This is a genomic window from Marinobacter sp., from assembly GCF_041686475.1.
GTDB lineage: Bacteria > Pseudomonadota > Gammaproteobacteria > Pseudomonadales > Oleiphilaceae > Marinobacter.
On the sequence record NZ_JAWLDU010000005.1, the window covers coordinates 2043 to 59713 of the forward strand.

The following is a 57671-nucleotide window of genomic DNA, read 5'->3' on the forward strand; positions in this document are numbered from 1 at the left end:
GCTGGAAGAGAGCAAGGCACTACGCAAGGAAATGATGAACACTCGGGCCGAGCTGATTGAAAAAGTGGTCGACAAGGAGCTGTCAGTGGCCGACAAGACAATGTCCTACGCTACCGACACCGTGACCTATTTTTTCTACCTGATTGCCGGTGCCACTTCCATCCTTGTCGTCATCGGCTGGAATTCCATTCGTGACATGCGCAACCAGCTGACAAGCCTGGCCGAAAAGCGGGTCAATGAACTGGTGGTGGAGTACGAGAAGCGCCTGGAATTCATTGAGGATCAACTCCGGCAGAAGTCCGACATCATCCACCAGAACCAGGCGGAGATCGAGCGCACCAACGAAGTGCATTCCCTTTGGCTGAAGGCCAGCCAGGAAACCTCCCAGCAAAACAAGATTTCTGCCTACGATACCATTCTGGACCTTCGCCCGGACGACGTGGAAGCGCTGAGTTATAAAGCAGACGCGGTTCTGGAAATGCAGGAACCGCTCTGGGCAATCAGCCTCTGCCAGCGCGCCCTGAAACTGGCGTCTGATAACGGCCACGCACACTACCAACTGGCCTGCGCCTATGCCGAGATTGGTCGGTGGGACGATGCAGTGGCAACACTGCGGAAGGCGATTAACATTTCCGAGGCGTATAAAGATGACGCCTCAGTGGATCCCAGCTTTGAACAGCTTCGGGATCACGACAGTTTCCGCAAATTGTTTTACCCGGAAGACGAGGAGCAGTCCGACGCCTGATACGACAGACCGGCACGGTCCTTGCTGCATTCCCTGCACGGATGTTCCTGCACGCCGGCCAGGCTTAACTGCTTGACAAGGCAGCATGTGTGGTGTTTGTTTACATCGCTGAGAACATAAGAATAACCCTGAAACAGGACAGACCCAATGAGTACACCAGTCAAGAAACTCGTAACTGCTATTACTGCTTCTATCGCGGTGATGGGCGCAGGCCACGCTGCTGCCGAAATCAAGATCGGCATCGCCGGCCCGATGACCGGTCCCGTCGCCCAGTATGGCGACATGCAGTTCTCCGGTGCCCGCATGGCCATTGAGCGCATCAATGCCGACGGCGGCGTAGACGGTGAGATGCTGGAAGGCGTTGAAGTGGATGATGTCTGCGACCCGAAGCAGGCCGTTACCGTTGCCAACCGAATGGTCAACGATGGCGTTCGCTTTGTAGTCGGCCATCTCTGCTCCAGCTCTACCCAGCCGGCCTCAGATATCTATGAGGATGAAGGCATCCTGATGGTTACACCGGCTTCCACCAGCCCGGACATCACCGAGCGCGGTTACGAGTTGGTGTTCCGCACCATCGGCCTCGACAGCATGCAGGGCCCGGTTGCCGGTAACTACCTCGCCAGCCTCGAGCCCGAGCGCGTTGCTGTTGTTCACGACAAGCAGCAGTATGGCGAAGGCATTGCCACCGCCGTGCGTGACACGCTTGAGGAAGCCGGCGTTGAAATTGCCATGTTCGAAGGCATTACCGCCGGCGACAAGGACTTTTCCTCACTGGTTACCAAGCTCAAGCAGGCTGATGTCGATTATGTCTATTACGGCGGCTACCACCCGGAGCTGGGTCTGATCCTGCGCCAGGCGCGCTCAGCTGACCTGGACGCCACCTTCATGGGCCCGGAAGGCGTTGGTAACAAGGATATCAACACCATTGCCGGCGAAGCCGCGGAAGGCCTGCTGGTTACCCTGCCCCCCAGCTTCGACGAGAAAGAAGAGAACCAGGAACTGGTCCAGGCCTTTGAGGAAAAAGGCGAAGACCCATCCGGGCCCTTCGTACTCACCTCTTATACTGCTGTGCAGCTGATCGCCGAAGGCATTGAAGCTGCAGGCTCCACGGATCCGTTTGATGTTGCCGCAGCACTGCGCGAAGGCAAATTCGAGACGCCAATCGGCACTGTCGAGTACGACAGCAAAGGCGATATGGAGTCGTTCGAGTTTGTTGTCTATGAATGGCATTCAGATGGCAGCAAAACTCCGGTAAACTGAGCCAAAATCGTTAACAAACGGTAATCATGAGGACACCTTCTCACCGCGATCCGGGAGAAGGTGTTTTTCTAGGCTCCTGTTGATCCTGTATTCAGAGCGCCCGGCACCCCGGAGCCATACCTGAATGCAGGGAAGGGGGCAGGCTATCGGAGTCCCACACAGATGCAAGATCTCCTTTATTTTATTCAGCAGCTCATTAACGGGCTGACGATCGGAAGCACCTATGCCCTGATCGCCATTGGTTACACGATGGTTTACGGCATCATTGGCATGATCAACTTCGCCCATGGTGAGATTTACATGATGGGGGCCTACACCGCCCTTATCGCCATTACCGGCCTGGCCGCACTGGGCATCGCCTGGCTGCCACTGGTACTGATCGTGGCCCTGATCTGCGCGATGATTGTCTCCAGCTCCATGGGCTGGGCAGTGGAACGCGTGGCCTATCGGCCGGTCCGAGGCAAACACCGGCTGATTCCGCTGATCTCCGCCATCGGCATGTCCATCTTCCTGCAGAACTATGTCCACCTTGCACAAGGGTCCCGCAACATCGGTTTCCCTGACCTGATCGACGGCGGTTTCCGGTTTGGTGCAGCGGATTCGTTCCAGACTTCCATTTCCTACATGCAGATCACCATTTTCATTACCACTCTGATCTGCATGACGATTCTCTCGCTGTTCATCTCCCGCTCACGCATTGGCCGCGCCTGTCGCGCCGTATCCCAGGATCTGGGCATGGCCAACCTGCTGGGCATCGACACCAACCGCATCATCTCTGCAACGTTCGTGATTGGCGCCGCACTGGCAGCGGTCGCCGGCCTGCTGCTGGGCATGTACTACGGTTCCATCGACCCACTGTTCGGGTTCATCGCGGGGCTGAAGGCATTCACCGCCGCCGTGCTGGGAGGCATAGGCAGCATTCCCGGCGCCATGCTCGGTGGACTGATCCTGGGCGTTGCCGAGAGCATGACCTCTGGTTATCTCAGTGGCGAATATAAGGATGTGGTTTCTTTCGGACTGCTTATTCTGATCCTGCTGTTCAAACCCACCGGCCTGCTTGGCAAACCGGAGGTTGAAAAGATCTGATGGCTGCTCATAACCTGAAACACGCGCTGTTTTGCGCTTTCATCACCCTGATCATTTCCTATCCGATTCTCGGCCTGGACCTGAAAGGCAGAGGCACTTCCGTGGTGCTGGAAGGCGTTAATGTCACCACCAGCATCGGCATCCTGCTGGCGGTCATTATTGTCTTTTTATTCCAGTATTTCCGCGAGACCATCATGAGCTCAATGCGCCAGCTACCGGCAGTGAACCCACTGGCAAACCGCGAGCCCATGGAACAGAGCAAGCGTCTGAAGCTGGAATCCATACTGCTCACCCTGATGGTGATCGGGGCACTGATCTGGCCTTTCATCGCATCCCGTGGTGCCGTCGACCTGGCCACCCTGGTGCTGATCTACATCATGCTGGCGCTGGGACTGAATGTGGTGGTAGGTCTGGCGGGCCTGCTGGACCTGGGTTACGTGGCTTTCTATGCCGTTGGTGCCTATACCTTCGCCCTGCTGTCCCAGTATTACGGCGTCTCATTCTGGTTCGCCCTGCCCATCGGGGCCGGACTTGCGGCCCTGTTCGGGCTGGTGCTCGGCTTCCCGGTGCTGCGATTGCGGGGGGATTACCTGGCTATCGTCACGCTGGGATTCGGCGAGATTATCCGAATCCTGCTCAATAACATGACCAGCCTCACCGGTGGCCCCAACGGTATCGGCGGCATTCCGGACCCCACCCTGTTCGGCATGGAATTCGGCCGCCGGGTGAAGGAGGAAGGCAACACGTCCTTCCACGAAACCTTTGGCATTGCCTACAGCGGCGAGCACAAGGTGATCTTCCTGTACCTGATTGCGCTGGTACTGGCGGTAATCACCGCGATTGCCATTCGCCGGCTGATGCGCATGCCGGTAGGCCGAGCCTGGGAAGCTTTGCGGGAAGATGAAATTGCCGCCAAATCCCTGGGCCTGAGCCGCACCGCTGTTAAGCTTTCCGCGTTCACCATTGGCGCTTTCTTTGCTGGATTTGCGGGCACCGTGTTTGCCTCCAAGCAGGGTTTTATCAGCCCTGAGTCGTTCGTGTTCCTGGAATCAGCCATCATCCTCGCCATTGTGGTGCTCGGTGGCATGGGCTCCCAGATGGGCGTGATTCTGGCAGCTATTGCCGTCACCATCCTGCCGGAGCTGGCACGGGAATTCTCCGATTACCGGATGCTGATTTTCGGTGCTGCCATGGTGCTGATGATGGTCTGGCGCCCACAGGGCCTGATGCCCATGCGACGCATCCATATCGAACTGAAACGGCAGGAGTGACGGGTAATGCTTGAAGTACAGAATCTGTCGATGCGCTTCGGCGGCCTCCTGGCGGTGGATCAGGTGTCGCTGGACGTACAGGAACATGAAATTGTTGCAATTATCGGCCCCAACGGCGCCGGCAAAACCACCGTTTTTAACTGCATGAGCGGCTTTTACAAGCCTACCGGTGGCAAGATCCTGTTTGAGGGACGCGAGATCCAGGGCAAGCCGGATTACAAGATCTCCCGGCTTGGCCTGGTGCGCACCTTCCAGCATGTTCGTCTGTTCAATCGTATGACCGTGGTGGAGAACCTGCTGGTCGCCCAGCACCGTCACCTGAACACCAACCTGCTCTCCGGTATTCTCAAGACACCGAACTATCGCGAAAGAGAACAGAAATCTCTCGACCGTGCCGCTTACTGGCTCGACCGGGTCGGCCTGACCGAGATGGCCAACCGCGACGCCGGCAACCTGGCTTACGGCCAGCAGCGACGCCTGGAAATTGCCCGTTGCATGGTCACCGAGCCCAAGCTGCTGATGCTGGACGAGCCGGCGGCGGGCCTTAACCCGGCCGAGACCAAGGACCTCAACCAGTTGATTATCAGCCTGAAGGAAGACTACAACGTTTCGGTGGTGCTGATTGAGCACGATATGAGCCTGGTGATGGACATCTCCGACCGCATCAATGTGATCAACCAGGGTTGTCCCCTGGCCAGCGGTACGCCGGATGAAATTCGCCGCAACGACGACGTTATCAAAGCCTATCTGGGTGAGGCCTGAGGAATTACCATGCTAGTACTTGAAGATGTCCATACCCATTACGGCAAGATCGAAGCGCTGCACGGCGTGTCTGTTGAAGTCAAAAAGGGGGAGATCGTTTCGCTGATCGGTGCCAACGGTGCCGGCAAAACCACACTGCTGATGACCGTCTGCGGTAATCCCCAGGCCACGTCCGGCCGGGTTATTTTCCAGGGGCGGGATATCACCCGCGACATGACGTCCAATATCATGCGCTCGGGCATTGCCATTGTGCCGGAAGGCAGGCGTGTGTTTTCCGGCCTTACTGTCGAGGAGAACCTCCACATGGGCGGTTTCTTCAACACCAAATCAGAGATCCGCAAAAGCCAGGACCACGTCTATGAACTGTTTCCGCGCCTGAAAGAGCGGGAACACCAGCGTGCCGGCACCATGTCCGGCGGTGAACAGCAGATGCTGGCCATCGGGCGGGCGCTGATGAGCAAACCCAACATGATCATCCTGGACGAGCCCTCTCTGGGCCTGGCGCCACTGGTGATCAAGCAGATTTTCGAGATCATCGGCAAGCTGCGGGAGGAAGGCATAACCGTGTTTCTGGTGGAACAGAACGCCCACCAGGCCCTGAATCTGGCAGACCGCGGCTACGTGCTGGAAACAGGACGCATCCGTTTGCACGATACCGGGAAGAATCTGCTGTCCAATCCGGACGTTCAGAATGCGTATCTGGGGGGTTAACCAGGTGACCTTTGCAACTTGCCTTTCTGATATATGAACTATACTCAGAGTCAACGGTCGACCTGTCTCCACGGGAAATCATTCAGGGCCGTTAGCGCGCCGGCTCCGGAGACCCTCTCAGGCGGATGTGGCGCGTTTGCGACGACAGCTAAATCAAACAAGGAGTGGATAATGAAAAAACTGATCGCAGGTGCATTGCTCATGGGTGCCTCTACCCTCGCATTCGCCCAGCCCGGCTGTGGCGTTGGTGCCATGATCTGGAAAGGACAGTCCGGCATTGCGCCTCACGTTCTGGCAGCAACCACCAACGCCACCTTTGGTAACCAGACTTTCGGCATGACCACCGGCACCCTCGGTTGTCAGACCAACCAGTCTGTTCAGTCCATGGCCATGTACATGGAAAGCAACATCGACAAGGTAGCCCGTGACATGTCCCGCGGCTCTGGTGAGAATCTGGATACCCTGGCTGTACTGCTGGGTGTTGACGAGGCAGACAGGGATTCATTCCGCAAGGTCTTGCAGGATAACTTCGCAACCATCTTCCCCGATTCGGACACCACATCCGGTGAAGCGGTGGATGCTATCGTAGCCCTGCTGGAACAGAATGAATCACTGAGCAAATACGTAACTGCCTGATTATCCAGTCTGGAATGGAATCGTCGCGCCAGGGACGGCGCAACCGCTAACAAGATTTCCACCCGTCTTCTAACCCGGAACTGACTGATCATCCATGCGCACTTCGCTTCGGTTCGCGCTGGCCCTGCTCTGGCTGGCAACAGGTTTTCACGCAAACGCCAATTCACTCCCGGACACTGGCGACCTTCACCAACACCCTGCATGGCTGGCTCTTGTACATTACCAGTCCGACCGCTTCGGTGATGGCTATACCAGCCAGGCGGACGATGACAGCTTTTTTCTCAGCGACCAGGGTAAAACGTCACCGGAAGCAGAGCTCGAAGCCACACTGGAAGCGATCACCCAGCCCGGAAACGGCGACGACCATGCCCGCTGTCGTTTCCCCGCCAGGGACCGCTGGCTGAGACAGCAACTGGACCTGCCACAAGAACCGGCAGACTGTCCTGCCTACGACGAATGGGCCGAAGAGCTGAATACCGAAACCGTAACACTGGTCTTTGCCGCCTCGTACCTGAACAGCCCGTCGTCAATGTTCGGCCACACCTTCCTTCGCCTCGATCCGCCACAGGAAGACGAAGAAACCAACCTGATCCTGGCCAATACCATCTCCTATGCCGCCGACGCCGCCGCTCACGACAGCGAGATTCTGTTTGCCTACAAAGGCATATTCGGTGGCTATCCGGGCATCACCTCCATCCAGCCCTACTACGAAAAAATCCGACTCTATTCCGATATCGAGCATCGGGACCTGTGGGAGTATCAGCTCAACCTGACCCAGCCGGAAGTGGACATGATGCTGGCTCACACCTGGGAGATCCAGGATCGCAACTTCGACTATTATTTCTTCGACGAGAATTGCGCCTACCGGCTGCTGGCCCTGATTGACGTAGCCCGGCCCGGCACCGACCTGCTGGATGAAGTCAGCACCCATGCCATTCCCTCAGATACCGTGCGCTGGGTAGTGGACAGGGGCCTGGTGGAAGAGGTCTATTACCGCCCCTCGGCGGCAACCAGCGTCAGCCACAGCATCGATTCCCTGCCCGGCGATCACCGGACACTCGCCGCCGCCATCGCGAACGGCTACGTGGATGCGGATGACCCGGAAGTAAAGGCATTAAGTGGTGAGCAACGGGCCAGGGTGCTGGATACCACCTATGACTATGTCCGCTACCAGAGCGAGGCAGACGGTTGGCCCCGGGAACATGCTGCCCCTCTGTCCCACGATCTGTTGCGCGAGCGCAGCCAGATCCGCGGCGTAGCCGCAAAGGACGGCGCCCCCGAACCTGCCATCCGTGACGACCAGGGGCACGACACCTTCCGCGCCAGCCTCAGCGGAGGCCGAATCGGCGACCGCAACTTCACGGAACTGACACTGCGCCCGGCCTACCACGACGTACTGGATCCACCCGCCGGTTACCGCACCGGCGCCCAGCTCCAGTTCCTGCGTCTGGATGCACGTTTATACACCGACAATAACGAATTGCAGATTGAGCAACTGACCGGCGTTGAGATCCGCTCGCTCTCGCCCAGGAACCAGTTCTTCTCGCCACTGTCCTGGCAGGTCGGCTTTGGCGGTCGCCGAACAGATACCGAAACCAATCGCGTCTTCACCCCCTACCTGGAAGGTGGCGCAGGCGGCAGCTGGCAACTGGCCAGTGGCACCCAGGCCTTCGCCATCGCCACCGCCGACCTGGAAATCGACGACGACCTGCGCCGGGGATACGACGCGGCCCCGGGTGCCGATCTGGGCATCCTCCATCAGAACAACCGGTTCAGCCTGCTCGGTGGCGTGAAAACCAAAGCCTGGATTGTCAGCAGCCAGCACCGTCAGGACCAGGCGTATCTCGAAGGCAACTGGCACTTCGGACGGGAGCTCAGCCTGTTCGGAAAGTTCAGCCGTGAAGACCACTACGACAGGTACCGCAGCGAATGGCAACTCGGGCTCCACGCGTATTTCTGAGAACACTGGCGGGCATAATGGCCGCACTCGCACTATTGCTGCAGACCGGCTGCAGCAGCGTGTTCTTCTATCCCGACCAGGTCACCTACGTGACCCCGGATCGCCTCAACCTCGAGTATGAAGACGTATTCCTCAACACACCCGATGGCGAAACCCTCCACGGCTGGTGGCTGCCCGCCAAAAACGACCCCAAGGGCACGGTCTACTTCCTCCACGGCAACGCCCAGAACATCAGCAGCCACATCATGAACGTCGCCTGGCTGCCTGAGGAGCGCTACAACGTCTTCATCATTGACTACCGGGGATACGGGCGCTCAACCGGCGCACCGGACATAGAAGGCACCCTGCACGACGCAGAGACCGGTCTCAGGTGGCTGATTGAGCAGACAGATGTCCAGCAACAGCCGTTATTCCTCCTGGGCCAGAGCCTCGGAGGCGCTCTTGGCACCGCTCTGGCCAGCGAGTGGGTCAAACGGGACGAACAACCGCCACTGGACGGCGTGATCCTTGATGGCACCTTCTCCGGATTCCGCGCCATTGCGCGGGAGAAACTGGGCGATTTCTGGCTGACCTGGCCGCTGCAGGTTCCCCTGAGCCTGACCATTACCGATGAATACGAAGCCCATGAACGAATCGGCGACATCAGCCCGGTTCCAGTGATGGTGATCCACAGTGTGCGGGACGGGATTATCCCGTTTCATCATGGGGAGCGGTTGTTTGAGGCGGCGGAGGAGCCGAAGCGGTTTTTACGGACGGATACCGGGCATGGGTCGACATTTGTGATTCCAGGGTATAAGGAAGCGGTTCTGGATTTTATGGCGGGGCAATAAAAAGCCCGCCAGACTCCTGGGAGCGGCGGGCTTTTTGTGGATTACCCCTGCGGCTAATCCGACCTGCGGAAGCAAAAACTTACAGCGCGGAGAGATCCGTGGGCTGTTCGCCTTCCTTTACTTCTTTCATGGACAGTTTTACGCGTCCGCGGTTATCTACATCCAGAACCTTCACCAGCACCTCCTGGCCTTCGCTGAGCTCATCGGTAACGTTCTCGATGCGGCGCTCGGAGATCTGGGAGATGTGTACCAGACCATCCTTGCCGGGCAGGATGTTGACGAAGGCACCGAAGTCCACGATGCGCTCAACGCGGCCGCTGTAGATGGCACCGACTTCGATTTCAGCAGTGATTTCCATCACCCGCTTCATCGCCGCATTGGCTGCATCCTGGTTGTCGGCGTAGATCTTCACGTTGCCATCGTCATCCAGATCGATGGAAGCACCGGTCTCGTCACAGATGGAACGGATGGTGGAACCGCCCTTACCGATCACATCACGGATCTTGTCCGGGTTGATCTTGATGGTGGTGATGCTCGGCGCGCGGCTTGAAAGCTCTTTACGCGGCGCGGAAATCACTTTCGCCATCTCGCCCAGGATGTGCAGACGTGCTGCGTTGGCCTGCTCCAGGGCAATTTCCATGATCTCGTCGGTGATGCCCTGGATCTTGATGTCCATCTGCAGCGCCGTGATACCTTCAGACGTGCCGGCTACCTTGAAGTCCATGTCGCCGAGGTGATCCTCGTCACCCAGGATGTCAGTCAGAACCGCGAACTGGTCGCCTTCCTTGACCAGACCCATGGCGATACCGGCAACCGGCGCCTTGATGGGCACACCCGCGTCCATCAGTGCCAGGCTGGAACCACAGACTGAAGCCATGGAACTGGAACCGTTGGACTCAGTGATCTCGGAAACCGCACGAATGGTGTACGGGAATTCTTCCATGGTGGGCATAACCGCTGCCACACCACGCTTGGCGAGACGGCCGTGGCCGACTTCTCGACGACCCGGTGTACCAACCCGACCGGCTTCACCAACGGAGTACGGAGGGAAGTTGTAGTGGAACAGGAACGGGTCCTTGCGCTCACCTTCGAGGGCATCGATGATCTGCATATCGCGGGCCGTACCCAGCGTGGTAGTCACGATGGCCTGGGTCTCACCACGGGTGAACAGTGCTGAACCGTGCGTGCTGGGCAGAACGCCGACCTCCACTTCGATGGGACGGACAGTCTTGTTGTCGCGACCATCGATGCGTGGCTTGCCGTCGATAACCTGCTTGCGAACGATGGTCTTCTCGACCTTGCCGAAGTACTTCTTGACGTCATCCACGGAAGGCTGGCCTTCCTCTTCGCCCGCCAGTTTCTCAACCAGCGCGGTCTTGATCTCGCCCAGACGCGCGTAACGCTCCATCTTGTCGCGGATGCTGTAGGCCTCCTCGATGGCGCTGGCGGATTCGGCGTTAACAGCATTCAGCAGTTCGGTGTTTTCCGGCTCAGCCTGCCATTCCCAGCGAGGCTTGCCTACTTCAGCGGCAAGTTCCCTGATGGCGGCAATCGCTGTCTGCATTTCCTGGTGACCATAAAGAACCGCACCCAGCATCTGGTCTTCAACCAGGCCCTTGGCTTCCGACTCAACCATCAGAACCGCATCCTCGGTACCGGCAACAACCATGTCCAGCAGGGAAGTTTCCAGCTCTTCAAAGGTCGGGTTCAGGAAATAGCCACGCTCATTGGTGTAGCCTACCCGTGAAGCGCCAATAGGACCGTCAAACGGGATGCCGGAGATAGCCAATGCGGCGGAAGCCGCCAGCATGGCAGCGATGTCCGGATCCTGATTCTTGCTGGATGACATCACCGTAGTGATCACCTGGGTTTCGTTCATGAAGCCCTTGGGGAACAGCGGACGAATCGGACGGTCGATCAGGCGCGAGGTCAGCGTCTCTTTCTCGGAAGGACGGCCTTCACGCTTGAAGAAACCACCGGGAATTTTGCCGACAGCGTAGGTCTTCTCGAAGTAGTTAACGGTCAGTGGGAAGAACGGTTGGCCCGGCTTGGCTTCTTTGGCAGCCACCACGGTACCCAGTACCGAGATGTCCTCAACGGTAACCAGCACGGAACCGGTGGCCTGACGGGCAATACGGCCGGTTTCGATAGTGACGGATTTGCCGCCGAGTTCGAACGATTTTTTTACGGGATTAAGATCCACGGTAACTCCTGAATTCATCATTTCAAATTGACTCAGACAATCCGCCCCTGCGAATTGTCCGTTTAACTGCACGAGGCCTGAACCGATGAACCGAAGAGCAACCCGTCTGAAAGCTAACAGGCTGTTGTAAAACCCCGGGCCGGAAATCACTGCTTCTGAGGCCGGGCTTTTCAACAACCTGCTATCAATTTCGGCTTTCCAATACGACAGGGAGTACCTTCAGAGTTCACTGACAGACTCAATGCAGAAAAAAAGCACAACCGACGGGGCAGATGCCCCGCCGGCCGTTAAGAACAACCGGACTAGCGACGCAGATTCAGACGCTGGATCAGTTCCAGGTAGCGGTCTGCGTTTTTACGCTTCAGATAATCCAGCAGCTTGCGGCGCTGGTTTACCATCCGGATCAGACCACGGCGGGAATGGTGATCCTGCTTGTTGGTCTTGAAGTGACCCTGCAGCTTGTTGATGTTGTGGCTCAACAGTGCAACCTGAACTTCAGGAGAACCGGTATCACCTTCACCCTGCTGAAAATCCTTAACGATCTGTGCTTTCTCATTGGCAGAAAGTGCCATAACTCACCTCATTGTCGCGATGCTATTGAATTCGGCCGAACCACGCATCTCTACAGCCCGGCTAATCAGCCACAACCATTACAGAACGGTTGTCAGCTACTCTTCACCAGTCGACGAGGCACCAGTTTGGTAGCCTCATCGTCCGGGAATCCTTCTGCCAGCCCGACGAAGCGTCCGTTGCCATAGAGGCGAACATACCCTTCGACGGGCTGGCCAGATATTCTAACTGGTTGTCCGTTCAATATCGACACCAGCGCACTGCCTGCCAGCTCCTGCTCCGGGAACATGGATAGCGCGGCATCCGGGGCCACCAACAGGCCATCAAGACTCTCGCCCTGCTCCCGCATGGACTCCAGAGTGCTTACCTGGACGGCATCCGCCAGTGTGAAGCCCGAAGCCATGGTGCGACGCAGAGCCGTTACGTGGGCACCACAACCAAGCGCTTCGCCGATGTCCTCCACCAGCGAACGGATGTAAGTGCCTTTGGTGCAACTCACCGCAATGTCGATCTCGGCTTCCCGAACTTCCAGCAGTTTCAGTTCGTATAGGGTAACCGGACGGGACGGGCGCTCCACTTCTATGCCTTCCCGTGCATACTCGTACAGGGGACGGCCCTTGTGCTTGAGCGCAGAATACATGGAGGGAACCTGCTGGATAGCACCGCGGAACTGATCCAGAACCGGTTCCAGGGCTGCAGCATCCAGCTCCGCAGGCACCGGCTTTTCAGCAACCACTGCCCCTTCACTGTCACCGGTTTCCGTACGGACTCCCAGGCGCGCGGTAGCGATGTAGGCCTTGTCGCTGTCCAGCATCATCTGGGAAAACTTGGTGGCTTCACCAAAACACAGCGGCAGAACCCCGGTGGCAAGTGGGTCAAGAGCTCCGGTATGGCCGGCCTTGGCCGCACCATAAAGCCGCTTGACCTGCTGCAGAATGCCATTGGACGTAATATCCATGGGCTTGTCGATGACCAGGATGCCGTTTACATCACGGCCTTTGCGGCGTCGACTCAAACGTCTCGCTCCGGGTCATTGGTGGAACCGTCAGCGCCAGGGTCTTCATCACTGTTAACCGCCGGTTTGTCACCAACGGCCTCGCGAATCAGGTTGTCCATATGGCGGCTATGCCCGAGCAGCGTATCGAAGTGAAAACGCAGCTGGGGCGTAACCCGGAGCTTCATGGCACGGCCAATCTGGCCACGCAGAAAGCCGGAAGCCTTGTTCAGTACCGCCAGGGAATCCCGCACCTGCGGCGATTCCTCGGTCAACTCCTCGGTGGTAAGCAGGGACACGTAAATGTCCGCATAGCCCAGGTCACGGCTTACCTTGACGGCATTGACCGTGACCATGCCCACCCGCGGGTCTTTGATCTCCCGCTGGATGAGCTGGGCCAGCTCGCGCTGCATCTGATCGCCGATGCGATCAATCCGGCTGAACTCTCTTGGCATCAGGCCCCCGTAGACTCAAGCTTGCGCTCAACCCGGACGCGATCAAATACTTCGATCTGGTCGCCGACTTTCACGTCGTAACCCTTGACGCCGATACCACACTCCATGCCGTTGCGGACTTCCGGTACGTCATCCTTGAAGCGACGCAGGGATTCCAGCTCGCCCTCGAAGATCACCACGTTGTCCCGCAGAACACGGATCGGCTTGTTGCGGTACACCGTACCCTCGATCACCATACAGCCGGCAACCTGGCCGAACTTCGGTGAACGGAACACGTCACGCACTTCGGCAATGCCCACGATATCCTCGCGGAATTCCGGAGCCAGCATGCCGGTCAGTGCTGCCTTCACATCATCGATCAGGTTGTAGATGATGCTGTAGTAACGCAGATCCAGACCTTCCTGCTCCACCAGTCGCTTCGCGGCTGTGTCGGCACGGACATTGAAGCCGAAGATGACCGCGTTGGTCGCCATGGCCAGACTCACATCTGTTTCAGCAATACCACCGACACCGGAAGACACGATCTTGACCTGGACTTCGTCGTTGCCCAGATCCTTCAACGACTTGGTAATCGCTTCCAGGGAACCACGAACATCGGTCTTGAGGACAACGTTGAGGGTTTTGACCTCGTCCTTGCCCATATTCTCGAACAGGTTTTCAAGCTTGGCAGCCTGCTGCCTGTGCAAACGCTGCTCGCGCTCGCGGGACTGGCGGAATTCCGCCAGTTCCTTGGCCTTCTTCTCGTCAGCCACGGCAAAGAACTCGTCACCGGCGTTCGGCGTGCCGTTCAAGCCGAGGATTTCCACAGGAATGGAGGGCCCGGCTTGCTTGACCTGCTTGCCGGCTTCGTCGGTCATGGCGCGAACCTTGCCAAAGAAACCACCGGCGACAACCATCTCGCCCTGGCGCAGCGTGCCGTTCTGGACCAGCACAGTGGCTACCGAGCCACGGCCCCGTTCCAGGCTGGATTCGACAACCACACCCTTGGCCGGTGCGTCCACCGATGCCTCAAGCTCGAGAATTTCTGCCTGCAGCAACAACGCCTCAATCAGATTGTCTATGCCCTCGCCGGTGTGAGCCGATACCGGAATGAACTGAACGTCGCCGCCGTATTCTTCCGGAATCACTTCCATACCAGCCAACTCGCCCTTGATCTTCTCGGGGTCAGCACCTTCCTTATCCATCTTGTTGACAGCGACAACAATCGGGACGCCAGCGGAACGTGCGTGCTCCACCGCCTCCTTGGTCTGGGGCATCACGCCGTCATCGGCTGCCACTACCAGGATAACGATGTCGGTACACTGGGCGCCGCGTGCACGCATCGCGGTAAAGGCTGCGTGGCCCGGGGTATCCAGGAACGACACCATGCCGTGATCGGTTTCCACGTGATAGGCACCGATGTGCTGGGTGATACCACCAGACTCGCCGGAAGCTACCTTGGTGCGACGGATGTAATCCAGCAGCGAAGTCTTACCATGGTCTACGTGACCCATCACGCTGACCACAGGTGCACGCTTGGTTTTTTCCTTGCCCTCGAAGGCAAACTCGCTCAGTACGTCTTCCTCGAAAGCATCCTCGCTGACGGTATTGGCCTTGTGGCCAAGCTCTTCGGTCACCAGCACGGCAGTTTCCTGATCAAGAGCCTGGTTGATGGTCGCCATTACCCCCATGCCCATCAGTTTCTTGATAACATCGGCTGACTTAACGGCCATCCGCTGGGCAAGTTCACCCACCGTGATGGTCTCGGGAATATCGACTTCTCTTACCATTGGCTTGGTCGGCCTCTCGAAAGCGTGACGCTTCTCTTTGGGTTTCTTCTTCGCGCGAAGTGGCTTGCGCAGCGTGGTGTCTTCTTCCTCTTCATTGATAATCAGAGGTTCTTCCACCGGACGGTTACGAGGCCCGCGATGACCTGCGGACTTCTTCTTGGGCTTGCCGTCATCCGGCTCATCACCGCGCTCGCGAGCTTTCTCTTTCTTTTTCTTCGGCTTACGATCCTTGCCCTCGCCCTCTTCGGGCGGCGGGATCGGCATGTCTTCCGGCGCGGGAACCGGTGACGGTTCCGGCTCGGCGGCTACCTCCGGCTTTTCTTCCTCGGCCGGCTTTTCTTCGCCTGCCGGTTTTTCTTCAGCGGCAGGCGCTTCCTGCTGCGCCTCGGAAACCGGCGTTTCCGGCTTCGGCGCTTCGGCAGGCTGAGCCTGCTCAGCGGCTACCGCAGGTGTTTCTTCCGGTGCCTCGGCGGCCTGCTCTGGGGCCTCTTCCTGCCTGGCGGCTTCCGGCTCCAGCTCGGCGCGCTTGATATACGTGCGGCGCTTGCGAACCTCAACATTGACCGTTTTCGCACGGCCCGCTTTCAGCGTGGTTGTTGTCTTGCGCTTGAGAGTGATCTTCTTCGGTTCCGCTTCACTCTCACCGTGATTCTTTCTCAGATAGGTCAGCAACTGTTGCTTCTCATCGCTGGTGACAGAATCCTCTTCGGAGCGGGCTTTCAGGCCAGCCTCCACGATCTGTCGCAGCAAACGATCCACGGGAGCGCCTACATCTGCGGCCAGTTGTTTTACCGTTACATCAGCCATACTGGTCCTCCTCCCGATTAAGCCTGGTCTTCAAACCAGGGGGCGCGTGCAGCCATAATCAACTGGCCGGCACGCTCTTCTTCCATACCTTCAATGTCGAGCAGATCATCAACTGACTGCTCGGCAAGATCTTCCATGGTACGGATACCCATGCCGGCCAGCTTGAATGCCAGGCCGCGGTCCATACCGTCCATTGCGAGAAGATCTTCTGCGGGCTCCGCGCCCTCAAGCGCCTCTTCACTGGCCAGGGCCTGGTTCAACAGGGCATCCTTGGCACGGCGACGCAATTCCGTGACGGTCTCTTCGTCGAAGCCTTCGATAGCGAGCATCTCCTCCATAGGGATGTACGCCACCTCCTCGATGGAGGTAAATCCTTCCTCGATGAGTACTCCGGCAAATTCCTCGTCCACGTCCAGGTTGCCGGTAAAGTGCTCCAGCAAACTGTTGTATTCCTGTTCCTGACGCTGACCGGCTTCTTCCTCGGTCATCACGTTCAGTGTCCAGCCGGTCAGTTCGGTTGCCAGGCGCACGTTCTGCCCGTTGCGGCCGATAGCCTGCGCCAGATTATCCTCGGCGACTGCCACTTCCATGGTGTGACGATCTTCATCCATCACGATGGAAGCCACTTCCGCAGGCGCCATGGCATTAATGACCAGCTGCGCGGGGTTGTCGTCCCAGAGCACGATATCAACGCGCTCGCCACCCAGCTCATTGGATACCGCCTGCACGCGTGAACCGCGCATGCCGACACAGGCACCCACCGGATCAATGCGGCGGTCATTGGTCTTGACAGCGATCTTGGCGCGGGAACCAGGGTCCCTGGCGGCTCCGCGGATCTCAATCAGCTCCTCGGCAATTTCCGGAACCTCGATACGGAACAGCTCAATCAGCATCTGCGGATCGGTACGGCTCAGAATCAGTTGCGGACCGCGGTGATCGGTGCGGATTTCCTGCAGCAGCGAACGAACCCGGTCACCCATGCGGAATGTCTCGCGGGGGATCAGATGTTCACGGGGCAGCAGGGCTTCGGCATTGGCGCCAAGATCCACGATGACGTTGTCCCGGGTCACTTTCTTTACGGTGCCGGATACCAGCTCACCTACCCGGTCACGATAGCTGTCGACAATCTTGGTGCGCTCGGCTTCACGAACCTTCTGGAAAATAATCTGCTTGGCCGCCTGGGCGCCGATGCGCCCGAAGGAAACAGACTCTACTTTCTCCTCATGGATGTCGCCCGGCCGCAGATTCTCGTCAATTTCCTCGGCTTCCTGCATGGTCAGCTCGGTACCAAGCGCAGGGACGGCATCATTATCAACCACCAGCCAGCGGCGGAAAGTTTCATATTCGCCGGTGCGGCGATCGATGGAAACACGGATATCCGCTTCCTCGTCGTCGTAACGTTTCTTGGCAGCGGTGGCGAGTGCCAGCTCGATTGCTTCAAAGATCACGTCCTTCTCGACACCTTTTTCGTTCGAGACGGATTCAACCACCAGCAAGATCTCTTTACTCATTGGATTGCCCTGCCCTTAAAATAAACTTTGCGTCCACTGACTTATTCAAATACTGGAACGATGTTGGCTTTCTCGATGCTATCGAATGGCAGCAGATACTCATGGTCATCAACAACCACGACAACGTCCTCGCCTTCAACACCCTTGATCAGGCCCTGAAACTTGCGACGCCCCTCGAATGCCATGCGCAATTTGATCTGGACCTGATGGCCGGCGAATGCCTCATACTGCTCCAGTCGGAACAACGGCCGATCCATGCCCGGAGACGAAACCTCCAGGGTATATTCTGTCTGGATGGGGTCTTCCACATCCATCACGCCGCTCGCCTGGCGACTGACTTTTTCACAGTCTTCAATGCCGATACCGTTCTCGGCATCGTCAATAAAAATTCTCAACAGGGAATGGTGTCCCTGAGACCGAAATTCAATGCCCCAGAATTCGTAGCCCAAGCCTTCCACGATCGGCCTGAGTATTTCTTCCAGCTGCTTCAACTTGGCTGACAAGGTTATTCTGTCTCCATTACGCGTTTTTTCCGACCCCAAAAACAAAAAAAGGGCTGTTGATCAGCCCTTTTTATGCACCAGGGCCTGATGCGCCAGGCCCCTTAATCAAAAAGCCCCTAAAAAGTGGGGCTCTTTGTTGCAAGAACTCGCAGAGGATAACCACAAACTGAAAACTCCCCTGCAGACAGACACCTGGCCTGTCTGGAACCGGCGAGGCAATCAGTGCCCGGAGCCCGCTCCAACATTCGCCGGAGTATAGAGACGCCGGCCTTACTGGTCAAGGACTGACCAAAAAAAACGGCCTGGTAATTCCAAGCCGCTTTTCTTCTATATGGTGCCCGGGGCCGGACTCGAACCGGCACGGCTTTCGCCACTACCCCCTCAAGATAGCGTGTCTACCAGTTTCACCACCCGGGCAACACTCTTACTCGAGCTCGGGGAGCTCATTGTCATCCCCGCGCCCGGCTTCGCCTTCTGCTGCCTCACCTTCAGCCTGCCCGGCGTCCGAGCGGGATTCCTGCACCACAGGAATGCCTGCCTCGCCTGCCACTTCGGCACGGTTCTTGGCAAATACAGCCAGCGAAAAACTTGTTACAAAGAATACGACGGCAAGCAGCGTCGTTGCGCGAACCAGGAAACTGGAACTGCCTTCGCTGCCGAATACTGTCTGGGATGCACCGCCACCAAAAGCAGCGCCAGCATTTGCACCCTTACCATGCTGGATAAGCACCAGACCCACCAGTGCCACCGCGATGACCACGTGGAGAACGACAACCAGTGTTTCGACCCAATCCATAATGTCTCTCTAATGACTCGTGCTAATGGCTTTAGCGAATCTTTACCTTTCAGGATTTGCCCGGCATGGCCTGGCAAATACTCACAAAATCTTTTGCACTTAGCGATGCGCCGCCAATCAGCCCACCGTCGACATCCGGCTGAGCAAAAAGTGCGGCAGCATTATCCGCTTTTACACTGCCGCCGTAAAGTAGGGATATTTCCTCTGACGGAGCCCCGAAGGCCGCCAATACGGCACGAATAGCGGCATGCATTGCCTGGGCATCTTCTGCGGTGGCGGTTTTACCGGTTCCTATGGCCCAGACTGGCTCATAGGCAATTACAACCTGTTGCCACTGCCCGGCACTCACTTCCGAAACAGCCTTGCGAACCTGAGACGAAACGACATCCTCGGCCTTGCCCGCCTCACGCTCCTCCAGAGTCTCACCGACACAAATAATCGCGTCCAGCCCTGAAGCCAATACCTTGCCAACCTTGACCGCCACCTGCTCGTCGGTTTCACCGAACAACTGCCTGCGTTCAGAATGACCTACCAGCGCACATGCGCTTCCGCTGTCCCTGGCCATTACCGCGGAAATTTCACCGGTGTAGGCGCCTGAATCCCAGCAGGCAACATTCTGGACACCAACGGCGATTTCCCCATCGGCCCGCCGAACAACATCGCCGACAAACAGGGCAGGAGGAATAATAACAATCTCCACACCATTGCCAGGCGATGCCAGCTCTGACCGGACTTGGCCAACCAGCCTGTCCACAAGGTCTTTCGACCCGTTCATTTTCCAGTTTCCGGCGACGATCTTACGGCGCATAAAAAACCCCTGATTCAAGGGAGGGCGAACTATACAGCAGTCTTTTACAGCAGACAACTGCCGCCAGACACAAAATCATGACCGGGAATTCTCCACAACAACAGCAAGTTCCTCGGCAATCCTGACAATTTCCGACTCATCCTGCCCTTCCGTCATGACCCGTATCAGGGGCTCGGTACCCGAGGCCCGCAGCAGCACCCGGCCACCACCGCCAAGCCTGGCTTCGGCTGACGCAACCGCGCTGACAATATCCTCACGCCCAAGGGGATCAAAGCGCTTGTCGACCCTTACATTGATCATCTTCTGAGGCAGCTTGCTCATACCTCTCCGCAGGTCCGCCAGCGAACTGCCTGAACGACTGATAGCCAGGAGTACCTGCAAGGCAGACACGATAGCATCACCCGTGCTGGTGCAGTCGCGGATCACCATGTGACCGGATCCTTCGCCACCCAGAAGCCACCCCCTTTCGATCAGCCTTTCCGTGACGTAACGATCGCCGACTTTGGCGCGCTCGAAATCGATACCCTGCTCCCTGAGAGCCAGTTCGACACCCAGATTGGTCATCAGCGTGCCAACGACGCCACCCTTGAGCGTACCGGCAGCGTGACGCTGGGTCGCAATCACGTACAGTAGCTCATCACCATCGACCTCCGAGCCGTCGGCATCCACCATCAATACCCGGTCACCGTCACCATCAAAGGCGATCCCCAGATCTGCCTGTTTTTCCAGGACGGCCTTACTCAGGGTATCCAGATACGTCGACCCGACCTTGAGATTAATGTTCAGACCGTCCGGGTCACCGCCAACCACCGAAATCTTCGCACCCAACTCACGGAAAACTTTGGGAGCCACGTGATAGGTCGCGCCATGGGCACAATCCAGAACAATGTGCAGTCCATCCAGGGAAAACTCATTGGGCACCGTGCTTTTACAAAACTCCACATAGCGCCCCGGGGCATCATCCACCCGGAAGGCCTTGCCCAACTCCTTGGCATCGCAAACCTCAATGGGCCGATCCAGCCAGCGCTCGATCTCTGACTCCAGTGCATCGTCCAGCTTGGTCCCTTCGGGTGAAAAAAACTTGATGCCGTTGTCGTGGTGCGGGTTATGGGAAGCACTGATCACAATCCCCGCGGAAGCCCGGAATGTGCGGGTCAGGTAGGCGATAGCGGGCGTGGGCATTGGGCCCAGCAGCTTTACATCCACCCCTGCCGCTGACAGGCCCGACTCGAGGGCTGACTCAAACATATAACCCGACAGACGGGTGTCCTTACCGATCAGCACACTGTTGCGCTGGCCTGCACGTTTGAACGCCTGTCCCGCTGCCCAGCCCAGATGCAGCATGAATTCCGGCGTGATCGGGTACTCGCCTACCCGGCCCCGGATGCCATCCGTGCCGAAGTATTTTCTGTCACTCATCGCCCAGCTTCCTCCATTGCCATTACTACTTTAACGGCATCTACTGTTTCCCTGACATCGTGGACACGAATAATCGACGCGCCCTTCATTGCAGATATTGTCGCGGCAGCGAGGCTCGCGGGCAAGCGCTCGCTGACCTCACGGCCGGTAATATGGCCCAGCATACTCTTGCGGGAAATGCCCACCAGAACCGGATGCCCCAGTAATTGTAACTGCTCCAGCGAAGCCAGTAACTGCAAATTATGCCGGGCTGATTTGCCGAAGCCAAAGCCCGGATCCAAGAGGATATTTTCCGGGCGAACCCCGGCCTTTTCAATGATCCGCATGCGCTCGGTCAGGAACGAACTGACTTCCCGCCGGACATTGCGATAGCGAGGATCGTTCTGCATGGTATCCGGCTCACCCTGAATATGCATCACACATACCGGAATATCTGCCCTTGCGGCTTCCTCGGGCGCCCCATTCCGTTGCAGTGCCCTGACGTCGTTGATCATACCAGCGCCGAGCTTTGTCACCTCAGCCATTACCTGCGGTGAGCTGGTATCCACCGACACAATAACGTCCAGTTCCCGTGTAATGGCTTCTACCACAGGGCAAACCCGCTCCAACTCTTGTTCGACAGCCACAGGGGTTGCACCCGGCCGCGTGGACTCTCCGCCGACATCGATAAAGACCGCGCCATCCGCGGCCATTTCACGGGCCTGGGCAAGAGCCGCATCCACCTGATTGAAGCGACCGCCATCGGAAAAGGAATCCGGCGTGACATTGAGTATGCCCATCACGTGGCAGTCAGACATATCCAGCATTCGGCCAGCGAAGTTCATTTGCATAAGCGACCTTCAATGCAACCTGCAAAAACAAACGCCGCCCCGGCCGGGGCGGCGTAAATGAGTTCGTGATCTCCGACGCGGTGCTACACCGGGTCAGTGCTCACCGGCCGGGCGGCCAACACCTGGCTGACGGCCGTCGTCGGAAGCTTTGGGGGCAGGCTCCTGCTCCGGCTCGTCTGCCGGTACGCCGCCAGACGGACCGCTATCGCCCCAGCCCTTTGGCGGGCGCGGCTCGCGACCTTCCATGATGTCATCAATCATATGGCGATCAATGGTTTCGTACTTCATCAGGGCGTCGGCCATCAGGTCGAGCTTTTCGCGATTATCAATCAGCAGCTGACGTGCCTTTTCGTAGCAGCTGTCGATGATGTTGCGAACCTCCTCGTCAATGCGCTGCGCCGTCTCCGGAGAGTACACAGTCTGCGCCTGACCGGCCGAGCGACCGAGGAAGGGCTCTTCACTGTCAGTATCGTACTGTAGCGGGCCAAGCTTCTCGGACAGACCCCAACGGGTGACCATGTTACGTGCCAGGCTGGTTGCCCGCTCGATATCGTTGGAGGCACCCGTGGTGACACCATCGAAACCAAGGGTCAGCTCTTCAGCGATACGACCACCAAACAGACTACAGATGGAGCTGATCAGGAATCGCTTGCTGTGACTGTACTTGTCTTCCTCCGGGAGGAACATGGTGACACCCAGGGCCCTACCCCGGGGAATGATACTTACCTTGTAGACCGGATCGTGCTCAGGCATCAGGCGGCCGACAATGGCGTGACCGGACTCGTGATATGCCGTATTACGCTTTTCTTTCTCGCTCATGACCATGGATTTGCGCTCGGCGCCCATCATGATCTTGTCTTTGGCGAGCTCGAACTCTTCCATGGATACCAGGCGCTGGTTGCGACGGGCGGCAAACAGCGCCGCCTCATTCACCAGGTTGGCCAGATCGGCACCCGAGAAGCCGGGCGTACCACGGGCAATCAACTGTGGCTCCACGCCATCCGCCAGGGGCACTTTCTTCATGTGCACCTTGAGGATCTGCTCCCGGCCGATGATGTCCGGCAGCCCGACCACCACCTGGCGGTCGAAGCGACCCGGGCGAAGTAGCGCCGGATCCAGTACGTCCGGACGGTTAGTAGCGGCGATCACGATAACGCCCTCGTTGCCCTCAAAGCCGTCCATTTCCACCAGCAGCTGGTTCAGGGTTTGCTCACGCTCGTCGTGGCCACCACCCATACCGGCACCGCGATGGCGACCGACCGCATCGATCTCGTCGATGAAAATGATACAGGGGCTCTGCTTCTTCGCCTGTTCGAACATGTCACGGACACGGGACGCGCCCACACCCACGAACATTTCCACGAAGTCGGAACCGGAAATCGAGAAGAACGGCACTTTGGCCTCGCCGGCAATCGCCTTGGCGAGGAGAGTCTTACCGGTACCCGGCTGACCCACCATAAGAACGCCCTTGGGAATGCTACCACCAAGACGCTGGAACTTGCTGGGATCCCGCAGGAAATCCACCAGCTCTTTCACGTCTTCCTTGGCCTCATCCACACCGGCCACATCGCCAAAGGTGGTCTTGATCTGATCCTCACTCATCAGGCGGGCCTTGCTCTTGCCAAAGGACATCGGCCCTTTGCCACCGCCACCACCTTGCATCTGTCGCATGAAGAACACGAACAGCGCGATGATAATCAGGATCGGGAAGGCTGCCACCAGTAGCTGAGTCCAGAGACTTTGACGCTCCGGCTCCTTACCAATGACTTCCACTTGGTTTGCCAGCAGATCGTCCATCAGCTTGTCGTCGGATAGCTGGGGCCTGATTGTCTGGAACTGGGAGCCGTCACCACGGGTACCCTGAACCTCCTGACCGTCAATGGTTACCTGACGGACCCGCCCGTCCTGGACCATTTCCACGAACTGCGAATAATTGACCTGTTGGCCGCTGGTGGTGGGAGTGAAATTCTGAAACACCATCAGCAGTACGGCGGCTATAATTAGCCATAGAACCAGATTTTTTGCCATATCGTTCAAGGATCATCACCTGTGAATTGAAGGATCTCCCCGTCAGGAGAAAGCCTTTTCTGACACCTTACACCAATTGTACGCCCGTCCACCAGATTCGGCCCATTCGTATCGGCCACTGCCGGGACGTCAATCCCCACGACCACTTCCGACCTGCGGGCGGGTCAGCCCTTAAATCCCTTGCACACCTGATATATCTCCCTCGATCTTGCCCGGGAGGAGTCAGGCTTCCTGCTGACAACGGTGCCAAAACTTGTTCGCATCTCGGCCAGCAGGGCGTCGAAACCCTCTCCCTGAAACACCTTTGCGACAAATACGCCACCCGGCTTCAATACCTGCTGCGCCATATCCAGCGCCAGCTCCACCAGGCCCATGGCGTTGGGAATATCCACTGCCGCCATACCACTCATGTTGGGTGCCATATCTGAAATTACAACATCGGCCCGTCGATCACCCAGTAATTCCAGCAATTCATCCAGCGCCGACTGCTCGGTAAAATCCCCCTGAACGAACTCCACGCCAGCGATCGGGCTCATGTCCAGAATGTCGCTGGCAACAACCACGCCCTTGTCGCCAACCCGCTCGACAGCCACCTGGGACCAGCCACCAGGAGCCGCCCCCAGATCCACAACAACCTGGCCAGGCCGGAACAGCCGATCTTTCTCGTCAAGCTCAATCAGCTTATAGCTGGCTCGGGAGCGATAACCGTCTTCACGGGACTTTTTGACCCAGACGTCGTCGAAATGTTCCTTCAGCCAGCGATCGCTGGTTTTCGAACGGGCCAAACCTACCTCCAGTAAACGTTACGCATCAGGCCGGGATACGTGGTAACTGCCATTTCACCGGCCAAAGGATCTGTTACAATCCCGCAATTATACGGAATCGTCAGTCGTTTCGCCGCTGACCTTTTGTTAATAGCATCCATAAAGAGATTACATAATGAGTCTTTCGCCAGAACAGCGCCGGGAATACCGGGGCATCGCCCACAACCTGAAGCCGGTCATCATTGTTGGCGACAAGGGCCTGACCGAAGGGCTTCAGGAAGAGCTTGAGCGCGCTCTGAACGACCACGAGCTGATCAAGGTCAAGGTGGCAAGCCAGGATCGCGAAGCCCGCCAGGAAGCAGTAGCCGCACTGTGCGAGGCGTCAGGCGCCGAACTGGTTCAGACCATCGGCAAGATCGCCGTGATCATGCGCCGGGCTAAAAAGCCCAACCCGAAGCTCTCCAACCTGCTGCGCCAGAAGCACTGATCCTCTGGCCGGACAGGCATGAAAAGCAAAAAGCCGGCAGGTAAATCCCTGCCGGCTTTTTATGCGGGGCAGGCTGCGCCTCAGATGTGGTCTACCTGCTCGATTTCATACTCGACGGTGCCCGACGGCACCCGGATTGCAACCACATCACCCTCGCTCTTGCCAACCAGTGCCCGGGCAATGGGCGAAGAAATCGACAGCTTGCCAGCCTTGATGTCCGCCTCGTCTTCACCGACAATCTGGTAAGTGACCTGCTCTTCGGTATCAACGTTTAGCAGGCGCACAGTGGTACCAAATATCACCTTGCCGGTGTTCTCGATGGTGTTGACATCGATGACCTGTGCCGCGGACAGCTTGCCCTCGATTTCCTGTATGCGGCCCTCGATGAAGCTCTGCTGCTCCCGGGCGGCATGATATTCCGCATTCTCTTTCAGATCGCCGTGTTCTCGGGCGTCGGAAATAGCCGCGATCACCCGGGGACGATCTTCGGACTTCAGTTTCTGAAGCTCCTCGCGCAGGCGGGTTTCGCCCGCCTTTGTCATGGGTACTCTGTCAGCCATAGTCTTACGTTCCTGCGTGGAGATCCTGAAGGCGGCGTACAGTGCGCTCAGGGCCGAACTTGATCGCCCGACAGAATGCTTCGCCGCCCGCCAGTGTCGTTGTGTAGGTTACCTTGGACTGCAAGGCCGACTGGCGAATCTGTGCCGAATCGGAAATCGCCTTACGTCCTTCGGTAGTGTTGATGATCAGCTGAACCTGACCATTCTTGATGGCGTCCACAATGTGCGGACGACCTTCCCGAACCTTGTTTACCCGGTCAACCGTGATGCCCGCTTCTTTCAGGGCCCTGGCAGTGCCGGTGGTAGCAATAACCTTGAAACCGGCGTCGACCAGATCCTGGGCTACTTTGGCAGCGCCGGGCTTGTCGACATCGCGGACTGACATGAACGCCGTGCCCTGGACCGGCAGACGCTCACCAGAAGCGAGGGCCGCCTTGGCAAAAGCCTCGTCGAAGCTGTCGCCGATGCCCATCACCTCACCGGTGGACTTCATTTCCGGCCCCAGGATCGGATCCACCGCCGGGAACTTGTTGAACGGGAACACCGACTCCTTGACGGAATAATGGGTTGGCACAATCTCCCGGGTGAACCCCTGCTCTGCCAGCGATTTGCCAGCCATGACCCGTGCCGCCACCTTTGCCAGGGACACACCGATAGCCTTGGAAACAAACGGAACCGTACGGGACGCCCGGGGATTTACCTCAATCACGTAAATCCGGCCGTCCTGCCAGGCCAACTGAACGTTCATCAGTCCGATAACATCCAGCTCGATCGCCATCTTGCGCACGGCTTCGCGCATTTCATCCTGCACGTTTTTCGGCAGCGTGTAAGGTGGCAGTGAGCACGCGGAGTCACCGGAGTGCACGCCGGCCTGCTCAATGTGCTGCATGATTCCGCCAATAACCACATCCTTGCCGTCACTGATGGCATCAATATCCACCTCAATGGCAGCATTGAGGAAGTGGTCCAGCAATACCGGGCTGTCGTTGGAAACCAGCACCGCATTGCGCATATAGCGGACCAGTTCCTCCTCGTCGTAGACAATCTCCATGGCCCTGCCACCCAGTACGTAGGACGGGCGGACCACCAGCGGATAGCCAATTTCCCGGGCTGCCAGAATACCTTCTTCGTGGCTGCGAACGGTGGCATTTTCAGGCTGAATCAGGCCAAGACGGCCGATCATCTGCTGGAAACGCTCGCGGTCTTCGGCACGGTCAATGGCGTCCGGGCTGGTACCGATAATGGGTACGCCGGCCGCTTCCAGGCCGCGGGCCAGTTTCAGCGGGGTCTGGCCGCCGTACTGGACAATCACACCCCTGGGCTTTTCGACGTTGATGATCTCGAGTACGTCTTCCAGGGTAATCGGCTCGAAGTACAGACGATCGGAAGTGTCGTAGTCGGTGGAAACCGTTTCCGGGTTGCAGTTGATCATGATGGTTTCATAGCCATCGTCGCGCATGGCGAGGGCGGCATGAACACAGCAGTAATCAAACTCGATCCCCTGGCCGATGCGGTTGGGGCCGCCACCGATAACCACGATCTTCTCGCGGTCAGAGGCGTCCGCCTCGCACTCTTCCTCATAGGATGAGTACATGTAGGCCGTGGAGGAAGCAAACTCAGCCGCACAGGTGTCTACCCGCTTGTAAACCGGACGGATATTCAGATCGTGGCGCAGCTTGCGCAGACTGACTTCCGAGATACCCAGCAGCCTCGCCAGACGGGCGTCGGAGAAACCCTTGCGCTTGAGGCGGAACATGGTGTTCCGGTCAATATCGGCCATACCGGCAGACTTGAGGGTATTCTCCTCTTTGATCAGGTCTTCGATCTGCACCAGGTACCAGGGGTCCACGTGGGTGTTACGGAACACATCATCCACGGACATGCCGGCGCGGAAGGCATCGCCAATGTACCACAGGCGCTCGGCGCCCGGCACATTCAGCTCCTGGGTAAGGGTTTCCTGGCCGTCGGTGGTGGTCAGATCCACCTTCTCTTCAAAGCCATCAGACCCCACTTCCAGGCCACGCATGGCTTTCTGCAGAGACTCCTGGAAGGTACGGCCAATGGCCATCACCTCACCCACGGATTTCATCTGGGTGGTTAGCCGGGCATCCGCCTGAGGGAACTTTTCGAAGGTAAAGCGCGGGATCTTGGTAACCACGTAGTCGATGCTGGGCTCGAACGAGGCCGGGGTAACACCACCGGTAATTTCGTTGCGCAGTTCATCGAGGGTATAGCCTACCGCCAGTTTGGCCGCCACCTTGGCGATGGGAAAACCCGTTGCCTTGGAGGCCAGGGCCGAGGAACGGGATACCCGCGGGTTCATTTCGATAACCACAACACGGCCGGTATCCGGATTGACACCGAACTGCACGTTGGAGCCGCCGGTTTCCACACCGATCTCACGCAGCACCGCCAGTGAGGCGTTCCGCATGATCTGGTATTCCTTATCGGTGAGGGTCTGGGCCGGAGCCACGGTAATGGAGTCGCCGGTGTGCACGCCCATGGCGTCGAAGTTCTCAATGGCGCAGACGATGATGCAGTTGTCATTCTTGTCGCGAACAACTTCCATCTCGTACTCTTTCCAGCCGATCAGGGACTCATCAATGAGCAGCTCGTTGGTAGGAGACAGATCCAGGCCACGGGTACAGATTTCCTCGAATTCGTCGCGGTTATAGGCAATACCGCCACCGGAGCCGCCCATGGTAAACGACGGGCGGATGATGCAGGGGAACCCGATGTCGTCGGCCACTTCCCAGGCTTCGGCCATGGAGTGGGCGATGGTGGCGCGGGGGCACTCAAGGCCGATCTTCTTCATGGCCTTGTCGAAGCGGTCACGGTCCTCAGCCTTGTCGATGGTATCGGCGTTGGCACCGATCATTTCCACGCCGTGCTTTTCCAGGATGCCGTGTCTCTCCAGATCGAGCGCGCAGTTCAGCGCGGTCTGGCCGCCCATGGTGGGCAGTAGCGCATCCGGCTTCTCTTTCTCGATGATCTTCTCGACAGTTTTCCAGGTAATCGGCTCGATGTAGGTGGCATCGGCCATGACCGGGTCCGTCATAATGGTAGCCGGGTTTGAGTTGACCAGGATAACCCGGTACCCCTCTTCCCGCAGGGCCTTGCAGGCCTGGGCTCCGGAGTAGTCAAACTCGCACGCCTGACCGATCACAATGGGGCCGGCGCCAAGGATCAGAATGCTTTTAATGTCGGTACGCTTTGGCATCAACGTGCCTCCATCAGGCGAATAAATTCATCAAACAGCGGCGCCACATCGTGGGGTCCGGGGCTGGCTTCCGGATGCCCCTGGAAACTGAAGGCCGGCTTGTCGGTGCGGCGAATACCCTGCAGGGAATCATCAAACAGGGACTTATGGGTAGCCTCCAGATTGTCCGGCAGGCTGGCTTCATCCACCGCAAACCCGTGGTTCTGGCTGGTAATCATCACCGTGCCGTCCTTGAGGTTCTGGACAGGATGGTTGGCTCCGTGGTGGCCGTGGCCCATCTTGACGGACTTCGCACCACTGGCCAGAGCCAGCAACTGATGACCCAGGCAGATGCCGAACACCGGTATTTCGGTTTCCAGCACTTCGCGGATGGCCTTGATGGCATAGTCGCAGGGTTCCGGATCGCCGGGGCCGTTGGAAAGAAAAATACCATCCGGGTTCATCGCCAGCACTTCCGATGCGGGCGTCCGGGCGGGCACTACGGTGATATCGCAGCCACGGCCCGCCAGCATGCGCAGAATGTTGAACTTCACGCCATAATCCCAGGCAACAACTTTGAACTTCGATTCGGTGCGCTCGCCGTAGCCGCTTTCGATATCCCACTCGCTCTGGCTCCAGGTCCAGGCTTTCTCTGAGGTCACTTCCTTCGCCAGGTCCATGCCCTTGAGGCCCGGGAAAGCGTTGGCCAGCTCCAGCGCTCTCTCTGCAGTGACGTCTGTGCCGGCAACCACGGCACCGTTCTGGGAGCCCTTATCCCGCAGGATGCGGGTGAGGCGGCGGGTGTCGATGTCAGCAATGCCTACTATGTTATTGTCCCGCAGGTAATCCTGCAGCGAACCGGTGCTGCGCCAGCTGCTCACCATCAGCGGCAGGTCGCGGATAATCAGGCCGGCGGCCTGGACGCGATCGGATTCGATGTCTTCTTCGTTGACACCGGTATTGCCGATGTGGGGGTACGTGAGAGTGACAATCTGGCGGGAGTAGGACGGGTCGGTCAGGATTTCCTGGTAACCGGTCATGGCGGTGTTGAACACCACTTCGCCGCTGGTTTCCCCTTCAGCGCCAATGGCGGTGCCGTAAAACAGGCTTCCGTCTGCGAGTGCAAGGATGGCTGGTGTACTCAAGGCTTGTATCCTCATCGAGTGGCGTACAGGTTCGTCACGAACAGGAACGCAAGCGCAAATTCAGGTCGCAAAAAAGCGAGAGGGAGTTGAACTCCGTCCCGCTTTTTCTATAGAGCGTTGTCAAAGCTACGCTTGGTGCAGTTAAACCGCGTCATTGTAAGAAATATGGGGCTTTGTGTCCATGTTCATTACAACCTACTTCAACCCCAAAACATCCTGCATGTCATACAACCCGGCTGGCTTACCATCCAACCACAACGCTGCTCGCATCGCCCCCTTGGCAAACGTCATCCGGCTACTGGCCTTGTGGGTAATCTCGATGCGCTCACCCTCGGTGGCAAACATAACCGTGTGATCACCCACTACGTCCCCTGCTCGGATGGTTTCAAAACCGATTTCCTTGCGGGTACGTTCGCCGGTAAAGCCTTCACGACCGTATACGGCACACTCTTTCAGATCGCGCCCAAGAGCATCGGCAACCACTTCACCCATGCGCAGAGCGGTTCCCGAAGGTGCGTCTTTCTTGTGGCGATGGTGAGCCTCGATGATCTCCACGTCGTAGTCGTCACCCAGGGCCGCAGCAGCGGTGCGCAGCAGATTAAGGGTGACATTGACGCCCACGCTCATATTCGGGGCAAAGACCATCGGGGTCTTTTCGGCGGCCAGGGCGAGCTGTTCTTTCTCGGCGTCGGTGAGGCCGGTGGTGCCGATAACGATCATCTTGTCGTTGGCTTTGCAGAATTCGGCGTTTTCCAGGGTCAGGTCGGGGAAGGTGAAGTCAACGAGTACGTCGAAATCATCTTTCACCTCGACCAGGCTGCCGGCCATTTTGATGCCGGTTTTGCCGATGCCGGTCATTTCGCCGGCATCGGCACCGATCAGACTGCTGCCCGGTTCGACTATGGCGGCAGAAAGCTCCAGGCCTTCGGTGCCGTCAACGGCTTCAATCAGCACCTTGCCCATGCGCCCTGCTGCGCCGATGATCGCTACCCTTGTATCGCCCATGTCACCTGCCCTCAGAATTTCATTTCGTCAAAGAAATTTTTCACACCCTCGAACCAGGAGCTTTTCCGTGGCCCATGCTGGTTGCCGCCACCGCTATCCAGGGTTGACTGGAATTCCTCGAGAAGCTCTTTCTGACGCTTGGTGAGATTGACCGGTGTCTCCACCACAACCCGACACAACAGGTCGCCGGAGGGCCCGCCACGAACAGGACTAACGCCCTTGTTCCGCAGGCGGAACAGTTTGCCGGTCTGGGTTTCCGGTGGAATTTTCAGTTTCACGCGGCCATCGAGGGTGGGCACTTCCAGCTCACCGCCGAGGGCGGCGTCCACGATGCTGATGGGAACTTCGCAATAGAGATTGCGGCCATCACGGGTGAAGATGGAGTGCTCGCGAACAGCAATCTGGACATACAGATCGCCCGGAGGACCACCGTCAACGCCCACTTCGCCTTCGCCGGAGAGACGGATGCGATCCCCGGTGTCTACGCCAGGTGGCACCTTGACCGACAGCGTCTTCTCTTCCTGAACGCGACCGGCACCATGGCAGGTCTTGCAAGGGTTCTTGATAACCTTGCCGGAACCACGGCAGGTGGGGCATGCCTGCTGGACAGTGAAGAAACCCTGCTGCATGCGGACCTGCCCCATGCCGTTACAGGTACCACAGGCTTCAGGACGGGAACCTTTTTCCGCGCCGCTGCCATCGCAGGTTTCACATTCGGTATGGCCGGGGATGCGGATCTGGACGGTTTTGCCTTTTACAGCTTCCTCAAGATCCAGTTCCAGGGTGTAGCGCAGGTCCGCACCGCGGGTAGTGCGGCCGCGACCACCGCCACCAAAGATATCGCCAAACACATCACCAAAGATGTCGGAGAAGCTGGCGCCACCGCCGCCTCCGAATCCGCCACCGGCTGAGCCATCAACGCCGGCGTGGCCAAACTGGTCGTAGGCCGCACGCTTGGATGAATCCGCCAGTATTTCGTACGCCTCGCTCGCTTCCCTGAATTTGTGGTCGGCATCCTCATCGTCTGGATTGCGGTCTGGATGATACTTCATCGCAAGCTTGCGGTAGGCTCGCTTGATCTCTTTTTCATCCGCTTCCCGGGCGACCCCGAGAATCTCGTAATAATCGCGCTTGGCCATGCTCTAAAACCCTGTTGGTAAAACGAGGAAAACGCGGGAGAGCTCCCGCGTTTTCCAACTGCCTGATGGTCTTAAGTTTTATCGCTTGTCGTCGTCTTTGACTTCTTCAAACTCGGCATCAACGGCGTCGTCGCTCTTACCGGACTGGGCACTCTCTTCGCCTCCGGCTTGCTGCGCCTGTTCTGCCTGGTCCGCATACATCTTCTGGGCCAGCTCGGAAGATGCTTCTGTCAGCTTCTGGGTCTTGGCCTCGATATCGTCCTTGTCGGAACCGGCCAGGGCTTCTTCCAGCTCTTTGATGGAAGCCTCAATGGACTCCTTCTCGCTGTCAGTTACCTTGTCGCCAGCATCGGCCAGGGTCTTGCGCACGGTGTGAACCATCGCGTCACCCTGGTTACGGGCCTGAACCAGCTCTTCGAACTTGCGATCTTCATCGGCGTTGGCCTCTGCATCGCGGACCATCTTCTCGATTTCGTCGTCATTCAGGCCGGAAGAGGCCTTGATAACGATAGACTGCTCCTTACCGGTCGCCTTGTCTTTGGCAGACACGTTCAGGATGCCGTTGGCATCGATATCGAAAGTGACTTCGATCTGCGGCGTACCACGGGGTGCCGGCGGAATGTCAGCCAGGTCAAACCGACCCAGTGACTTGTTCTGAGCCGCCTGCTTACGCTCACCCTGGACTACGTGAATGGTCACGGCAGTCTGGTTGTCATCCGCAGTGGAGAACGTCTGCGACTTCTTGGTCGGGATCGTGGTGTTCTTGTCGATCAGCGGCGTAGCCACACCACCCATGGTTTCGATACCCAGGGTCAGCGGGGTTACGTCCAGAAGCAGTACATCCTTGACATCACCGGAAAGCACGGCTGCCTGAATGGCTGCACCCATGGCTACGGCTTCGTCCGGGTTCACGTCTTTGCGCGCTTCCTTGCCGAAGAAGTTCTTCACCTTCTCCTGAACCATCGGCATACGAGTCTGACCACCGACCAGGATTACCTCGTCGATTTCGCCGATCTTGGCACCGGAGTCTTCCAGCGCGGTGCGGCATGGTGCGAGACTGCGCTCAACCAGCTCTTCAACCAGTGACTCGAGCTTGGCGCGGGTCACCTTCACGTTCATATGCTTGGGACCGCTGGCGTCCGCCGTTACATACGGCAGGTTGACGTCGGTCTGCTGACTGCTGGACAACTCAATCTTGGCCTTCTCGGCAGCTTCCTTCAGGCGCTGCATGGCCAGCGAGTCACCGCGCAGATCGATACCGCTGTCTTTCTTGAACTGATCAGCAAGGTATTCGATCAGCTTCATGTCGAAGTCTTCACCACCGAGGAAGGTGTCGCCGTTGGTGGCCAGTACTTCGAACTGGTGCTCACCGTCCACGTCGGCAATCTCGATGATGGAGATATCGAAGGTACCACCACCCAGGTCATAAACAGCCACGGTACGATCGCCGCTCTTCTTGTCCAGACCATAGGCCAGGGCTGCAGCGGTCGGCTCGTTGATGATGCGCTTCACATCCAGACCGGCAATCTTGCCGGCGTCCTTGGTGGCCTGACGCTGGCTGTCATTGAAGTAGGCCGGCACGGTAATAACCGCTTCGGTCACTTTCTCACCCAGGTAATCTTCAGCGGTTTTCTTCATCTTCTTGATGATTTCCGCGGACACCTGCGGGGGCGCCATCTTCTCACCCTTCACTTCTACCCAGGCATCGCCATTGTCTGCCTTGGTGATCTTGTAGGGCACCATCTTGATGTCTTTCTGGACCACGTCATCTTCAAAACGACGACCGATCAGACGCTTGATGGCGTACAGGGTGTTGTTCGGGTTGGTGACCGCCTGACGCTTGGCAGACTGACCTACCAGGGTTTCACCGTCTTCGGTGTAAGCCACGATGGACGGGGTGGTGCGATCACCCTCGGCGTTCTCGATAACCTTGACCTTGTCGCCATCCATGATGGCAACACAGGAGTTCGTGGTTCCCAGGTCGATACCAATGATCTTGCTCATGTAAACACTCCAATTCGATTGTTCAATTCAGTTCTGACTATTTTCAAAGCTGTTCCGGGAGCCCCGGTGCGCTGCCTGTTTACTGGCTATATTGGCGCGTTAATCTGCTTTTCAAGCCTGTTCGTCGATTTTTGGTGCATCCTCGGCCTTGGCAACCACCACCATCGCGGGGCGAACCAGCCGTTCATTCAGCATGTAGCCCTTCTGGACCACGGCCACGACGCTGTTAGGTTCCGCATCGGGCGCAGGCACCATGGACATGGCCTCATGCTGCTGGGGATCGAACGGCTCACCCACCGGGTTGAGCTGCTCGACATTGAATTTCCTGAGACTGTTCATAAACAGGTTCAGGGTCATCTCGACACCTTCACGGATGGACGCCACAAGCTCACCGGCATCCTCGTGCCCTTCGGTGCTTTCTACAGCCTTTTCGAGGCTGTCAGCAACCGGCAGAAGCTCCTTTACAAACTTCTCCAGCGCAAATTTATGAGCTTTTTCGACGTCAATCTCGGCGCGCCGGCGGACGTTCTGCATCTCTGCCTGCGAGCGCAGCATCTGTTCCTGGAACTCCTGCGCCTGCGCCTTAAGCGCCTCAATCTCGCCTTCGGAAGAGTTCTCCGCGGCATCGTCAGCAGCACCATTTTCCTGTGCGGCCGCTTCGGCCTTGCCCTTCAGCTCTTCCTCAACCTGTTCGTTACGCTTCTCGTCAGCGCTCATGGCAACTCCTGCTTGGTCGTCGACGGCCATAACAGCGGCCGGTTAACTATGGCTCCCGGTCATACAAAACCGGGAAAAACGTGTTTGCGAACGGATATGGGGCCCGCAAAGAATGTTTCAACCGTTGAGGCCATCATTCGTTCACAAATTCTACGGACGATGTTTGCAAACCGATAAATCCCTGTATATATTCACAGTCACTGTATGAATTAACAGTATTCAGGAAACGAGCGGAGGATATCTGCATGCTCACACAACTCACCGTCTCCAATTACGCCATTGCCGAACGGGTTGAACTTCAGTTTGCAAAGGGGATGACGGCCCTTACCGGGGAAACCGGTGCCGGCAAATCCATAGTGCTGGATGCCCTGGGCCTCGCCATGGGCGGCCGTGCCGATGCCGGCGCCGTGCGGCACGGAGCCAAACGTGCAGATATCACCGCCACCTTTGATGTTTCCGCAATTGCGGAAGCCAGGCAATGGCTCGAAGATCACGAACTGGATGATGACCATGAGTGCATACTGCGCCGCGTCATCAGCAAGGACGGCCGCTCCCGCGCCTATATCAACGGCCAGCCCTGCCCGCTGGCGCACCTGAAAGACCTGGGGAGCACGCTGATGGATATCCACAGCCAACATCAGCACCAGTCCCTGCTTCGCAAGGAAACCCACCGCAAACTGCTGGACGAGTTCGCCGGCGTGGATGCGCTGGCAGATCAGACCAGAGAAGCCTGGAAAATCTGGCACAGAACCCATCAGCGCCTGGCCGAACGTCGCCAGAACGCCGACGAGGCCGAAGCCCGCCTGCAACTGCTGAGATATCAGGTGGAAGAACTGGACCGCCTGGCCCTTCAAGAGGGCGAGCAGGAGCAACTGGAGAAAGAACAGGAACAGCTCAGCCACGCCGACGCCGTACTGCACAGCAGCCACCAGGCCACCCTGCTATGCACGGAAGATGACAACAGTGCAGCAAACCTTGTCAGGCAGGCGCTTCAGCAACTGGAACAGCTGCCTGTAGAGGTGCCGGCACTGGCTGAAACCGTCCAGATGTTGAACGAGGCCCAGATCCAGATTACCGAAGCAGGAGATAACCTGCGCCACTTCGTGGAAGATTACGACGCAGATCCGGCCAGGCTGGCGGAGGTGGAAGAGCGCCTGAGTTCGATTTACCAGATGGCACGCAAACACCGCATAACTCCGGAAACCCTGCCTGAGTTCCACCGCTCCCTCACTGCAGAGCTGGCTTCCCTGGACGATGGCGAAGGCAGCATTGAAAAGCTGGAAGCAGAGCTGGACGAACAGCTTGGCCTGTTTAACGGACTGGCCACACAACTGTCAGAGGCCCGGCAGCAGGCGGCTGCCAAGCTGGACCGGCGGATTGCTGAAGAGTTGGCCCAGCTGAGTATGCCGGCCGTACAGTTCGTTACCCATCTGAGCCGCAACAAGGATGAGGAGCCTGCACCCCATGGCCTGGAAGATATCGAATTCCTGGTCAGCGCCAACCCCGGACAGCCTGCACGGCCGTTGGCCAAGGTTGCTTCCGGCGGAGAACTGTCCCGCATCAGCCTGGCTATTCAGGTGGTGGTTGCACAGACATCCACCACACCAACCCTGGTGTTTGATGAGGTAGATGTCGGCATTGGTGGTGGAACCGCTGAGGTGGTTGGTCGACTGCTCAGAAGCCTGGGAGATAATGGCCAGGTTCTGTGTGTGACCCACCTGGCGCAAGTGGCGGCGCAATGCCACCAGCACCTGTTTGTCAGCAAGTTCACGGAAGCAGACGCTACTTACTCGAAGATCGAGCCACTCGACGAAGATGGCAGAGTAAGCGAAGTGGCGCGGATGTTGGGCGGCGTTGATATGACGGAGCATACCATTGCCCACGCCCATGAAATGTTCACCAAGGGCCAGGCAACGCACCACTGAGGAGTCGCAGATTCGTAAGGTATTCCCCTCTCGATCCTGAGAGTTTTTGGGGCGGGCTCAACACCCGCCCCTTTTTTCTATTCCGCCCCGCGACTCAGGACTTGATTGGTTTGACGTAGAGAATCAGGCTGTGGTCGACGATCTCATAACCACGCTCCTTGGCAATCTTCTGTTGCCGCTCTTCGATGATGTCGTCAACGAACTCGATGACTTCTCCGGTCTGGGTGCAGACCATATGGTCATGATGGTCGTCGCCCGCCATTTCGAATACCGCGTGGCCACCCTCAAAGTTATGGCGCAGAACCAGGCCCGCAGCCTCAAACTGGGTGAGCACCCGATACACAGTTGCCAGGCCCACGTCATCACCCTGTTCCAGAAGCTTCTTGTAGACATCCTCTGCACTGAGGTGATGTTCCTCGGAGTTTTCCAGGATATTGAAAATTTTCACTCTTGGCAGAGTGACTTTAAGACCGACTTTCCGCAATTCGGTGTTTTCGGATGACATGTTACGATTCACTCTTTGGTGTGCCTCACGGCTTCCGGTATGATGGAGCCGCATGTTAACGGTCAGACCGTGTCACACCTGCCCCTGGCAGGCGATTTCAAGATAGAGGATTTCCCCCGGCGATGCAAAAGATCACAGCTCTCATTCTCACTCTCATCATGACTGGCTGTGCCTTTCCAGGTGTGTACAAGATCAATGTGCAACAGGGAAACGTACTTACTGACGAAGAGCTGACTTCACTGGCCGAGGGCATGTCCCGCAGCCAGGTTCATTCCCTGCTGGGAACACCCCTGATGACCAACCCGGCGGATCCTTCCCGGGAATACTATGTGTATACCTTCCAGCGCAGCGGTGGTGACATCGAGGAGCAGCGGGTTATCGTCTATTACGATGACGAACAGTATTCCCACTACGAAGCGCAGCTGCTGGAAGAGACCCCGGCATACTGAATCTGCTTCAGGTTTTCTTCTTTGCCCGGTTAAGCCGGGCCTCCTTGGGATCGATCTTTAATGGCCGGTATATTTCAACCCGGTCACCCTGACGCAACTCGTGTGCAGACGGACTCTTGATCACCTTGCCAAAGATACCCATGTCGTCCTTTTCCGGATCAATTTCCGGAAAAATTGCGTCGATGCCGGAAGCCCGCACCGCTTCCACCGCCGTCGTGCCTTCCTCGACCTGTAACCGGACTATTTCCTGTCTGTCTGGCCGGGCGAACGCCACTTCCACATCGATCAAGCCACACCTCCTCGATAAAGCTCGTCTGCACGACGGCAGAAAGCATCCACCATGGTATTCGCCGCCTGGCTGAATACCGGGCCGAACGTCATTCGTGACAGAGACCCGGAGAACTCGAACTCCAGGGTCAGAATGACCTTGCAGGCATTATCATCCAGAGATTTGAAATGCCAGCGGCCACTCAGATTCCTGAAGGGACCATCCACCAGACTCATTTCAATAGTATCCGGCAACAGCAACTGGTTGCAGGTGGTCAGACGATGGCGAACCCCACCCCTGGCGATATCCATGGACGCCACAATCTGCTCGCCCGTTTCTTCATGTATTTCAGTATCTGCACACCAGGGCAGGAATTCCGGATAGCGGGCTACATCATTGACCAGATGGAACATGCGATTTGCCGGATGCATAACCAGCGCGGTTTTATCGATCTGATGGGGCATTAGAGGCAAACGTCCTGCTTGATACATGCTTGATTGGATAATGCTGGTGAGCCTTGCCGGATTTAGCCTGGCTCAGACGCTATGATAAAGGATCTCGTCGTCATTGGGACCACCCTCCTCTCCATTCTTTCCATTGGCGCCCTCCTGTTCACTCTTGCCATCGCTTTGCGGAGTTTCACGTCCTTCCCCATTGCCGGCTTCACCCTGCTCGTCGCTACCTGCCTCCGGAGAGCTTTTGTCAGAGCCTTCCGGGCGTATTGATTCCGTCGCCACCACATCCGCTGGGCCGCACCAGGGAGCAACACTCCCGTTATTGCACATGGCAACCAGTGACACTGCCGTGTACTGAATACCGACATATGCAACCACCAGGGGAAGCACCAGCCGCATGACCCAGAACCATATCCTGCGGAACAATCCCGGCGCCCTTCCCAGTATGATAAAGGTCAGGTTACGGGTCAGACACCAGCCCGCAAATATCGCAATCAGGATACTCACCAGCGGTATCAACAAACCGCCGGCCGCCAGCTCAAGCCACCGGAAAACCGTGCCGCCGGCCAGGCGATGCTCGGACCAGACATTGAAGGACAGCAGCGTCACGAGGCCAACCAGCCATACCAGCATGCCCATCAGGAACACCGACCACCCCCGGGGAGCGCCCGTCCATTCCCGGAACCACCCGACAACCGGTTCCAGCAGGGACAGCGAGGTTGTCCATACGATCATTACAATCAACAGGAAGACCGCCGCAATCACGAACTGACTGCCGGGCAGATCCGACAATGCCAGGGGCAGGGAGAGGAACAGCAGGCCAAAGCCACGCTCTCCCTCCATGGAGTGCCCCCCGGGTACAAGAGAGTAAATCGCCAGGCCGGCAACAATGGCGATCAGCGTATCAATCAGCACCACTGCAAGTACCGAACGCTTGAGCCGGGTACCAACCGGCGTATAGGCGCCAAACAGCGTCCACACCCCCATTCCCAGGCCCAGGGTGAAGAAGGCGTGAAACAGTGCAGCCTGCACGCTCTCCGCTGTTACGTCATCAGGGTGGAAGCTGAGCATGAAACCGGAGGCACTGGTGAAATCACCACTCCAGACAGCCAGTCCAAAAAGCGCCAGCAACATGATCAGCATTAACGGTGCAACCACGCGAACCGCCCGCTCGATTCCATCGACCACGCCCTGCATGGATACCCAGATAACCAGCACCAGGAAGAACCCGTGCCAGGCCATGAACACGCGATAGTCCTCCGGTTCCGAGACCAGCGCAGAGAGCGTGGCCGCCGCCTGTGCTTCGCCAGCGCCCAGGAAACGGCCCATGGCGCCATAGAACACGTACGCCAGGGCAATGGCTCCGAACACGGCAGTAAAGGAAAGCACAAGAAGTGCTGCAAGAATTCCCATCCTGCCGGCCCACACCCACAAACGGGAGCGCCGGGCACTGCGCACATAACCATCCAGCGACAGCACCAGACCATGTCGTGAATGACGCCCCATGGCAGATTCGGTAATCATCAGGGGGAGCGTCACCAGTACCAGACATACCAGGTAAAGCAGAATGAACAGCCCACCACCGTGATTACCGGCCAGATAAGGGAACTGCCACACATTCGCCAGGCCAAAGGTTGCCCCGGTTGCAGCCCAGAAAAAGGTGGTTGGCCGGGTCCAGGACCCGATGGAAGTTGCGTATGGAGTAGGCATTCCATTCCCTGACGACATCTGAGGGCACATTGTAGCGGAGTAATTGCGAACCGTACGACCAAGGATACAGCCAATCGCGTCGATTTCGTGACCAGTCTGGCACTACTAGGCTACAATGCGCGCTTTTCCGGCATGAATACGCCCGGCAAATTCCTTGTGCGACTCCGGATCATCGATTCATGAGCAAGAAGAAACCCGGCGCTCCGAGCGCCACCATTGCCCTTAACAAAAAGGCAAAACACGAATACCACATCGAGGAACGCTTCGAAGCCGGCCTGGCTCTGCTGGGCTGGGAAGTGAAATCCCTGCGTGCCGGCAAGGCGCAGCTGACCGATGCCTACGTGCTGCTGAAGGATGGTGAAGCCTGGCTGCTGGGCTCCCACATTACGCCATTGATCACTGCGTCTACCCACGTCATTGCGGACCCGACACGCACCCGCAAACTGCTATTGCACGCCAAGGAAATCGGCAAGATTGTTGGCAAGGTCAACCAGGCAGGTTACACCTGCATCCCACTGGCGCTCTACTGGAAGAAGAACAAGGTAAAATGCGAAATTGCCCTGGTGAAAGGCAAGAAGCTGTTTGACAAGCGCGCCACCGAGAAGGAACGGGACTGGAACCGGCAGAAGCAGCGTATCCTGCGCGACACCAACCTCTGACCACCACCGATAACCTGATCACGGCCCATTAAAAATTGCACAATACCTGACACCGGTCATGGGCAGCATGGGCCGGTGTGTTGCATACTCACCCTCTTTGTTAAGAATTCCAACAGGCCTATACTCGGGAGTCCCGGTGCATGGCAGAGGGAGAGCTTATGTCACCAAAAAAGATACCCATGTCTGCTGTTGACCGCGCATGGCTGCGCATGGACACACCGGAAAATCCGATGATGATCTGTGGGGTACTGACCCTGGATCAGCCGATTTCCATCAACCGCCTGAAACGGACACTCGAAGAGCGCTTCCTCTACTTTGAGCGATTTCGCCAGCGAGTGGTCGATCAGGGCGACCGCGCCTACTGGCAGGATGATCCCCTGTTTCATCTGGACAACCACCTTCACCAGATTGCCCTGCCGGGAAAGGCCGACAAGGCCGAACTGCAGAAACTGGCCAGCGACCTGAACAGTACCTCACTGGATTTCCGCCGGCCGCTCTGGCAAATGCACTACATCGACAATTACGAGGGTGGCAGCGCCCTGGTGGTTAGAATCCATCACTGCATTGCCGATGGCATATCCCTGGTGCGGGTAATGCTCTCGCTTACCGACAAAACCCCGGAACCCAGACTGAAGCGGGTAGCGACCAAGCCACGGTCCAGCCACAAGGCAGCCTCGACACTCCAGCGCACGCTCCACAGACTGGTGGACAGCACCCATGCTGCAACAGATCAGGCCAGGCTGTTTCTTCATTCCATGCGCGAAGAGCCCAGTTACCCCCTGAAACTGGCGTCCTCTGCCGGCGGTGTTGCCATGGACCTGCTCAAGCTGGGGCTGGCGCCGTTCGAACCCAAAACCGACCTCAAGAGCCCGCTTTCCGGGCGCAAACAGGTCTCCTGGGGCGAGCCGCTGGATCTCGAAGAAGTGAAAGCTTGCGCCAAAGCACTCGGAGGGACCGTCAACGACGCGCTGCTATACGCCACCACGGGCGCCCTGCAGCGGCATTTCGCTGCCAACAGGGAACCCATCCCGGAATGCGGGATCCGGGTAGCCGTGCCTTTCAACCTGCGGCCACTGAACCAGCCCATCGAAACCCTCGGCAACCAGTTCGGCATGGTTCTGGTGACGCTGCCTGTAGAAGTCCAGGACCCCATCATGTGTTTCCGGCAGGTACAGGAAAACATGAACCGCCTCAAACGCTCCTACCAGGCTCAGGTTACCTATAGCCTCCTTGATCTGTTCGGCCGTGGCCCCGATATACTGGAACGGCGCGCTTTGGAGCTTTTGAGCAGGAAAGCCTCTGCGGTGCTGACAAACGTCCCGGGACCCAAAGATGCCCTGTACCTCGCCGGCAGCAAACTGACCCAGCCCATGTTCTGGGTTCCCCAGAGTGGCAGCATTGGCATTGGCATCAGTATTTTAAGCTATGCCGGTACTGTTCAGTTCGGCATCACGGTCGACAAGGCAATCCATGCCAACCCGGAAGAGGTAATGAGCCACTTCCGGGAAAGCTTCCAGGCCCTGAGCCACTTAGCTCTTGCAGGCCGGAGCGGTGCCCGTGCGCGTAAGGCCAGCCAGGCCCGATAGGTACAACTACCGGGCCCGGCGCACAAAACTGCAACAAACAAACCTTGAAGTCCGGCAAACGGGCCACATATACTGTGAGTAAGGGGACGACATGGCTTCGACGCTGGTGGCGAACCCTTGGGTGCATGTCGAGATGGCAGCGAATCTCGTTAATCCAAAGCTGCAACGCAATAGTCGCAAACGACGAAAACTACGCACTAGCAGCGTAAGCTGCTAGTCGTCCTGACCGGGTCGCCCGTAGCCCGGAAGCAACATCTCAGGACGTCATCGCTTACGGGATGCTCCGTTATCCAGAGTTCACTGGCTAACGGCTAAGATTCAAAGAACTCGGTTCTTGCACCCTGGCTCTCGGGTCGCTTGAACTTAAACCAATAGAGAGACGCTAAGCATGTAGATCTCAAGGCTGAGTACTGGCGGACGCGGGTTCAATTCCCGCCGTCTCCACCAACCAACTAAAAAAGCCCCTGAATTCAGGGGCTTTTTTATGCCTGACAGTCCCGATCCGAATCACGTCTCGTCCGCGGCAATCTCCTCCCCATGCCCCATTTTCTCAAGATTCAACGGTGACTTTATCGGTTCCACCAGCAACGGTTCCCTGATTCGGGTCTTGAGCAGATGCTGCAGCGGGTCCGTGTTCGTCAGATGCGGGTCCAGCCACATATCAAACTCTTCCGGCCCGAGCATCAGCGGAATACTCTTCGGATGTATATGGCTGAACCTGGGGTGCGGCGGAAGGGTAACGATGGTAAACGAGGGCACAACATCGCCCCGGAAATCCCAGAGTTCATAAAGGCCCGCAAAAGCAATAGCGCTGTTAACGGGATGGATGTTGTAGCACTTTTTGCGGCCTTTCTCTCCGGTCCATTCGTGGAAGGCACTGGCCGGGATGATGGCCCGCTGGGAGTGAAAGCGCTGTTTCCAGAGCGGGCTGGTCCCCAGACTTCCGGCACGGGCGTTGAAGGTGCTGTATTTCGGTGAGGGCCGATATCCGCTGCCATCGGGTTTTGGCTCAATGAGCAGTGACCAGATGGCATCTTCCAGATTGCGGCCCTGCGAGGTTTCGTAAACCACCCGGGCATTTGCACCCGGGGCGATGTTTACCCGGGGCTCTATACTGAGAGGAATTCCAAGCTCCTCCAGCAGCCCCTGCACCAGGGAATCGTCACTTACGTTAAACCGGCCGCACATGTCATTGCCCCTTTTCCGTGGTTGGGGCCACTCCCCGGCGAGACCACGTCAGTCAGTGGTTGAACGAACCGCTGGCTTTGCAAGCCACTCGTGTCCTTTCAGCATACCGTGCCAGTATAGCGCAGGCAGCTGCTTGGCCTTCAGGAACCAGGCCGCCCTGGTAGCTTTGGTGCCGTCATTGATCCATTTGGGGAAGCTCGGCTGCAGGACGCCGCCGTAGCCGAACTCCGCCAGCACGATCTTGCCGTTTTCCACCGTCAGTGGGCAAGAACCATAGCCAAGATAGGCCGCACGCAGCGGTTCATTGCGCAGGCTGGCGATCAGGTTTTCTGCCACTACCGGCGCCTGTTTGCGAACCGCCGCTGCGGTCTTGGCATTGCCGGTTCCGCTGACATCACCAAGGCCAAAGATGTTGGAGAAGGTTTTGTGGCGCAGAGTGTCATCCGCCAGGTCCAGCCAGCCGTTTTCGTTGGCCAGTGCGGATTCGCGGATGAACTGCGGAGCACGCTGGGGTGGTACAGCGTGCAGCATATCGAAGCCGACTTCGCGGTCCTGGCTGTTGCCGTCGGCGTCGGAGCTTCGGAATACGGCGGTCTGCGCAGGGCCATTAACGGAAACCAGGGTGCTCTGGAAGTTCACATCGATGCCATACTTTTCAATGTAGGCTTCCAGTGCCGGCACATAGTCGGCAACGCCAAACAGGACTGCTCCGGCGTTGTGAAACTGGATGTCCAGATTTTTCAGCACGCCGTGCCTGAGCCAATAATCGGACGACAGGTACATGGCTTTCTGGGGTGCGCCGGCACACTTGATGGGCATGGGCGGCTGGGTAAAAAGGGCCGTACCCTGTTTGAGATTCTGAACCATATCCCAGGTGTAACTGGCCATGCCCTCACGATAGTTCGAGGTTACGCCGTTGGAGCCCAGTGCGGCCTCCAGCCCCTCAATGCCGCCCCAGTAAAGTTCCAGCCCCGGAGCCAGAACCAGCATCTCGTACTGTATGGCCGAGCCATCGTCCAGCTTGATCTGGTTACGGTCCTGATCCACTGCTGCTACTGCTTTCTGATACCAGGAAACGAATTCCGGCATCACTTCCGACATGGGTCTGGAAGTCACTTCCGGCCGGAAAACACCACCCCCGACCATGGTCCAGCCGGGCTGGTAATGATGTTTGCCGGCAGGCTCGATGATGGCTATGTCGAGATTACGATCACGCTTGTAAATGCTGGCCGCTACGGAAATGCCGGCAGCTCCGCCACCTACGATCACAACCGTATGCGTTTTGAGTTCACTCTGGGGCGTTGTTGTATTGCTGATCATGCCTCGAACCTCTTGTCTTTGTTTGGAGTCTGTGGCGATTGAGATATATTAAAGCCTACCAAACATTTGGTTCTATCGTTAGACTATTTATTCATATTGAAATCTCGCGCTCTACTTCTCAGTCATAGATTTAGATATTTCCGATCATCGGTTAGTTATTTATAGCTTTTCTGCATTAATCACATTTAACGGGACAATTAGAAAGATAAAACCTATAGCTATATGCTAATAACTATAAAGCAAGCCTACAGCGCTTTCAGGCAACGAGGAGGACGCGCTCATGAACAGATTTCAGAATTCCCCCGCAACCGAAGCAGGCACACCTGATGTGGCAGGCTTTTTCGACCCTCGTACATTCAGCGTTCAGTATGTGGTCAGCGATCCTGACACCAGGCAGTGTGCCATCATCGACCCGGTACTGGACTATGATGAAAAGTCCGGCGCAACGGCCACGCATCACGCTGATGAGCTCCTGAAGTACATTGATGCACAGGGCCTGTCGGTACAGTGGATTCTCGACACCCATCCCCACGCCGACCATTTCTCTGCCGCCCAATACCTCAAGGAGGAAACCGGCGCCCCCACTGCTATCGGGGGCTACGTGACCGGGGTTCAGGAACTCTGGAAGGACATCTACAACTGGCCGGAGTTTCCGGCAGACGGTTCCCAGTGGGACCATCTGTTCCGTGCCGGCGATGAATTCCGCGTCGGGAACCTGCACGGGCGGGTGATATTCTCTCCCGGGCATACCCTTGCATCCGTCACCTATGTGATTGGCGACGCAGCCTTTGTACACGACACCCTTTTCCAGCCCGATTTCGGCACTGCCCGGGCCGATTTTCCCGGTGGCGATGCGCATCAGTTGTGGGAGTCAATCCAGGGCATACTGGCCCTGCCGGAGGATACCCGACTGTTCACCGGCCACGACTACATGCCCGGCGGCCGTGAACCTGAATGGGAAAGCACCGTGCGCGAGCAGAAACAGGCAAACAGACACCTGGCCAACACCACGGAAGAGCAGTATGTGAAGTTGCGCAACAAACGCGACAGCGAGCTCCCCATGCCCAAGCTGATCCTCCACGCCCTTCAGGTAAATACCCGTGGCGGGAGGCTGCCTGAGCCGGAAGCCAATGGCACGCGTTACCTGAAGATTCCACTGGACGCTCTTGAAGGTGCCGCCTGGGAATGATCCCGGACTGAGAAATGAAACCCCGTTGCCGGGCCTGAAGCGCCCGGCTTTTTTGTGAAAAAAAGCGCATTTCAGACTGAAAGTGACTTTGTCACAGAAGGGTCCACATGGTCACGCTACTGTGGCGATGAGGTTTACCGATCAACCCAAAAAGGAGTTCTTTCCATGATCAAATCCCTGAAAGCCCTGGCCATTGCCACACTGATTGCGGTTGCGCCATTCAGCGCTCATGCTGATAACCACAAGGATGCCGTTGAAGAAGTGCTGGTTATCCTCTCCAGCGACTCCCTGCAAACCCAGGGCATGGCAATGGTGCTGTCCAATACCATGGCCGAAAAAGGTGCCAAAGTGAACGTGCTTCTGTGCGACAAAGCCGGTGATATGGCCCTGAAATCCTATGAAGCACCGGCACTCAAGCCAAAAGATGTAACGCCCGGGCAGATGCTCCGTGGCCTGCTCAAGAACGGAGGTGAGGCGAAAGTCTGTGCACTGTATCTCCCCAACAGCGACTATGATAAGGACGACCTGATTGACGGTGTTGGCGTTGCCATGCCGCCGGAAATGGCAGACCAGATGCTGAATCCGGGCATGCGTACGTTCACGTTCTGATTCTGTCTGGCAGCATGCCCGGGCAATTTGTCCGGGCATGCTTCGTTCAGCAAATAACCAGAGGTGAGTAGATGACCGAGGTGAAGCCCTCACGACTGCAGAATTTCCCGGTGTCCTGATTTGCGGTAATCATGGGGATGACAGGATTCACGGTTGCCTGGCACCACGCAGAACCACTCTTTGCACTCCCTGTCCGGCCCAGCGTTGTCCTGCTGGGGTTAACGATTGTTACCTTCGTGATTCTACTGGCTTTATACCTGACGAAGATTCTGAAATACCCGAATCAGGTCAAAGCGGAATATTCACACCCGATAAAGCTCAACTTCTTCCCCACTGTCTCCATCGGCCTGATCCTCATCAGTGTGGCTCTGCTGCCCTATAGTCATGCGCTTTCTCTGGTTTGTTGGGCCGCAGGCGCTTCTCTTCATCTGGCGTTCACTCTTCATGTGCTTTCGGTATGGATGCACCAGACCCATTTCGAGGTTGACCACCTGAATCCAGCCTGGTTTATCCCGGTTGTTGGTAACATCCTCGTGCCGGTTGCTGGCGTCAGGCATGCGTCACCGGAGATTTCATGGTTTTTCTTCAGTGTCGGCCTGATATTCTGGCTGGTGTTACTTACCATTATTTTCTACCGCATGCTGTTCCATCAGACTCTGCCGGCGAGATGGATGCCTTCGCCCGTATTCTCTATTACGTGGCCATCTTTCTGGCGCTGCTTACACTGCTGATAGGGATGCTGGTGTGGAGAACTGCCCGGGCTGTGCAGCGCCGGGCAATCTGTATTGAGGACTAGTGTCCAAGGAACACTAGGGACGATAGATTTTTTCCGGGTTCAGGTTCATTGACCAGGGCAGGCCGTCGTTCTGCCAGCCACTGACAATTCTCATGCCCTCTTTCTTGCCTTCTTTGGCGCCGCCGCCCTGAAAGCCATTATCAATATACTTCACATTGGTGAATCCGCGCTCCAGCAGGTACTCCGCACTGGGCTTGCCCCGGGTGGAGCCTGAACGGCACATGGTAATAATCAGAGCGTCCTTGCTGAGCCCTTTTTCCTCGAGTGCCTTTTCCACGTCCGCCGCGAAATCGGGATTGGTGTTCATGGCGAACCGGCCCTTGTCAGCCAGGAATTCAGAGCGGTCCACAAGTTTGAACGGAATGTTTTTGTCGATCACGTCTGTGTAGCCGATGAACATGATTTCCACCGGGTCCCGGACATCAACAAAAAGAATCTCATCCCCCTTTTCCTGGACCATGTCGTAGGTCTGCTGAGGCGTGAGAGACAGGGCATCTTCGGCATAGGCGTTAGCACCGAAGACAAAGGCTGTTAACAAAGCAAATACCAGATGTTTCATCGTCGTTTCCTCCTGGAAAAGAACACGCCTGCCAACCAGCAGGCGCTTTTTTTACTCCGCGAACGCGATTACAGCTTGGTGGTGCGGAGGTAGGGACGAATCTCATTCCAGCCGTTCGGGAACATTCCCTTGGCATCCTCGTTGGAGATGGAGGGCGGAATGATGACGTCGCCACCCTTGCGCCAGTCTGCTGGCAGGGCACAGTTGTTTTCATCACCGCACTGCAGGGCATCAATCACCCGCAGGATTTCGTCGAAGTTCCTGCCGACCGCCATGGGGTAGGTCATGGTCAGGCGGATCTTCTTGTTGGGGTCGATGATAAATACGCTGCGCACGGCGGCGGTTTCGCTTTCACCGGCATGGATCATTTCGTAAAGCTCGGCAACCTTGTGGTCGGCATCGGCAACGATAGGAAACTGCAGGTCGCAATTCTGGGTGTCGTTGACGTCGTCAATCCACTTTACGTGCTCTTCGACAGTATCGGTGGACAGACCCAGAGGCTTCACGTTGCGGGCGTCGAATTCTTTCGCAAGCTGGGCTGTGCGGCCCATTTCAGTGGTGCAGACCGGTGTGAAGTCGGCGGGGTGACTGAAGAAAAACACCCAGGAATCTCCTGCCCAATCGTGGAAATTGATCTGGCCGGCGGTGCTGTCGATGGTGAAGTTCGGTGCGGTATCGCCAAGTCTCAAACTCATAGTGGATCTCCTTTCGGGTTTTGCGTTGGGAGGCTGCATGCCTCGTCGTGACCAGATAACAATAACCTGATCAGGAGTCTTTATCCAATATAGTTATATCTATAGATCAAATAGGTTTAAGTCATGAGGCCTTTACCTGTTGGTCGATCTGAGCGAGCAGTAGCCGATATAATCCGGAGCGGGCCTCACGGACTGTTTTGATGGGTAGGCAGCATGGAAAGAAACCACAACGACGCCACTAGCATGGAACAACTGCTGGATCAGATTCGCGAATCGGCAACCGAGGCGGGGCAGGTGTCGGTCAACGCCATCCTCAATAGCGTGGGAGAGCGCTCATTCGGGCCGGTCGTATTGCTGGCGGGGCTGATTACCATCGCACCGTTGATCGGTGATATTCCGGGTGTTCCGACAATTCTGGGCCTGGTGGTGTTGCTGACACTGGGGCAATTACTGTTCCAGAGGCATTCCATCTGGCTGCCATCCTGGATTTCCCGGCGCTCGGTTCCACAGCACAAACTGCTGAAGGGGCTGGACTGGCTGCAGAAACCTGCGCGCTTTCTCGACAGGTGGACAGGACCACGTCTGGTTTTTCTGGTGGACGGACCGGGGCTTTATGTCATGGCGATCATCTGCATGGCGGTTGCCATGGGGATGCCACTGATGGAGGTGGTGCCGTTCAGCGCCAATGGCGCCGGTGCAGCGCTGATAGCGTTCGGCCTGGCGATTGTGGCACGGGATGGAGTGCTGGCTATTCTGGCAACATCATTTACGCTGGTGACCGGGTGGTTTGTGGTCACCAGCCTGGCAGGTTAGCCAACCGCTATCGGGTGCTGTCTTTCACGTCTTCGAGAAACCTTTTGGTGCGCCCACTGATTTCATCCAGTTGGTCTGACCACTTCCGCTGGTAACTGCTGAAGGACTCGTCACTCAGCTGCGACAAGCGGGCGCCAGCCTCTGCCAGTGCCCGGCCGTAGTCCTCCATGGCCTGCCAGAACTCCGCAGCCACTTCCTGGGGTGATTCCGGCTTACTGCAGCCGGCAACGGTCGCCATTAGCAGCGACAGCAGTCCCACCTTCAACCACGCGTAGCTCATCCACTCACCCTCACACCGATGTCGATTCAGCGCGAATCATACTACACCGGCTATAGATTGCAGGTCAGTTTTACCAATTCTTCATCAAACACACGGCGGTTCTCACTGTAGTCCACGGGCACTTCAATCAGGTGTACACCACCTTCGGTCAGGGCATGTTTCAGCGTGGGCCGGAGGTCCTCGGTGCGACTGATATGGTGGCCGGTGGCCCCGTAAGCGTCGGCGTATTTCACGAAATCCGGATTGTCGTAATCAAGCCCGAAATTCGTGAACCCTTCCTGGGACTGTTTCCACTTGATCATGCCGTAGGCATTGTCGTTGATAACCATGATCACCAGGTTCAGTTTCAGCCGCACGGCGGTTTCCAGCTCTTGGCTGTTCATCATGAAGCCGCCGTCACCGCATACAGCCATCACCTTCAGATGCGGATACAGCATCGCGGCCATCATTGCACTGGGCAGGCCTGCTCCCATGGAAGCGAGGGCGTTATCCAGCAACACCGTGTTGTTATCGTAGGCCGGGTAATTACGGGCAAACCAGAGTTTGTACATTCCATTATCCAGGGCGATGATGCCATCTTCCGGCATTTCCTGGCGGACATCGTGGATAATGCGCTGGGGGATGACCGGAAAGCGGCTGTCATCCACCTTTTCTGCCAGGTGACTGTCAACGGCCGCTTTCACCTCCGTGAAGCGGCTGAAATCATGTGACGAACACTGGCCACAACGCTCTGCAAGATATTCCACGCTGTTTGCGATGTCCCCGACCACTTCGTGCTGGGGGAAGTACACTGGGTCCACATCCGCGCCACTGAAGTTCACGTGGATAACCTTTTTACCACCGGGTTTCATGAAAAAGGGTGGCTTCTCAACCAAGTCGTGGCCCACGTTAATGACCAAGTCGGCATGGTCGATGGCGCAGTGTACGAAGTCGCCGGACGAAAGCGCAGCGTTACCAAGATAGCGGGCATGGCGCTCATCCACCACGCCCTTGCCCATCTGGGTGGTGAAAAATGGAATACCGGTAACATTCACCAGATGAATCAGGGCCTGGGACACCCGTTTGCGGTTGGCGCCGGCACCGATCATGATCAGCGGATGCCGGGCCTTGCGGATCATCTCGCAGGCGGTATCAAGGCTCTTGGTGCTGGCTGAGGGGCGGCGGGCGTCACTGGGCTGGAAGATATGGGTGTCGGATTCCGCTATTTCCGAGGCAATGTCTTCCGGCAACTCCAGATGAACGGCGCCGGGGCGCTCTTCCAAGGCCAGGCGAAACGCCTCCCGCACTTTGGCAGGGATAGTGTTGGCATTGCTTATCTGGCGCGTGTACTTGGTGAGTGGACGCATCAGGTCCACCACGTCCAGAATCTGGAACAGGCCCTGTTTCGACGACTTGATAGGCTTTTGCCCGGAAATCATCATCATGGGCATGCCGCCAAGCTGGGCGTAGGCAGCTGCGGTTACCAGATTGGTGGCACCGGGGCCAAGCGTTGACAGGCATACCCCAACCCGGCCGGTCAGCCGCCCGTAGGTGGCAGCCATGAATCCGGCTGCCTGCTCGTGCCGATTGAGCACCAATTCAATATCGGACTCCCTTACGGCTTCCAGAAAATCAAGGTTTTCCTCCCCCGGTACCGCGAAGATGTAACGAACACCTTCATTTTCCAGGGCTCGAACAAACAGTTCCGCACCGTTGCGGCGATCAGTGGCCTGAGCGGTCATCCTTTCTCCTGTTGCGGATGGATTGACTGAACCTGACTTTCAACTTTCCCGCGGGGGTTCTGCCTGCAATGCCTCGGCGGGCAGCCGGTCACGGCCCCAACTACGATGAACGCGGCCGATCACCCGTTCCAGTTCTTCCTCGCCAACCTCTGCAGGCTCACCCCGCTCAAGGGGGTCGTAGTGGAAGATATACAGCCTTGAAGCAAACTGCTCAAAAGGCAGAGAGGCCTCACCGAAGCGCTCGCCTTTGCCTGCGGTACTGACCACCACATCGTCCCCCCAGTTCTGACCGCTGTCGTTATTGGGGTTGAAGAAATACGCCCGCATGACGTCGTCCGGGTCCAGTGTTACGCGAAGGATGGTAATGGCGTGCCAGCCAATGAATCTTGCGGCACTATCGGTAACGGCTACGCCCGCCGGTTGCGGGTGGATCAATGGCTGGTTGCCGTTGTAATAGGGGTGGTAGCTGGCGTAGAAATGCCTCAGGAACGTCTCAAGGTCATCCAGCTGGCCGGTTGCCACATCCACATTGATGCGGAAGCCCCGCCCGGCTGACCAGCCATGGAATTCCGGATTCACCCATTGATGGGGGTCCCCCTGGCGACCGACACACAGGCGCCCCATCTCTGCATAGATCCGGTCCAGATGCGGAACCACCACCAGCGAAACCGGGTCAAGATCCAGCGTTACCTCAGAGGCCACGCCGCCCCGGCTGGCCGCCGAGGAAACCGGCTGACCTTCGAAGTGCATGATGATCTCGTTGTCCCGGGCCGCCCAGGCCACCATCTGCAGCAGGTAATCGGGATCGTTATAGGCCCACATGGACAGAGCCCGTGCCGACTGGCAGGTGGGATTGTTGCCCTGCCCTATACCGAGGGGCTGGCCCAGCATGTTCAGCACTCCCTGGATCAGCCAGGCCTTGGGCTGTGGCTGATAGCCATAGGCCAGCTGGAGACGTTCTCGCGCCTCGGAACAGATAGACAAACGGGCCTGTCGCCAGAGTGCCGGCGCCACCGGAGGCTGATAGAGAATCCCCCGCTCCAGTAGCAGCGCCAGGCCATAGAGGCCCTGGGCTGTTTCCGGGAACACCCCTTCGGCGACCAGCTCATGGACCAGGTCCTTGTAGCACAGGAGGCAATCTCGGCCGGTGCTGGAAAGGCCAAGGGCCTCGGTCATCATGGAGTCCTGTTTTTCCAGGATGTACCGCACAAAGGCCGCATGGTAGGGAGACACCAGCCCGGTGTCGTGCATGGAACGGGCGAATCCGGTGGCCTCACTCTGTAATGCCCCCGAATCCATGGACTGCAGGCGCTCTTCGTATACCGGAATGCCCGGGTCTTCCCGGCAGGCCTGGGTTGGTCCGTAGAGGCTGGAAATCAGGCGCTCGGCACCCTGGCCTGCACCACCAAGGTCCACATTGGGGTCAACCCTGCACAATGCGATCTGGGTAATCATCTGCCGCACGCTGGTCACCTGTATGGGCCGTTGCTGCAGTATCCGCCAGATTTCTTCTATCAGCTTGTCGATAACATGTTCATAGCCGATTTTTACCGCAATGTGCTGAACCACGGCACGGCTGACCAGCGCCAGCTTGCCCTGCTCACGTTCAGCCTCACCGGATTCGCCAAACAGCATGTTGAGGTTGATTGCCAGTACCTGGGTCAGGTAATGGTGCGCCTGTTCCGCCGACACCGACTCATGCAGGTAATCACCACGGGCGACAGCCAGCAGCCGCAGTTCGCTCATGGCCTCGATAATGACTGTATCGGCCTGGGGACTCTGCAGCGCGAAGGTGGTCAACGACGGCAAAAGAATGGAGGGGTCTGCCCAGTCGGTTCCCCAGAATACGCCGGCTTTCTCAAGCCATTCGGCGCGCTCCTGGATCGCAAGGCAGCCCCCCGGCTGTAGCAGCACCCGGCGAACGATGTCGAACACCCGGGGCAGCTTTCCGGGTTTTGCGAAAGCACGGCTCTCGTCGAGAGCCGTTATTGCATCATCCAGTCGCTGCACCAGCTTATCGAAGTTCACAACAGTTGCCGGGTTTTCAGCGTTGGAATTGCTCAAACTGTTTTCCTCAGGGTCTGCGCCAGACCCGTTGTTGTTAATTCCTTGCGGAATTATACATAGAAATCCAGTTCTTCCTGATGTTTCAGCATATCTCTCATCACATAGGGGTCTTCACCGAAGAAGTAAATCAGACCCCAGTGCGTGCCAAAGGCAGTACGCTTGGTAACGGTTTCTTCCATCGGTGGCGTCAGTTCATGAGACTCGAAGTACTCGTGATTCTCGGTCTCTTCCGGCATTTCCAGCTTGCTGACCACGCGGCGGCGGGGATAAACACCGAAACAACCTGCATAGCCCTTGGCATCCACCACCTCTTTCGGGAAGAAGGCCTTGACCTCTTCGTCGGTGGTTTTCGGGTCGAACGTCATGATCAATGCCTGGTAGGCATTGAAACCATAGGCGCGTTCAAGAAGCTCGAATACCTTGAAGCCCGGCGGCCGGTAAGCCACTTCGCCGAAGTACATGGTGCTGTCACTGGTCACAAAGTACTCGGGGTGAATAAACCCGAACTCGATATCAAAGGTTTTGATCAGTTTTTCAATCTCACGGGTAATCTGCTCCCGGTATTTCTCGAGATCCGGCGTGGCGGGAACAAAAACCGAGTAGCCAAGAGTGACGTATTCGGAGATGTTCAGGAACGCAATCTTGCCGTTATGTATCCAGGCTTCAACCGCAAATTCCCAGCCGTCCAGGTGGGATTCCATCAGCACCGGAAACTCTTCCTCGGGAATGGTATCCACTTCATCCGGCGTGCGGATAACCCGGTGGCCCAGGCAACCGGCCTTGTCGAAAGCTTTCAGGTGGATCGGGTCGTTGGGGTCGCCGTCAAGCTTCAGCAGTGTCTGGTTAACGCGCTTAAGGAAACGGATAACGTCATCCTTGTCATGGGCTTCCTCAAAGATACCCACACGAATACCGCCCAACTGGGCACGGCGCTTCATCAGAGCCTTGTCCCGTAACAACATGGACTGGCCGAACAGCTTGGGCTGATCCATCAGTACCGAGTTGATGGCACCGGCCCACTCCACGGTTTCCTCGAACAGCGGAATGGCCACATCCACACCCATTTCCTTGAGGGTCTGGGCAATCTCCACAGAGCGATCATTCAGGCGCTCGAAGTTCCAGGGAACGTAGGGAATGTCGTGTTCTTTGCAGTAGGTTTCCGCCCAATCCGGGGCAACCACCACGTAACGGCGGTCGAACTTGTCAGCGGCTTCCACCGCGTTCAGGCTCCAGCCCAGGAGTGCGACATAGCCTTTATTCGGATCGAACTTGTGCTCGCTCATATGCGTTCTCCTTCGTGGGTGTTCTTAATAACCTAACGTTTCAAGTGCAAATCGCAACCAGACCCAAACCCTGAAACGCAATAAGCGCCGACGGCACAGGTGGTTAAACCAGTGCTGCCGGCGCTTTTGCCGCGCTTAGATCATTTGGAAATATCACTTCAACCTGAGGGTTGAGAGGGTTCGTTCCCGCACTTTATTGAGTAGTTGCTCATCATCTACCAGCGACTGGCCATAGGAAGGAACCATAACTTTCATACGTTCCTGCCATTCCGGGGTCTTTATACGTTCCGGGAAGCAGCGTTCGATCACATCGATCATGGCATGGGTTGCCGTAGAGGCTCCCGGAGAGGCTCCAAGAAGGGCCGCCAGAGTGCCGTCTTTCGCCGCCACAATCTCGGTTCCGAATTCCAGTTTGCCACCACCATCCGGTGACTTCTTGATGATCTGCACCCGTTGGCCGGCATCCTGCAACCGCCAGTCTTCTTCCCTGGCGTCCGGGAAGTAGTTGCGCAGGGACGCCACACGATCGCTGTGAGACTGGAACACTTCGCCGATAAGGTAACGGGTCAGATCCATGTTGGTCCTGCTTACCGACAGCATGGGACGAAGGTTGGTGGGGCTCACCGAGCCGAACAGGTCGAATACAGAGCCCTTCTTGAGGAACCGCGTGGTGAAGCCGGCGAAGGGGCCAAACAGCAGGGCCGGCTCGCCGTTAATGATGCGGGTATCCAGATGCGGTACCGACATCGGGGGCGCCCCAATGGGCGCCTTGCCATAAACCTTGGAGTTGTGTTGCTCAACGATTTCCGGCTTCTGGCACACCAGCCACTGACCACTGACCGGGAAACCACCGTAACCCTTGGATTCATCGATATCAGACTTCTGCAGCATTGGCAGCGCACCGCCGCCGGCCCCCAGAAATACAAAGCCCGCCTCGAGCTTGGTCAGCTCGCCGGTTTTCTGGTTCTTGACACGTACCTTCCAGCGACCGTTGTCACGCTTGGCCAGGAAATGCACCGGGCTGCTGAGCATCAGCTCGAAATTGGGTGTGGATTCCAGGAACTTGACCATGCTGCGGGTCAGGGATCCGAAGTCCACATCCGAACCGTGCTTGACCCGCGTGGCGGCCACACGCTGCATCGGATCGCGGTTATTCACTACCAGCGGCATCCAGTCTTCCAGATCCCGCGGGGATTCGGTGTACTCCATCTCGCGGAAGAGGTGATGGGCACTGAGCCTCTCGTAACGGCGCTTGAGAAACTTCACCCCGTCTTCACCCCAGACAAAACTCTGGTGCGGTGTGCGGTTGATGAAGGTTCCGGGCTCCGGCAGGATGCCCTCCTCCACCAGGTGCGACCAGAACTGCAGCGAGACTTCAAACGAGGCATTGATTTTCAGCGCCCGCTCGATCGTGACATCACCATCTCCGGTTTCCGGCGTGTAATTGAGTTCACAGTAGCCGGCATGCCCGGTACCTGCGTTGTTCCATCCATCGGTGCTTTCATGGGCCACGTGATCGAGACGCTCCACCATGACGATGTCCAGGGAAGGATCCAGCTGCCTGAGCATCATGCCGAGGGTAGCGCTCATGACGCCACCGCCAACCAGCACTACATCTGCCTGTCTAACGGCCATTGGTTTTCACCCTAGCTAGTTTGAAGCCTGCAGCCCGCCCACGATCAGCAGAGGGGCCTTCTGAAGTTGTGGCGCGATTATCCCGTTTTTTCAACGGATAATAAATTGCGATTATCAATTGACAGTCGGCCAATGCTGGCCCGGAGCAAACGCCGGCGCATGCCTGGCGAGGGACAACACCAGACTTCCTGTACGAACAGTGGCCGCGAGTGGGTCAAACGTTTAAAATGCGCCCGCCGGGCGTGCTTGCTATCATTCTCGCGCCTGCGGCCCGGGATATCACCGCCACTTTAGTCTCATACCATGGGGCTTACATCATCAGGGCTACTCTATGTTACTGGCATTTGGAGCAATCATCGCCGGTCTGATTCTTCTTGTCTGGAGTGCTGACCGATTCATTGAAGGCGCAGCGGCAACCGCAGCACACCTGGGCATGCCCTCCCTTCTGATCGGCATGGTTATCATCGGGTTCGGCACCTCGGCGCCAGAGCTGGCGGTATCTGCCATGGCTGCATTGGATGGCAATCCCGGGCTGGCATTAGGCAATGCCTATGGCTCAAACATCACCAATATTGCCGTTATCGTAGGATTTACTGCGGTGATCGCCCCGATTGCGGTGCACTCACAGGTAATCCGCAAGGAACTGCCATTACTGCTGGTACTGACAGCAATAGCCGGTTATCAATTGATTGATGGTGAACTGACACGCACTGATGGCTGGGTTCTTCTGGCGGTGTTCGCAATCGTAATGGGCTGGTCCATAGTCCAGGGCGTTCGCGGCAAAGGCGACGCCCTGATCGGCGAGACCGATTCGGATCTGATCGCTCATCCCATGCCACTCAGGATTGCTCTGATCTGGCTGGCCGTCGGCCTGGTACTGCTGCTGGTCAGCTCCCGCATGCTGGTATGGGGAGCGGTATTCATCGCCCAGAGCCTGGGCGTCAGCGATCTGGTCATCGGCCTGACCATTGTCGCCATCGGCACG

General features: G+C 57.3%; 52 protein-coding genes, 1 tRNA gene and 1 other RNA gene (1 of these 54 only partly in view). 20 read left to right on the forward strand and 34 right to left on the reverse strand.

Translation table 11 applies throughout. The annotated features are described in order from the left end of the window. The 9 genes from ACESMB_RS02215 to ACESMB_RS02255 all read left to right on the forward strand — a co-directional run. Positions 1 to 745: TPR end-of-group domain-containing protein (locus tag ACESMB_RS02215; RefSeq protein WP_372970823.1), on the forward strand; the 745-nt coding region annotated here is incomplete at its 5' end. 147 nt (positions 746 to 892) lie between these two features. After that, complete coding sequence (locus ACESMB_RS02220) at positions 893 to 2005, forward strand: branched-chain amino acid ABC transporter substrate-binding protein (protein ID WP_372926466.1); 1113 nt, start codon at positions 893 to 895, stop codon at positions 2003 to 2005. Positions 2006 to 2167: 162 nt separating this feature from the next. Next, a complete protein-coding gene (gene livH / locus ACESMB_RS02225) occupies positions 2168 to 3091 on the forward strand; it encodes a high-affinity branched-chain amino acid ABC transporter permease LivH (RefSeq protein ID WP_372926465.1) in 924 nt (307 codons plus the stop codon). Then, positions 3091 to 4362 carry a high-affinity branched-chain amino acid ABC transporter permease LivM gene (locus ACESMB_RS02230; protein ID WP_372970824.1) on the forward strand — a complete coding sequence of 424 codons (1272 nt, stop codon included), beginning with the start codon at positions 3091 to 3093 and terminating at the stop codon, positions 4360 to 4362. The genes livH and ACESMB_RS02230 overlap by 1 nt, the downstream gene beginning before the upstream one ends. Before the next feature lie 6 nt (positions 4363 to 4368). Further along, positions 4369 to 5124, forward strand: a complete 756-nt coding sequence (livG, locus tag ACESMB_RS02235; RefSeq protein ID WP_372926463.1) for a high-affinity branched-chain amino acid ABC transporter ATP-binding protein LivG — start codon at positions 4369 to 4371, stop codon at positions 5122 to 5124. Between the two features lie 9 nt (positions 5125 to 5133). Next, positions 5134 to 5835 (forward strand): ABC transporter ATP-binding protein, encoded by a 702-nt coding sequence (locus ACESMB_RS02240; protein ID WP_372926462.1) that lies wholly within the window; start codon positions 5134 to 5136, stop codon positions 5833 to 5835. 171 nt (positions 5836 to 6006) lie between these two features. Beyond that, positions 6007 to 6471: a DUF3015 domain-containing protein gene (locus tag ACESMB_RS02245; protein WP_372970825.1), complete on the forward strand. Its 465-nt coding sequence runs from the start codon at positions 6007 to 6009 to the stop codon at positions 6469 to 6471. 94 nt (positions 6472 to 6565) lie between these two features. Further along, a complete protein-coding gene (locus tag ACESMB_RS02250; RefSeq protein ID WP_372970826.1) occupies positions 6566 to 8431 on the forward strand; it encodes a DUF4105 domain-containing protein in 1866 nt (621 codons plus the stop codon). Then, a complete protein-coding gene (locus ACESMB_RS02255) occupies positions 8401 to 9261 on the forward strand; it encodes an alpha/beta hydrolase (protein ID WP_372926459.1) in 861 nt (286 codons plus the stop codon). The genes ACESMB_RS02250 and ACESMB_RS02255 overlap by 31 nt, the downstream gene beginning before the upstream one ends. Before the next feature lie 79 nt (positions 9262 to 9340). Here the strand turns inward: ACESMB_RS02255 and pnp are convergent, their stop codons facing one another. From pnp to rlmE, 14 genes are all read right to left on the reverse strand, one after another. Continuing rightward, positions 9341 to 11464 carry a polyribonucleotide nucleotidyltransferase gene (gene pnp, locus ACESMB_RS02260; protein WP_372926458.1) on the reverse strand — a complete coding sequence of 708 codons (2124 nt, stop codon included), beginning with the start codon at positions 11462 to 11464 and terminating at the stop codon, positions 9341 to 9343. 302 nt (positions 11465 to 11766) lie between these two features. Further along, complete coding sequence (gene rpsO, locus ACESMB_RS02265) at positions 11767 to 12036, reverse strand: 30S ribosomal protein S15 (RefSeq protein WP_372926457.1); 270 nt, start codon at positions 12034 to 12036, stop codon at positions 11767 to 11769. Between the two features lie 92 nt (positions 12037 to 12128). Then, complete coding sequence (gene truB / locus ACESMB_RS02270; protein WP_372926456.1) at positions 12129 to 13049, reverse strand: tRNA pseudouridine(55) synthase TruB; 921 nt, start codon at positions 13047 to 13049, stop codon at positions 12129 to 12131. After that, the gene (gene rbfA, locus ACESMB_RS02275) at positions 13046 to 13483 is read right to left on the reverse strand and encodes a 30S ribosome-binding factor RbfA (RefSeq protein WP_372926455.1); all 438 of its coding nucleotides are present in this window, start codon (positions 13481 to 13483) and stop codon (positions 13046 to 13048) included. The genes truB and rbfA overlap by 4 nt, the downstream gene beginning before the upstream one ends. Next, on the reverse strand, positions 13483 to 16059 hold the full coding sequence (gene infB, locus ACESMB_RS02280; protein ID WP_372970827.1) for a translation initiation factor IF-2: 2577 nt from the start codon (positions 16057 to 16059) through the stop codon (positions 13483 to 13485). Before infB ends, rbfA begins: the two co-directional genes overlap by 1 nt. A gap of 17 nt (positions 16060 to 16076) precedes the next feature. Continuing rightward, positions 16077 to 17570: a transcription termination factor NusA gene (gene nusA / locus ACESMB_RS02285; protein ID WP_372926453.1), complete on the reverse strand. Its 1494-nt coding sequence runs from the start codon at positions 17568 to 17570 to the stop codon at positions 16077 to 16079. Between the two features lie 41 nt (positions 17571 to 17611). After that, on the reverse strand, positions 17612 to 18073 hold the full coding sequence (gene rimP, locus ACESMB_RS02290) for a ribosome maturation factor RimP (protein ID WP_285390729.1): 462 nt from the start codon (positions 18071 to 18073) through the stop codon (positions 17612 to 17614). Between the two features lie 332 nt (positions 18074 to 18405). Beyond that, positions 18406 to 18490: transfer RNA gene (locus ACESMB_RS02295), tRNA-Leu, on the reverse strand. A gap of 7 nt (positions 18491 to 18497) precedes the next feature. Beyond that, a complete protein-coding gene (gene secG, locus ACESMB_RS02300; RefSeq protein WP_372926452.1) occupies positions 18498 to 18869 on the reverse strand; it encodes a preprotein translocase subunit SecG in 372 nt (123 codons plus the stop codon). Positions 18870 to 18918: 49 nt separating this feature from the next. Further along, positions 18919 to 19677, reverse strand: coding sequence for a triose-phosphate isomerase (gene tpiA / locus ACESMB_RS02305; RefSeq protein ID WP_372926451.1), 759 nt, complete (start codon positions 19675 to 19677; stop codon positions 18919 to 18921). A 75-nt stretch (positions 19678 to 19752) separates the two neighbouring features. After that, complete coding sequence (gene glmM, locus ACESMB_RS02310) at positions 19753 to 21096, reverse strand: phosphoglucosamine mutase (RefSeq protein WP_372926450.1); 1344 nt, start codon at positions 21094 to 21096, stop codon at positions 19753 to 19755. Continuing rightward, positions 21093 to 21926: a dihydropteroate synthase gene (gene folP / locus ACESMB_RS02315; protein ID WP_372970828.1), complete on the reverse strand. Its 834-nt coding sequence runs from the start codon at positions 21924 to 21926 to the stop codon at positions 21093 to 21095. The genes glmM and folP overlap by 4 nt, the downstream gene beginning before the upstream one ends. Before the next feature lie 93 nt (positions 21927 to 22019). Further along, positions 22020 to 23963, reverse strand: a complete 1944-nt coding sequence (gene ftsH / locus ACESMB_RS02320; protein WP_372970829.1) for an ATP-dependent zinc metalloprotease FtsH — start codon at positions 23961 to 23963, stop codon at positions 22020 to 22022. A gap of 155 nt (positions 23964 to 24118) precedes the next feature. Further along, positions 24119 to 24739 (reverse strand): 23S rRNA (uridine(2552)-2'-O)-methyltransferase RlmE, encoded by a 621-nt coding sequence (gene rlmE / locus ACESMB_RS02325; protein WP_372926447.1) that lies wholly within the window; start codon positions 24737 to 24739, stop codon positions 24119 to 24121. 154 nt (positions 24740 to 24893) lie between these two features. Here rlmE and yhbY point away from each other — a divergent pair, with 154 nt between their 5' ends. Beyond that, the gene (gene yhbY, locus ACESMB_RS02330; RefSeq protein ID WP_372926446.1) at positions 24894 to 25205 is read left to right on the forward strand and encodes a ribosome assembly RNA-binding protein YhbY; all 312 of its coding nucleotides are present in this window, start codon (positions 24894 to 24896) and stop codon (positions 25203 to 25205) included. A gap of 80 nt (positions 25206 to 25285) precedes the next feature. Here the strand turns inward: yhbY and greA are convergent, their stop codons facing one another. The 7 genes from greA to grpE all read right to left on the reverse strand — a co-directional run bounded on the left by greA (position 25286) and on the right by grpE (position 34974). Further along, the gene (greA, locus tag ACESMB_RS02335; protein ID WP_372926445.1) at positions 25286 to 25765 is read right to left on the reverse strand and encodes a transcription elongation factor GreA; all 480 of its coding nucleotides are present in this window, start codon (positions 25763 to 25765) and stop codon (positions 25286 to 25288) included. A gap of 4 nt (positions 25766 to 25769) precedes the next feature. Further along, positions 25770 to 28985 (reverse strand): carbamoyl-phosphate synthase large subunit, encoded by a 3216-nt coding sequence (carB, locus tag ACESMB_RS02340; protein ID WP_372926444.1) that lies wholly within the window; start codon positions 28983 to 28985, stop codon positions 25770 to 25772. Beyond that, a complete protein-coding gene (gene carA, locus ACESMB_RS02345; protein ID WP_372970830.1) occupies positions 28985 to 30109 on the reverse strand; it encodes a glutamine-hydrolyzing carbamoyl-phosphate synthase small subunit in 1125 nt (374 codons plus the stop codon). The genes carB and carA overlap by 1 nt, the downstream gene beginning before the upstream one ends. Before the next feature lie 195 nt (positions 30110 to 30304). Continuing rightward, positions 30305 to 31114 (reverse strand): 4-hydroxy-tetrahydrodipicolinate reductase, encoded by an 810-nt coding sequence (gene dapB, locus ACESMB_RS02350; RefSeq protein ID WP_372970831.1) that lies wholly within the window; start codon positions 31112 to 31114, stop codon positions 30305 to 30307. An 11-nt stretch (positions 31115 to 31125) separates the two neighbouring features. After that, on the reverse strand, positions 31126 to 32253 hold the full coding sequence (dnaJ, locus tag ACESMB_RS02355; protein WP_372927280.1) for a molecular chaperone DnaJ: 1128 nt from the start codon (positions 32251 to 32253) through the stop codon (positions 31126 to 31128). Positions 32254 to 32331: 78 nt separating this feature from the next. Continuing rightward, complete coding sequence (gene dnaK, locus ACESMB_RS02360; protein WP_372970832.1) at positions 32332 to 34257, reverse strand: molecular chaperone DnaK; 1926 nt, start codon at positions 34255 to 34257, stop codon at positions 32332 to 32334. Between the two features lie 111 nt (positions 34258 to 34368). Beyond that, positions 34369 to 34974 carry a nucleotide exchange factor GrpE gene (grpE, locus tag ACESMB_RS02365; RefSeq protein ID WP_372927278.1) on the reverse strand — a complete coding sequence of 202 codons (606 nt, stop codon included), beginning with the start codon at positions 34972 to 34974 and terminating at the stop codon, positions 34369 to 34371. A gap of 245 nt (positions 34975 to 35219) precedes the next feature. Here grpE and recN point away from each other — a divergent pair, with 245 nt between their 5' ends. Next, positions 35220 to 36899, forward strand: a complete 1680-nt coding sequence (recN, locus tag ACESMB_RS02370; protein WP_372970833.1) for a DNA repair protein RecN — start codon at positions 35220 to 35222, stop codon at positions 36897 to 36899. Positions 36900 to 36993: 94 nt separating this feature from the next. Here the strand turns inward: recN and fur are convergent, their stop codons facing one another. Next, positions 36994 to 37404 (reverse strand): ferric iron uptake transcriptional regulator, encoded by a 411-nt coding sequence (gene fur / locus ACESMB_RS02375; RefSeq protein WP_137435836.1) that lies wholly within the window; start codon positions 37402 to 37404, stop codon positions 36994 to 36996. A gap of 122 nt (positions 37405 to 37526) precedes the next feature. Between fur and ACESMB_RS02380 the strand changes: the two genes are divergently transcribed. Beyond that, positions 37527 to 37853, forward strand: a complete 327-nt coding sequence (locus ACESMB_RS02380) for an outer membrane protein assembly factor BamE (protein ID WP_372927276.1) — start codon at positions 37527 to 37529, stop codon at positions 37851 to 37853. A 7-nt stretch (positions 37854 to 37860) separates the two neighbouring features. Here the strand turns inward: ACESMB_RS02380 and ACESMB_RS02385 are convergent, their stop codons facing one another. The 3 genes from ACESMB_RS02385 to ACESMB_RS02395 form a co-directional block, all read right to left on the reverse strand. After that, positions 37861 to 38142 (reverse strand): RnfH family protein, encoded by a 282-nt coding sequence (locus ACESMB_RS02385; protein ID WP_372927275.1) that lies wholly within the window; start codon positions 38140 to 38142, stop codon positions 37861 to 37863. After that, positions 38139 to 38585, reverse strand: coding sequence for a type II toxin-antitoxin system RatA family toxin (locus ACESMB_RS02390; protein ID WP_372927274.1), 447 nt, complete (start codon positions 38583 to 38585; stop codon positions 38139 to 38141). Before ACESMB_RS02390 ends, ACESMB_RS02385 begins: the two co-directional genes overlap by 4 nt. A gap of 72 nt (positions 38586 to 38657) precedes the next feature. Then, entirely contained in the window at positions 38658 to 40286 is a 1629-nt protein-coding gene (locus ACESMB_RS02395; RefSeq protein WP_372927273.1) for a sodium-dependent transporter, read from the reverse strand. Positions 40287 to 40465: 179 nt separating this feature from the next. Between ACESMB_RS02395 and smpB the strand changes: the two genes are divergently transcribed. The 3 genes from smpB (at position 40466) to ssrA (ending at position 42978) form a co-directional block, all read left to right on the forward strand. Beyond that, positions 40466 to 40945, forward strand: coding sequence for an SsrA-binding protein SmpB (smpB, locus tag ACESMB_RS02400; RefSeq protein ID WP_137435843.1), 480 nt, complete (start codon positions 40466 to 40468; stop codon positions 40943 to 40945). A gap of 158 nt (positions 40946 to 41103) precedes the next feature. Continuing rightward, on the forward strand, positions 41104 to 42531 hold the full coding sequence (locus ACESMB_RS02405; RefSeq protein WP_372970834.1) for a wax ester/triacylglycerol synthase family O-acyltransferase: 1428 nt from the start codon (positions 41104 to 41106) through the stop codon (positions 42529 to 42531). A gap of 82 nt (positions 42532 to 42613) precedes the next feature. Next, positions 42614 to 42978: a transfer-messenger RNA gene (gene ssrA, locus ACESMB_RS02410) on the forward strand. Between the two features lie 60 nt (positions 42979 to 43038). Here the strand turns inward: ssrA and ACESMB_RS02415 are convergent. Both ACESMB_RS02415 and ACESMB_RS02420 read right to left on the reverse strand, forming a co-directional pair. Continuing rightward, positions 43039 to 43719: an SOS response-associated peptidase gene (locus ACESMB_RS02415; RefSeq protein ID WP_372970835.1), complete on the reverse strand. Its 681-nt coding sequence runs from the start codon at positions 43717 to 43719 to the stop codon at positions 43039 to 43041. 48 nt (positions 43720 to 43767) lie between these two features. Beyond that, a complete protein-coding gene (locus ACESMB_RS02420; protein ID WP_372926373.1) occupies positions 43768 to 45039 on the reverse strand; it encodes an FAD/NAD(P)-binding oxidoreductase in 1272 nt (423 codons plus the stop codon). A 280-nt stretch (positions 45040 to 45319) separates the two neighbouring features. Between ACESMB_RS02420 and ACESMB_RS02425 the strand changes: the two genes are divergently transcribed. From ACESMB_RS02425 to ACESMB_RS02435, 3 genes are all read left to right on the forward strand, one after another. After that, positions 45320 to 46228: an MBL fold metallo-hydrolase gene (locus ACESMB_RS02425; RefSeq protein WP_372926372.1), complete on the forward strand. Its 909-nt coding sequence runs from the start codon at positions 45320 to 45322 to the stop codon at positions 46226 to 46228. 165 nt (positions 46229 to 46393) lie between these two features. Then, the gene (locus tag ACESMB_RS02430; RefSeq protein WP_372926371.1) at positions 46394 to 46837 is read left to right on the forward strand and encodes a hypothetical protein; all 444 of its coding nucleotides are present in this window, start codon (positions 46394 to 46396) and stop codon (positions 46835 to 46837) included. A gap of 137 nt (positions 46838 to 46974) precedes the next feature. Continuing rightward, positions 46975 to 47568, forward strand: a complete 594-nt coding sequence (locus ACESMB_RS02435; RefSeq protein WP_372926370.1) for an SLAC1 anion channel family protein — start codon at positions 46975 to 46977, stop codon at positions 47566 to 47568. Between the two features lie 78 nt (positions 47569 to 47646). Here the strand turns inward: ACESMB_RS02435 and ACESMB_RS02440 are convergent, their stop codons facing one another. Then, positions 47647 to 48192 (reverse strand): rhodanese-like domain-containing protein, encoded by a 546-nt coding sequence (locus ACESMB_RS02440; RefSeq protein ID WP_372926369.1) that lies wholly within the window; start codon positions 48190 to 48192, stop codon positions 47647 to 47649. A gap of 68 nt (positions 48193 to 48260) precedes the next feature. Further along, entirely contained in the window at positions 48261 to 48887 is a 627-nt protein-coding gene (locus tag ACESMB_RS02445; RefSeq protein ID WP_372926368.1) for a peroxiredoxin, read from the reverse strand. Positions 48888 to 49100: 213 nt separating this feature from the next. On the opposite strand from ACESMB_RS02445, the gene ACESMB_RS02450 reads away from it, so the two are divergent. Beyond that, positions 49101 to 49700, forward strand: a complete 600-nt coding sequence (locus ACESMB_RS02450; protein WP_372926367.1) for an exopolysaccharide biosynthesis protein — start codon at positions 49101 to 49103, stop codon at positions 49698 to 49700. A gap of 7 nt (positions 49701 to 49707) precedes the next feature. Here ACESMB_RS02450 and ACESMB_RS02455 read toward each other — a convergent pair whose 3' ends face one another. The 5 genes from ACESMB_RS02455 to mqo all read right to left on the reverse strand — a co-directional run bounded on the left by ACESMB_RS02455 (position 49708) and on the right by mqo (position 56686). Further along, positions 49708 to 49980 (reverse strand): hypothetical protein, encoded by a 273-nt coding sequence (locus tag ACESMB_RS02455; protein ID WP_372926366.1) that lies wholly within the window; start codon positions 49978 to 49980, stop codon positions 49708 to 49710. Between the two features lie 50 nt (positions 49981 to 50030). Beyond that, positions 50031 to 51701, reverse strand: coding sequence for an acetolactate synthase large subunit (locus ACESMB_RS02460; RefSeq protein WP_372970836.1), 1671 nt, complete (start codon positions 51699 to 51701; stop codon positions 50031 to 50033). Positions 51702 to 51740: 39 nt separating this feature from the next. Further along, positions 51741 to 53765: a hypothetical protein gene (locus tag ACESMB_RS02465; RefSeq protein WP_372926364.1), complete on the reverse strand. Its 2025-nt coding sequence runs from the start codon at positions 53763 to 53765 to the stop codon at positions 51741 to 51743. Positions 53766 to 53818: 53 nt separating this feature from the next. Further along, positions 53819 to 55051, reverse strand: a complete 1233-nt coding sequence (locus tag ACESMB_RS02470; protein ID WP_372926363.1) for an acetyl-CoA carboxylase biotin carboxylase subunit family protein — start codon at positions 55049 to 55051, stop codon at positions 53819 to 53821. 153 nt (positions 55052 to 55204) lie between these two features. After that, positions 55205 to 56686 (reverse strand): malate dehydrogenase (quinone), encoded by a 1482-nt coding sequence (gene mqo / locus ACESMB_RS02475; protein ID WP_372926362.1) that lies wholly within the window; start codon positions 56684 to 56686, stop codon positions 55205 to 55207. 331 nt (positions 56687 to 57017) lie between these two features. Here mqo and ACESMB_RS02480 point away from each other — a divergent pair, with 331 nt between their 5' ends. Further along, positions 57018 to 57671, forward strand: the 5' portion of a protein-coding gene (locus ACESMB_RS02480) for a calcium/sodium antiporter (protein WP_372970837.1). The gene runs 318 nt beyond the window's last position; the window shows 654 of its 972 coding nt (coding positions 1-654); its start codon is at positions 57018 to 57020; its stop codon lies beyond the right edge, outside the window.

What these genes read in the sequence shown, in the direction of transcription:
- ACESMB_RS02405 (WP_372970834.1), top strand. Translation starts at nt 41,104, where the DNA reads ATGTCACCAAAAAAGATACCCATGTCTGCTGTTGACCGCGCATGGCTG.
- ACESMB_RS02450 (WP_372926367.1), top strand. Translation starts at nt 49,101, where the DNA reads ATGGAAAGAAACCACAACGACGCCACTAGCATGGAACAACTGCTGGAT.
- ACESMB_RS02460 (WP_372970836.1), bottom strand. Translation starts at nt 51,701, where the DNA reads ATGACCGCTCAGGCCACTGATCGCCGCAACGGTGCGGAACTGTTTGTT.
- recN (WP_372970833.1), top strand. Translation starts at nt 35,220, where the DNA reads ATGCTCACACAACTCACCGTCTCCAATTACGCCATTGCCGAACGGGTT.
- smpB (WP_137435843.1), top strand. Translation starts at nt 40,466, where the DNA reads ATGAGCAAGAAGAAACCCGGCGCTCCGAGCGCCACCATTGCCCTTAAC.
- ACESMB_RS02245 (WP_372970825.1), top strand. Translation starts at nt 6,007, where the DNA reads ATGAAAAAACTGATCGCAGGTGCATTGCTCATGGGTGCCTCTACCCTC.
- ACESMB_RS02230 (WP_372970824.1), top strand. Translation starts at nt 3,091, where the DNA reads ATGGCTGCTCATAACCTGAAACACGCGCTGTTTTGCGCTTTCATCACC.
- ACESMB_RS02420 (WP_372926373.1), bottom strand. Translation starts at nt 45,039, where the DNA reads ATGATCAGCAATACAACAACGCCCCAGAGTGAACTCAAAACGCATACG.
- infB (WP_372970827.1), bottom strand. Translation starts at nt 16,059, where the DNA reads ATGGCTGATGTAACGGTAAAACAACTGGCCGCAGATGTAGGCGCTCCC.
- carB (WP_372926444.1), bottom strand. Translation starts at nt 28,985, where the DNA reads ATGCCAAAGCGTACCGACATTAAAAGCATTCTGATCCTTGGCGCCGGC.
- mqo (WP_372926362.1), bottom strand. Translation starts at nt 56,686, where the DNA reads ATGGCCGTTAGACAGGCAGATGTAGTGCTGGTTGGCGGTGGCGTCATG.
- ACESMB_RS02390 (WP_372927274.1), bottom strand. Translation starts at nt 38,585, where the DNA reads ATGCCCCATCAGATCGATAAAACCGCGCTGGTTATGCATCCGGCAAAT.
- yhbY (WP_372926446.1), top strand. Translation starts at nt 24,894, where the DNA reads ATGAGTCTTTCGCCAGAACAGCGCCGGGAATACCGGGGCATCGCCCAC.
- ACESMB_RS02380 (WP_372927276.1), top strand. Translation starts at nt 37,527, where the DNA reads ATGCAAAAGATCACAGCTCTCATTCTCACTCTCATCATGACTGGCTGT.
- ACESMB_RS02250 (WP_372970826.1), top strand. Translation starts at nt 6,566, where the DNA reads ATGCGCACTTCGCTTCGGTTCGCGCTGGCCCTGCTCTGGCTGGCAACA.
- ACESMB_RS02435 (WP_372926370.1), top strand. Translation starts at nt 46,975, where the DNA reads ATGACAGGATTCACGGTTGCCTGGCACCACGCAGAACCACTCTTTGCA.
- ACESMB_RS02470 (WP_372926363.1), bottom strand. Translation starts at nt 55,051, where the DNA reads ATGAGCGAGCACAAGTTCGATCCGAATAAAGGCTATGTCGCACTCCTG.
- rbfA (WP_372926455.1), bottom strand. Translation starts at nt 13,483, where the DNA reads ATGCCAAGAGAGTTCAGCCGGATTGATCGCATCGGCGATCAGATGCAG.
- ACESMB_RS02440 (WP_372926369.1), bottom strand. Translation starts at nt 48,192, where the DNA reads ATGAAACATCTGGTATTTGCTTTGTTAACAGCCTTTGTCTTCGGTGCT.
- ACESMB_RS02430 (WP_372926371.1), top strand. Translation starts at nt 46,394, where the DNA reads ATGATCAAATCCCTGAAAGCCCTGGCCATTGCCACACTGATTGCGGTT.
- livH (WP_372926465.1), top strand. Translation starts at nt 2,168, where the DNA reads ATGCAAGATCTCCTTTATTTTATTCAGCAGCTCATTAACGGGCTGACG.
- ACESMB_RS02415 (WP_372970835.1), bottom strand. Translation starts at nt 43,719, where the DNA reads ATGTGCGGCCGGTTTAACGTAAGTGACGATTCCCTGGTGCAGGGGCTG.
- livG (WP_372926463.1), top strand. Translation starts at nt 4,369, where the DNA reads ATGCTTGAAGTACAGAATCTGTCGATGCGCTTCGGCGGCCTCCTGGCG.
- dnaJ (WP_372927280.1), bottom strand. Translation starts at nt 32,253, where the DNA reads ATGGCCAAGCGCGATTATTACGAGATTCTCGGGGTCGCCCGGGAAGCG.
- ACESMB_RS02240 (WP_372926462.1), top strand. Translation starts at nt 5,134, where the DNA reads ATGCTAGTACTTGAAGATGTCCATACCCATTACGGCAAGATCGAAGCG.
- dapB (WP_372970831.1), bottom strand. Translation starts at nt 31,114, where the DNA reads ATGGGCGATACAAGGGTAGCGATCATCGGCGCAGCAGGGCGCATGGGC.
- ACESMB_RS02395 (WP_372927273.1), bottom strand. Translation starts at nt 40,286, where the DNA reads ATGCCTACTCCATACGCAACTTCCATCGGGTCCTGGACCCGGCCAACC.
- folP (WP_372970828.1), bottom strand. Translation starts at nt 21,926, where the DNA reads ATGCAAATGAACTTCGCTGGCCGAATGCTGGATATGTCTGACTGCCAC.
- ACESMB_RS02455 (WP_372926366.1), bottom strand. Translation starts at nt 49,980, where the DNA reads ATGAGCTACGCGTGGTTGAAGGTGGGACTGCTGTCGCTGCTAATGGCG.
- ACESMB_RS02220 (WP_372926466.1), top strand. Translation starts at nt 893, where the DNA reads ATGAGTACACCAGTCAAGAAACTCGTAACTGCTATTACTGCTTCTATC.
- grpE (WP_372927278.1), bottom strand. Translation starts at nt 34,974, where the DNA reads ATGAGCGCTGACGAGAAGCGTAACGAACAGGTTGAGGAAGAGCTGAAG.
- dnaK (WP_372970832.1), bottom strand. Translation starts at nt 34,257, where the DNA reads ATGAGCAAGATCATTGGTATCGACCTGGGAACCACGAACTCCTGTGTT.
- ACESMB_RS02425 (WP_372926372.1), top strand. Translation starts at nt 45,320, where the DNA reads ATGAACAGATTTCAGAATTCCCCCGCAACCGAAGCAGGCACACCTGAT.
- secG (WP_372926452.1), bottom strand. Translation starts at nt 18,869, where the DNA reads ATGGATTGGGTCGAAACACTGGTTGTCGTTCTCCACGTGGTCATCGCG.
- ACESMB_RS02255 (WP_372926459.1), top strand. Translation starts at nt 8,401, where the DNA reads ATGGCAACTCGGGCTCCACGCGTATTTCTGAGAACACTGGCGGGCATA.
- nusA (WP_372926453.1), bottom strand. Translation starts at nt 17,570, where the DNA reads ATGAGTAAAGAGATCTTGCTGGTGGTTGAATCCGTCTCGAACGAAAAA.
- tpiA (WP_372926451.1), bottom strand. Translation starts at nt 19,677, where the DNA reads ATGCGCCGTAAGATCGTCGCCGGAAACTGGAAAATGAACGGGTCGAAA.
- rpsO (WP_372926457.1), bottom strand. Translation starts at nt 12,036, where the DNA reads ATGGCACTTTCTGCCAATGAGAAAGCACAGATCGTTAAGGATTTTCAG.
- ACESMB_RS02445 (WP_372926368.1), bottom strand. Translation starts at nt 48,887, where the DNA reads ATGAGTTTGAGACTTGGCGATACCGCACCGAACTTCACCATCGACAGC.
- glmM (WP_372926450.1), bottom strand. Translation starts at nt 21,096, where the DNA reads ATGAGTGACAGAAAATACTTCGGCACGGATGGCATCCGGGGCCGGGTA.
- fur (WP_137435836.1), bottom strand. Translation starts at nt 37,404, where the DNA reads ATGTCATCCGAAAACACCGAATTGCGGAAAGTCGGTCTTAAAGTCACT.
- greA (WP_372926445.1), bottom strand. Translation starts at nt 25,765, where the DNA reads ATGGCTGACAGAGTACCCATGACAAAGGCGGGCGAAACCCGCCTGCGC.